The 57,671-nt window shown below is 40.7% G+C and carries 50 protein-coding genes and 1 pseudogene (1 of these 51 running past the window's edge); 21 read left to right on the top strand and 30 right to left on the bottom strand.

Annotated elements, in window-relative coordinates:
* The 7 genes from AB9K32_RS03345 to AB9K32_RS03315 all read left to right on the top strand — a co-directional run.
* Positions 1 to 120: the 3' portion of a helix-turn-helix transcriptional regulator gene (locus AB9K32_RS03345; protein ID WP_014034008.1), read on the top strand. Its footprint begins 84 nt before the window's first position; 120 of the gene's 204 nt are visible here — the last part of the coding sequence; the start codon falls outside the window, past its left edge; its stop codon occupies positions 118 to 120.
* A gap of 21 nt (positions 121 to 141) precedes the next feature.
* Entirely contained in the window at positions 142 to 1,017 is an 876-nt protein-coding gene (locus tag AB9K32_RS03340) for an ABC transporter ATP-binding protein (protein ID WP_369884342.1), read from the top strand.
* Positions 1,014 to 4,175, top strand: a complete 3,162-nt coding sequence (locus AB9K32_RS03335; RefSeq protein ID WP_369884341.1) for a M1 family aminopeptidase — start codon at positions 1,014 to 1,016, stop codon at positions 4,173 to 4,175. Before AB9K32_RS03340 ends, AB9K32_RS03335 begins: the two co-directional genes overlap by 4 nt.
* 79 nt (positions 4,176 to 4,254) lie before the next feature.
* Complete coding sequence (locus tag AB9K32_RS03330; protein WP_224837090.1) at positions 4,255 to 4,866, top strand: pyridoxamine 5'-phosphate oxidase family protein; 612 nt, start codon at positions 4,255 to 4,257, stop codon at positions 4,864 to 4,866.
* Positions 4,863 to 5,852 (top strand): type I glyceraldehyde-3-phosphate dehydrogenase, encoded by a 990-nt coding sequence (gap, locus tag AB9K32_RS03325; RefSeq protein WP_369884340.1) that lies wholly within the window; start codon positions 4,863 to 4,865, stop codon positions 5,850 to 5,852. The genes AB9K32_RS03330 and gap overlap by 4 nt, the downstream gene beginning before the upstream one ends.
* 175 nt (positions 5,853 to 6,027) lie before the next feature.
* Entirely contained in the window at positions 6,028 to 7,104 is a 1,077-nt protein-coding gene (locus AB9K32_RS03320) for an alkene reductase (protein ID WP_369884339.1), read from the top strand.
* A gap of 153 nt (positions 7,105 to 7,257) precedes the next feature.
* Positions 7,258 to 7,809 (top strand): thioredoxin family protein, encoded by a 552-nt coding sequence (locus AB9K32_RS03315; RefSeq protein ID WP_369884338.1) that lies wholly within the window; start codon positions 7,258 to 7,260, stop codon positions 7,807 to 7,809.
* A 275-nt stretch (positions 7,810 to 8,084) separates the two neighbouring features.
* On the opposite strand, the gene AB9K32_RS03310 is transcribed toward AB9K32_RS03315, so the two are convergent.
* The 6 genes from AB9K32_RS03310 to AB9K32_RS03285 all read right to left on the bottom strand — a co-directional run bounded on the left by AB9K32_RS03310 (position 8,085) and on the right by AB9K32_RS03285 (position 12,036).
* Entirely contained in the window at positions 8,085 to 8,573 is a 489-nt protein-coding gene (locus tag AB9K32_RS03310; RefSeq protein ID WP_369884337.1) for a YHS domain-containing (seleno)protein, read from the bottom strand.
* Between the two features lie 124 nt (positions 8,574 to 8,697).
* Positions 8,698 to 9,111 (bottom strand): nuclear transport factor 2 family protein, encoded by a 414-nt coding sequence (locus AB9K32_RS03305; protein WP_224837085.1) that lies wholly within the window; start codon positions 9,109 to 9,111, stop codon positions 8,698 to 8,700.
* Positions 9,112 to 9,244: 133 nt separating this feature from the next.
* Positions 9,245 to 9,802, bottom strand: coding sequence for a sigma-70 family RNA polymerase sigma factor (locus AB9K32_RS03300; RefSeq protein WP_252079474.1), 558 nt, complete (start codon positions 9,800 to 9,802; stop codon positions 9,245 to 9,247).
* Positions 9,803 to 9,816: 14 nt separating this feature from the next.
* Complete coding sequence (locus AB9K32_RS03295) at positions 9,817 to 10,182, bottom strand: GNAT family N-acetyltransferase (RefSeq protein ID WP_369884336.1); 366 nt, start codon at positions 10,180 to 10,182, stop codon at positions 9,817 to 9,819.
* A 142-nt stretch (positions 10,183 to 10,324) separates the two neighbouring features.
* A complete protein-coding gene (locus AB9K32_RS03290; RefSeq protein ID WP_338194474.1) occupies positions 10,325 to 11,062 on the bottom strand; it encodes a cysteine hydrolase in 738 nt (245 codons plus the stop codon).
* 332 nt (positions 11,063 to 11,394) lie between these two features.
* Entirely contained in the window at positions 11,395 to 12,036 is a 642-nt protein-coding gene (locus tag AB9K32_RS03285; protein ID WP_224837081.1) for a peroxiredoxin, read from the bottom strand.
* Positions 12,037 to 12,122: 86 nt separating this feature from the next.
* Between AB9K32_RS03285 and AB9K32_RS03280 the strand changes: the two genes are divergently transcribed.
* Entirely contained in the window at positions 12,123 to 12,881 is a 759-nt protein-coding gene (locus AB9K32_RS03280) for a LytTR family DNA-binding domain-containing protein (RefSeq protein ID WP_224837080.1), read from the top strand.
* Here the strand turns inward: AB9K32_RS03280 and AB9K32_RS03275 are convergent.
* Entirely contained in the window at positions 12,873 to 13,919 is a 1,047-nt protein-coding gene (locus AB9K32_RS03275; RefSeq protein WP_224837079.1) for a response regulator, read from the bottom strand. The genes AB9K32_RS03280 and AB9K32_RS03275 overlap by 9 nt on opposite strands.
* Positions 13,912 to 19,671, bottom strand: coding sequence for an ATP-binding protein (locus AB9K32_RS03270; RefSeq protein WP_369884335.1), 5,760 nt, complete (start codon positions 19,669 to 19,671; stop codon positions 13,912 to 13,914). The genes AB9K32_RS03275 and AB9K32_RS03270 overlap by 8 nt, the downstream gene beginning before the upstream one ends.
* 321 nt (positions 19,672 to 19,992) lie before the next feature.
* Between AB9K32_RS03270 and AB9K32_RS03265 the strand changes: the two genes are divergently transcribed.
* From AB9K32_RS03265 to AB9K32_RS03255, 3 genes are read left to right on the top strand one after another with little or no spacing between them, the layout of a single operon-like run.
* Positions 19,993 to 20,778 (top strand): helix-turn-helix domain-containing protein, encoded by a 786-nt coding sequence (locus tag AB9K32_RS03265; protein ID WP_338194462.1) that lies wholly within the window; start codon positions 19,993 to 19,995, stop codon positions 20,776 to 20,778.
* A gap of 4 nt (positions 20,779 to 20,782) precedes the next feature.
* Positions 20,783 to 20,953: a hypothetical protein gene (locus AB9K32_RS03260; RefSeq protein ID WP_252079470.1), complete on the top strand. Its 171-nt coding sequence runs from the start codon at positions 20,783 to 20,785 to the stop codon at positions 20,951 to 20,953.
* A gap of 58 nt (positions 20,954 to 21,011) precedes the next feature.
* Positions 21,012 to 21,743, top strand: coding sequence for an isochorismatase family protein (locus AB9K32_RS03255; RefSeq protein ID WP_224837075.1), 732 nt, complete (start codon positions 21,012 to 21,014; stop codon positions 21,741 to 21,743).
* A gap of 84 nt (positions 21,744 to 21,827) precedes the next feature.
* On the opposite strand, the gene AB9K32_RS03250 is transcribed toward AB9K32_RS03255, so the two are convergent.
* From AB9K32_RS03250 to AB9K32_RS03235, 4 genes are all read right to left on the bottom strand, one after another.
* A complete protein-coding gene (locus AB9K32_RS03250; RefSeq protein WP_224837074.1) occupies positions 21,828 to 22,781 on the bottom strand; it encodes an L-histidine N(alpha)-methyltransferase in 954 nt (317 codons plus the stop codon).
* Position 22,782: 1 nt separating this feature from the next.
* Positions 22,783 to 23,937, bottom strand: coding sequence for an ergothioneine biosynthesis protein EgtB (gene egtB / locus AB9K32_RS03245; protein ID WP_369884334.1), 1,155 nt, complete (start codon positions 23,935 to 23,937; stop codon positions 22,783 to 22,785).
* Positions 23,938 to 23,997: 60 nt separating this feature from the next.
* Complete coding sequence (locus AB9K32_RS03240; protein ID WP_369884333.1) at positions 23,998 to 25,386, bottom strand: FAD-containing oxidoreductase; 1,389 nt, start codon at positions 25,384 to 25,386, stop codon at positions 23,998 to 24,000.
* 640 nt (positions 25,387 to 26,026) lie between these two features.
* On the bottom strand, positions 26,027 to 27,280 hold the full coding sequence (locus AB9K32_RS03235; protein WP_338194449.1) for a spondin domain-containing protein: 1,254 nt from the start codon (positions 27,278 to 27,280) through the stop codon (positions 26,027 to 26,029).
* Between the two features lie 264 nt (positions 27,281 to 27,544).
* Between AB9K32_RS03235 and AB9K32_RS03230 the strand changes: the two genes are divergently transcribed.
* The 4 genes from AB9K32_RS03230 (at position 27,545) to AB9K32_RS03215 (ending at position 30,273) form a co-directional block, all read left to right on the top strand.
* Positions 27,545 to 28,300, top strand: a complete 756-nt coding sequence (locus AB9K32_RS03230; protein ID WP_338194447.1) for a DUF547 domain-containing protein — start codon at positions 27,545 to 27,547, stop codon at positions 28,298 to 28,300.
* A gap of 11 nt (positions 28,301 to 28,311) precedes the next feature.
* Complete coding sequence (locus tag AB9K32_RS03225; RefSeq protein ID WP_338194444.1) at positions 28,312 to 29,025, top strand: TIGR04283 family arsenosugar biosynthesis glycosyltransferase; 714 nt, start codon at positions 28,312 to 28,314, stop codon at positions 29,023 to 29,025.
* Positions 29,026 to 29,121: 96 nt separating this feature from the next.
* Entirely contained in the window at positions 29,122 to 29,889 is a 768-nt protein-coding gene (locus tag AB9K32_RS03220) for a S9 family peptidase (protein WP_338194442.1), read from the top strand.
* A 9-nt stretch (positions 29,890 to 29,898) separates the two neighbouring features.
* Positions 29,899 to 30,273, top strand: coding sequence for a GTPase (locus AB9K32_RS03215; protein WP_338194438.1), 375 nt, complete (start codon positions 29,899 to 29,901; stop codon positions 30,271 to 30,273).
* Positions 30,274 to 30,368: 95 nt separating this feature from the next.
* On the opposite strand, the gene AB9K32_RS03210 is transcribed toward AB9K32_RS03215, so the two are convergent.
* The 6 genes from AB9K32_RS03210 to AB9K32_RS03185 form a co-directional block, all read right to left on the bottom strand.
* Entirely contained in the window at positions 30,369 to 31,352 is a 984-nt protein-coding gene (locus AB9K32_RS03210) for a phosphotransferase (protein ID WP_369884332.1), read from the bottom strand.
* A gap of 20 nt (positions 31,353 to 31,372) precedes the next feature.
* Entirely contained in the window at positions 31,373 to 32,434 is a 1,062-nt protein-coding gene (locus AB9K32_RS03205) for a nucleoside hydrolase (protein WP_369884331.1), read from the bottom strand.
* Positions 32,435 to 32,454: 20 nt separating this feature from the next.
* Positions 32,455 to 33,897 carry a SusD/RagB family nutrient-binding outer membrane lipoprotein gene (locus tag AB9K32_RS03200; RefSeq protein WP_369884330.1) on the bottom strand — a complete coding sequence of 481 codons (1,443 nt, stop codon included), beginning with the start codon at positions 33,895 to 33,897 and terminating at the stop codon, positions 32,455 to 32,457.
* Between the two features lie 9 nt (positions 33,898 to 33,906).
* Positions 33,907 to 37,158 carry a SusC/RagA family TonB-linked outer membrane protein gene (locus AB9K32_RS03195; protein WP_369884329.1) on the bottom strand — a complete coding sequence of 1,084 codons (3,252 nt, stop codon included), beginning with the start codon at positions 37,156 to 37,158 and terminating at the stop codon, positions 33,907 to 33,909.
* A 65-nt stretch (positions 37,159 to 37,223) separates the two neighbouring features.
* Positions 37,224 to 37,940: a DUF2064 domain-containing protein gene (locus tag AB9K32_RS03190; protein ID WP_369884328.1), complete on the bottom strand. Its 717-nt coding sequence runs from the start codon at positions 37,938 to 37,940 to the stop codon at positions 37,224 to 37,226.
* A gap of 278 nt (positions 37,941 to 38,218) precedes the next feature.
* Positions 38,219 to 39,091 carry an AraC family transcriptional regulator gene (locus tag AB9K32_RS03185; protein ID WP_252079457.1) on the bottom strand — a complete coding sequence of 291 codons (873 nt, stop codon included), beginning with the start codon at positions 39,089 to 39,091 and terminating at the stop codon, positions 38,219 to 38,221.
* Positions 39,092 to 39,183: 92 nt separating this feature from the next.
* Between AB9K32_RS03185 and AB9K32_RS03180 the strand changes: the two genes are divergently transcribed.
* On the top strand, positions 39,184 to 39,534 hold the full coding sequence (locus AB9K32_RS03180) for a DUF983 domain-containing protein (RefSeq protein WP_224837060.1): 351 nt from the start codon (positions 39,184 to 39,186) through the stop codon (positions 39,532 to 39,534).
* A gap of 277 nt (positions 39,535 to 39,811) precedes the next feature.
* Here AB9K32_RS03180 and AB9K32_RS03175 read toward each other — a convergent pair whose 3' ends face one another.
* Positions 39,812 to 40,336: a YceI family protein gene (locus AB9K32_RS03175; RefSeq protein ID WP_369884327.1), complete on the bottom strand. Its 525-nt coding sequence runs from the start codon at positions 40,334 to 40,336 to the stop codon at positions 39,812 to 39,814.
* A gap of 40 nt (positions 40,337 to 40,376) precedes the next feature.
* Positions 40,377 to 41,093 carry a pirin family protein gene (locus AB9K32_RS03170; RefSeq protein ID WP_369884326.1) on the bottom strand — a complete coding sequence of 239 codons (717 nt, stop codon included), beginning with the start codon at positions 41,091 to 41,093 and terminating at the stop codon, positions 40,377 to 40,379.
* A 323-nt stretch (positions 41,094 to 41,416) separates the two neighbouring features.
* On the opposite strand from AB9K32_RS03170, the gene AB9K32_RS03165 reads away from it, so the two are divergent.
* Positions 41,417 to 43,534 (top strand): sigma 54-interacting transcriptional regulator, encoded by a 2,118-nt coding sequence (locus AB9K32_RS03165; protein ID WP_369884325.1) that lies wholly within the window; start codon positions 41,417 to 41,419, stop codon positions 43,532 to 43,534.
* 7 nt (positions 43,535 to 43,541) lie between these two features.
* Here AB9K32_RS03165 and AB9K32_RS03160 read toward each other — a convergent pair whose 3' ends face one another.
* The 9 genes from AB9K32_RS03160 to AB9K32_RS03120 all read right to left on the bottom strand — a co-directional run bounded on the left by AB9K32_RS03160 (position 43,542) and on the right by AB9K32_RS03120 (position 51,440).
* Positions 43,542 to 44,393, bottom strand: a complete 852-nt coding sequence (locus AB9K32_RS03160) for a helix-turn-helix domain-containing protein (protein WP_369884324.1) — start codon at positions 44,391 to 44,393, stop codon at positions 43,542 to 43,544.
* Positions 44,394 to 44,478: 85 nt separating this feature from the next.
* Positions 44,479 to 45,234, bottom strand: coding sequence for an SDR family oxidoreductase (locus tag AB9K32_RS03155; protein ID WP_252079452.1), 756 nt, complete (start codon positions 45,232 to 45,234; stop codon positions 44,479 to 44,481).
* A 151-nt stretch (positions 45,235 to 45,385) separates the two neighbouring features.
* The gene (locus tag AB9K32_RS03150) at positions 45,386 to 46,360 is read right to left on the bottom strand and encodes a TIGR03571 family LLM class oxidoreductase (protein WP_369884323.1); all 975 of its coding nucleotides are present in this window, start codon (positions 46,358 to 46,360) and stop codon (positions 45,386 to 45,388) included.
* 50 nt (positions 46,361 to 46,410) lie between these two features.
* Positions 46,411 to 47,349, bottom strand: coding sequence for an aldo/keto reductase (locus AB9K32_RS03145; protein WP_369884322.1), 939 nt, complete (start codon positions 47,347 to 47,349; stop codon positions 46,411 to 46,413).
* Positions 47,350 to 47,353: 4 nt separating this feature from the next.
* Entirely contained in the window at positions 47,354 to 48,559 is a 1,206-nt protein-coding gene (locus AB9K32_RS03140) for an MFS transporter (protein ID WP_369884321.1), read from the bottom strand.
* A gap of 1 nt (position 48,560) precedes the next feature.
* The gene (locus AB9K32_RS03135) at positions 48,561 to 49,313 is read right to left on the bottom strand and encodes a type 1 glutamine amidotransferase domain-containing protein (protein WP_369884320.1); all 753 of its coding nucleotides are present in this window, start codon (positions 49,311 to 49,313) and stop codon (positions 48,561 to 48,563) included.
* A gap of 120 nt (positions 49,314 to 49,433) precedes the next feature.
* Positions 49,434 to 50,006: a Crp/Fnr family transcriptional regulator gene (locus AB9K32_RS03130; protein WP_252079447.1), complete on the bottom strand. Its 573-nt coding sequence runs from the start codon at positions 50,004 to 50,006 to the stop codon at positions 49,434 to 49,436.
* A 324-nt stretch (positions 50,007 to 50,330) separates the two neighbouring features.
* The gene (locus AB9K32_RS03125; RefSeq protein WP_369884319.1) at positions 50,331 to 50,801 is read right to left on the bottom strand and encodes a carboxymuconolactone decarboxylase family protein; all 471 of its coding nucleotides are present in this window, start codon (positions 50,799 to 50,801) and stop codon (positions 50,331 to 50,333) included.
* A gap of 60 nt (positions 50,802 to 50,861) precedes the next feature.
* On the bottom strand, positions 50,862 to 51,440 hold the full coding sequence (locus AB9K32_RS03120; RefSeq protein WP_369884318.1) for a Crp/Fnr family transcriptional regulator: 579 nt from the start codon (positions 51,438 to 51,440) through the stop codon (positions 50,862 to 50,864).
* A gap of 176 nt (positions 51,441 to 51,616) precedes the next feature.
* Here AB9K32_RS03120 and AB9K32_RS03115 point away from each other — a divergent pair, with 176 nt between their 5' ends.
* From AB9K32_RS03115 to AB9K32_RS03105, 3 genes are all read left to right on the top strand, one after another.
* Positions 51,617 to 52,180 carry a TetR/AcrR family transcriptional regulator gene (locus AB9K32_RS03115; RefSeq protein ID WP_369884317.1) on the top strand — a complete coding sequence of 188 codons (564 nt, stop codon included), beginning with the start codon at positions 51,617 to 51,619 and terminating at the stop codon, positions 52,178 to 52,180.
* Between the two features lie 247 nt (positions 52,181 to 52,427).
* Positions 52,428 to 52,991, top strand: a complete 564-nt coding sequence (locus tag AB9K32_RS03110) for a carboxymuconolactone decarboxylase family protein (RefSeq protein ID WP_369884316.1) — start codon at positions 52,428 to 52,430, stop codon at positions 52,989 to 52,991.
* Between the two features lie 82 nt (positions 52,992 to 53,073).
* Positions 53,074 to 53,382 (top strand): EthD family reductase, encoded by a 309-nt coding sequence (locus AB9K32_RS03105; RefSeq protein ID WP_369884315.1) that lies wholly within the window; start codon positions 53,074 to 53,076, stop codon positions 53,380 to 53,382.
* 433 nt (positions 53,383 to 53,815) lie between these two features.
* Here the strand turns inward: AB9K32_RS03105 and AB9K32_RS03100 are convergent, their stop codons facing one another.
* Positions 53,816 to 56,941, bottom strand: a complete 3,126-nt coding sequence (locus AB9K32_RS03100; protein ID WP_224837045.1) for a glycosyl hydrolase — start codon at positions 56,939 to 56,941, stop codon at positions 53,816 to 53,818.
* Positions 56,942 to 57,395: 454 nt separating this feature from the next.
* Between AB9K32_RS03100 and AB9K32_RS03095 the strand changes: the two are divergent.
* Positions 57,396 to 57,671: pseudogene (locus tag AB9K32_RS03095) on the top strand (1-pyrroline-5-carboxylate dehydrogenase); the annotation flags it as partial.

Genomic DNA, 57,671 nt, shown 5'->3' with positions numbered 1-57,671 from the left:
CCGGCCAATTTATCCATACTTAAAAATGGAAAAGCTAAAGGTGTACGCTTTGAAACCCTAGAGGCCATTTGCAAGGCTTTGGACTGTAAACCAGGAGATATTATTGACTATGTAGCATAGTTCTTCCAACATATTTTAATCATGAATACATTAAAAATCGATAATGTATCCCTTGTGTACAGCAATGGGTACAGGGCACTTACTGCCTTAAATCTAGAAATACAGAACGGAATATTTGGACTTTTGGGGCCCAATGGTGCTGGAAAATCTTCCCTGATGAAAACCATTGTTGGACTGCAAAAACCAACGGAAGGAAACATCAGCTTCAATGGTGCCGACGTCGTTCAAAACCCGCTGGATATCCAAAAGCATTTGGGTTTTTTGCCTCAATATTTTGGTGTGTACCCAAAGGTATCCGCCTATCATTTATTGGAACACTTGGCCAAGCTGAAAGGGGTTAACCATTCGCAACAACGCCATGACCAAATACTATGGTTATTGGATAAAGTTAATTTGATGGATTACAAAGATAAGGAAGTACATACCTTCTCCGGGGGCATGAAACAGCGTTTTGGAGTGGCACAAGCGTTATTGGGAAATCCTAAAATCTTAATTGTGGATGAGCCAACCGCAGGTTTAGACCCTGAAGAACGAAATAGATTCAATTCCCTGCTCAGCGATATTGGCGAAGATATCATCATCATTCTATCTACCCATTTGGTGGAGGATGTTAGAAACCTCTGTTCGCAAATGGCAATAATCAAAAAGGGCGAAATAGTATCCCAAGACGCCCCAAAAAACTATTTGAAACAATTGGAAGGCCAATTGTGGCGTAAACCTACAACTAAGGAAGAGCTGTCGGCAATGGAAACCAACTACCATGTCATAAACAAGCAGTTGGTGGAAAGAACAATGCACATCACTGTTCTTGAAACGGACTGCCCACCTGGTTTTACTCCTATCGAACCTAGTCTTGAACTCGCCTATTTTGCCCACCTAAACAAAGTTGCATCGTGAAAACTGTTCTTCTAAACGACTTGCAAACCCTTGCTAGGCAGAAAACCACCTATATAGCCATTGCCTTTTTCTTGGGTATCGGTATCTTAACCGGTTATAAGTTCAATATCTCGGTGGGAGATGAACTTGCGGTCAACGCATCCTATTCTGTTGGATTCATGATCGGTCTTTTGAGTTTGGCAATCATTTTAATTGCCACCGTTTTGGCTTTTCCTCTTTTGTTCAAAGAACAGGATGCCAACTACGAACTAATAGTTTTCTCAACGCCAATAGCGAAAAACAGATTTGCCTTTGCTCGATTTTTATCGTTTAACCTACTCACATTATTCGGTTTTTTTTGTCTTATATCAGGTTATGTATTAGGCATTCATTTGGCCAAAGATGTGCTATTGAATCCTGGTTTCCAATTTTGGCATTTTGCATATCCCTTTTTAATATTTGGAGTCGTCAACACGTTGGTTATCTGCAGTGTGTTATTTTATGTGGCGCAATCGTACAAGAATAAACTAATGGTGGCCATTGTTGGGGTGCTGCTCTACGTGTTGTACATGATTACACTCTTATTCTCCAATGCACCGTTTATGGCACAGGCCATGCCACAATCCCTGTTTGTTCAACGCATTTCTGCCATAGTGGATATTTTTGGCTTGTCGGGCTATTTTTTTGAAGCCAAGGATTTGAGCCTTGAGCAAAGAAATTACCAGGTTGTACCCTTGTCAAATCTTTTACTCATTAACAGAATGGCTAGTATTGTCTTAGCCTTTGGTATGTTACTTCTGGGGATTCGGTCGTTTTCATTTCTTCCAAAATTCAAGAAAAAAAGTAGAAAAAAGTTGATAATTACGGGTGTAAAACCTTCCATAAATCCATTTGCCACCGCGGTTACGGAATTCAATAAAAAATCTAAGTGGAAAGCGATATTATCGTTTATAAAGGTGGATACCATCTATATCTTTAAAAGCATACCTTTTATAGCCACTGTCCTACTCTTGGTTTTTTATGTTGGCGTGGAAATGTATGATGATATCAATAAAGGAATTCGAATACCTCAAATGTATGCAAGTTCTGGTCTTTTAGTACAAACCATCAACAGTACGTTTTACCCTTTGGGCACATTGTTTACCGTTTATTTTGTAAATGATCTTTTCTGGCGGAGTAACTCAAGTAGGTTTTCCGTTTTAGAGCAAACAACCTTTTATGCGACGCAAAAATTAGTGGGACATATCGGTAGCATTGCGGTATTACTGACCACCCTAACACTTATCATCATTGTAGAGGCACTAGCCTTTCAAGTTTTTTTTAAACATCTAATTTTTGATGCTCGGGCCTACTTTGGAGCTGTTTTATTCAACACACTCCCTTTAGTACTACTTGGCCTTTTCATGATTTTGATCAATCTGTTGAGCAAAAATAAATCAATAGCTCTTGGTGTTTCCATTTTGTGTTTTTTGGTATTGGCAACACCCATCTCCAAAAGTATATTTACTAGTTCATTGCTTCGGTTTTTTTCCGGTTATAGAGGTTCTTATAGTGAATTTATTGGGTTTGGCGACTATGTAAACCCCTACTCATTGCGCTTGGTCTTTGGTTTTTCTATTTTGATGCTACTATTCATGGGGTATTATTTTAAAAGAAATAACAAGGATAGAAAAGTGCTTATGGTCGGGGTGGTTCTATCCTTGATGATTGCGCTTGTCTGCAGTTCTATTTACCTGAGGAACTATCATCCTAAAAAAGAAAAAGAGGAAGTTATCAATGCCCAGCTGATGTATGAAAAACAGTTTAGGAAGTACCAAAACATGGCACAACCCACGATAAAAAAGGTACAGACCAAAGTACATTTATACCCTGATGAGCAATCTTATACCATCGAAGGACAATATACTTTGGTCAATAAACACGACCAGCCTATTGATTCAGTTTTAATAAGTGTCCCTGAGGAAATGAAAATCAGGTCCATGGTTTTTCAATACGGTCAAGAAAATTTTGAGCTCAACGATACAAATTCAGAACTGGTCCTTCCCCACCCCATACAACCCAACGATTCCGTCCAGTTACAATTTAAATTGGACTATCAATGGTTTGCTGTGAACGGTCACGATTCCTTTAATGCCATCATCGAAAATGGTTCGTTCATGAGGATCAGCAGGTATTATCCCCAATTTGGATATGACTCCGATAGGGAAATAAAAGATTCCATTTCGCGTGCCAAGTATGGCCTTTCGCTTGGCACAAGCTTTACAAAATTGGAAGCTCCTAAAAAATACTTGAACGATGCCATAGATTTGAACATACAAATTTCCACCACTGGCGATCAAGTAGCTGTGGGGACCGGAGAGTTAAAAAAGCAATGGCAGCAAGGGGAAAGAAATTACTTTGCGTATGCCGCTCAATCCATCCCGTTTCGTTTTGCAATTTCCTCGGCAGACTATCAAGTTAAGAGTGTAAAGCACCATAATATCGACATTAGGGTTTACCATCATCCAGAGCATAGCGCGAATGTGGAACATTTAATAGAAAATACGAAGCTAACACTAGATTACTGTGAAAAATATTTTGGGCCATATCCTTTTAAAACGGTTAACTATGCAGAAGTATCTTCTTTTACGCAAGGATTTGCGGGTACTGCTTACCCCGGGTCTATATTCCTAACCGAACATATGACCTTCAATGCGAACCTGACCGCAGGAAAACAACAAGATGTTATCAATGAACTCGCCGGACATGAGGTTTCCCACTTTTGGTGGGGCACCCATCAAATACAGCCCGATTTTAGGGAAGGATATTCCATGCTTACCGAAAGCTTGGCCATGTATACGGAAATGATGATCTACAAACAGATGTACGGTCGGGATAAAATGTGGGAGCGATTAGCGATTCACCAACAGATCTACGATGCCGAAAAAGGTTTTAACCAAAGAAAGTCTATACTAAAAGTTGCCCCGGGCGAAACATATTTGGCCTACTCAAAAGGTGCCCTTGTATTTGTGGAGCTGAGTGAACTGATTGGTGAATCGGTATTGAATAAAGCTTTGAAAAACTTTTTGAGCAACAATAGATACCCTAATAATAAGCCTATATCCACGGATTTGTTAAGTGTTATTCTGGAGGTAGCAGACCCAATTTATCACTCCAAAATTAAATCGTTGTTTCAATAAAGATTGCCTTTGTCAGGTTTTCGCCTAAAATCATACTAAGGATATAGGATAATAAAAAGTGTCCTTTAATCCAATTAGTATGAAAAAACAGCAGGGGGAATTCACCTCCGACATTGCATTTACTTCAACCGTAAAAAAACTTCAGGAAAAAAACGGTTCAAGAAAAAGTTATGCTCAAATGGAGACCGGCAGGGGTTGGCTAAAGGAACTGACCCCGCCTATAATCGATTTTGTAAAAAAGCGGGATTCCTTTTATATGGGAACCTCTAACCCTGAGGGACAGCCCTACATCCAACATCGAGGTGGGGCGCCAGGTTTTTTAAAAATATTGGACCCAACAACCATCGCTTTTGCCGATTTTTCAGGAAACCGTCAATACATCAGTGTGGGCAATCTGGCCGATAACCCTAAAGCATTTCTTTTTTTAATGGACTACCCGAACAAAACAAGGGTAAAAATTTGGGGAGAGGCCCATGTGGAAATGGAGGATGCCACCCTAATGGAATCCTTGACCATGGAAGATTACCCGGCCAAGGTAGAACGTGCCATTATATTTAAAATCAAAGCAGTGGATGTTAACTGCCCGCAACACATCGTACAGCGATACACCTCCGATGAAGTGGATAAAATTGTACAGCCACTAAAACAACGAATAAAAGAATTGGAAAATAAATTAAATACATTAAAATGAAAAGAATAGCGATAAACGGAATGGGGCGAATAGGTCGCGCCTCGCTCAAAGTAATTCTCGAATCGAAAGAACTGACCCTAGTGGCCATAAACGATATTTTACCTATTGAAAACTTGGCCTATCTTCTAAAGTATGACAGTACCTACGGGCCCTACAAACACAATGTATCGGTTTCAGGAAATACCTTGGAGGTGGATGACAATAAGATCACCTACTTTAACCAAAAAAATCCTGAAGACCTTCCGTGGAAAGATCTTAACATTGACGTAGTTATCGAAAGTACGGGTATTTTTACCCAAAGTGAAGATGCATCAAAGCATATTACGGCCGGCGCAAAAACAGTTGTGATTTCTGCCCCCACCAAAAGTCAAGATGTACCAACGGTGGTCCATGGGGTAAGCTCAGCTTTGGGAGACACTTCCATTTTTTCTTGTGCCAGTTGTACCACGAACAACATTAGCCCCATTGTTGAAATCCTGAGTCGTAGGGTGGGAATACACAAAGCGATCATGACCACAGTGCATGCCTACACCGCAAGCCAAAGTTTAATGGACAGTGCCTCCCCTAAAAATTATCGTATGGGACGGGCGGCCGCCGATAACTTGGTTCCGACCAGTACTGGTGCTGCCATCGCCACAACCAAAGCTTTACCGGAATTTACGGATAAGTTTGATGGCGTTGCCATACGTGTCCCGGCAAAAGTAGGCTCCATATCGGATATGACCTTTGTTACCAAACGCCCTGTAACACCAGAGGAGATTAATGAAATTTTGGAAAGCGAAGCGTCCACTGAGCGATACCAAGAAGTACTGTCTACAACGAGAGAGCCCTTGGTTTCTTCGGATATTATTGGCAGCCCATACGCCTCAATCGCAGACTTGAACATGACCAGGGTGGTAGATGGTGATTTACTCAAGGTAATGGCTTGGTACGATAACGAATGGGGGTTTACGCATCAAATGGTTCGTCTGATCAAACAACTCTAAGTTAAAATCAATTGGAAATCCCTCAAGTTTTTCAACATAGCGAAAACGGAGGCAATCCAATTATAACTCACTGACTTGTTCTTAATCCTGAAAAATGGCATAGAGTGGGGTATGCCACCGATTCCAAAAATAGAATAGCAACTACGTAAAAATCATATTAATCAAAATACAAAAAATGAAAGTTTTTGAAACATTTGAATTGTCCGGAACAAAATTGAAAAACCGGATCGTAATGGCCCCAATGACGAGGAGCAGGGCCATCGATAACATTCCAAACGATTTAATGAAGGAATACTATTCCAAAAGGGCCGGTGCCGGACTTATATTATCCGAAGCTACCTCCGTATCCCCAAATGGAACTGGATATCCCAGAATACCTGGAGCTTATACCGAAGAACAAATAAACGGTTGGAAAAATATCGCCCGCGGTATACATGAAAACGAAGGAAGAATGTTTGTCCAGCTTTTCCATACCGGACGCGTTTCTGCATCCTTAAACCTTCCTAACGGTGGTGAGACCATTGCCCCATCGGTTGTACCGCTCACCGAAATGGAAATGTACACCGATCAGGAAGGAATGCAGCCACACGATATACCCCGGGAAATGACTTTTGAGGATATCGTACAGGTACAAAACGAATACGTTACTGCCTCTAAGAAACTTATCGAGGCAGGAATTGACGGCATTGAAATCCATAGTGCCAACGGTTACCTTTTGGAACAGTTCCTTGATCCAAAAACCAATCAAAGAAACGATGAATATGGCGGCAACTACAAAAACAGGGGCCGATTTGTTTTGGAAACCGTTCAAAAAGTTGTGCAAGCCATCGGCCCGGACAAAGTTGGAATTCGTTTTTCACCCTATGGTGTCGTAAATGGTATGTCGGGTGAATATGACGATCTCGTAAGTCTGTACACGTACTTGGCTCAAGAATTATCGAAACAGAACATTGCTTACATACATATTGCCGATCAACGTTCAGCCATGGCAGCTCCAGAATTTGCGACCCAAATATGGAAGACCATAGGCGACAATTTTAATGGTACCATGATCGGTGGCGGCGACGTAGATTCTGCAACTAAAGCGGAAAACCTTCTCGAAGATGGTTACGACCTTGTTTATATTGGACGTCCTTTTATTGCCAATCCCAACTTGATAGATAAATTAAAGCACAACGAAGAGTTGACACCTTTAAATCCAGATTTACTGTATTCCCCCGGTCCTGAAGGTTATATTGATTGGGAATTTTAACTGGAAATAGGGGATTTCTGGAATCCCCAAAAGCATCGAGGGATATAAATATCGAACTCCAATAGACCATTAATTATTAATTGATTTAAGGACGACCTGTGGAAACCAAGTTTGGTTTCCACAGGTCGTCTATCACTAAAAACACCAAATATCATGGCATTAGCACAATCCAACATGATGGAATTAGGGACCAAAGCTCCCGATTTCACTCTCTTTGACACCGTATCAAAAAAGCAACTATCACTATCCCAACTAAAGTCAAATACAGCTACAGTAGTTGTTTTTATATGCAACCATTGTCCTTTTGTTCACCATATCAACCATAAATTTGTGGAAGTAGCCAATGAGTATCAGGCCAAGGGTATCCAGTTTATTGCCATTAGTAGCAACGATGTGGAGTACTTTCCTGAAGATGGACCAGAGATGATGACCCATGTTGCGCAGAGCTTGAATTATTCGTTCCCCTATCTGTATGACGAAACCCAAACAGTTGCCAAGGCCTATCAGGCGGAATGCACTCCAGATTTCTTTGTATTTGATGATAACCTGAAACTGGCCTACAGAGGTCGGTTTGATGAATCGAGGCCAAATATGGGAACTGCATCCGGAAGAGATCTAACCAATGCTTTGGATGCTATGTTGAACAACAAAGACATTACCAAGGTACAATATCCAAGCATAGGCTGCAGTATTAAATGGAAGTAGACGGAATCATTAGAAATAGATATGGTCAGAGTTGACGGGTTAATGTTTTAATGTGTTTACCCCGAATAGACGTTGTATTTCCCTATTTTATTTTCACTTTGTCCATACTACTGAATGTCCTCTTAAACCATTACGGGTTCTAAATAAACTATTGGATTTTTTTGGCCTGTAATGAAATCTGAGTAATAATAAAAACCGCCTGCCGACCTATAAATAAGAAGTATGGGTAGTCGGCAAGACGGTCTTCAAAGTAAACCAAACTAAAATGAAGAGATTTATGGAGCGAATGTTGTAAATTTTTTCATGGTCTGCCAATTCTTATTGGCTTGTGCAATGTGCTTGGCTTTACCTTCTTTTTCCCAGACTTGTACAAAATCGCCTTCCAAGTTTACCGTAAACATGTATAGTTTTCCATTAACCACACGGAAACTTTTGGGATTAGGACGGTACTTGCCCCCCAGTGAAACGGCAAAGGCGCACCAACCACCATATTGAGGCTTGTATTTTTTGGGATTGTTCTGGAACTTCTTCAATTGTTTATGATCGGTAAAATAATAGGTAAGTCCATCGTAACTGGCCTTGTAGGCTTTTTTTCCCATCTCTGCTTTCCCTTTATCCATATAGGATACAGCACTATAACCGTCCAGGGCGATCATACTATCGTCCGTACTGTAACTATGAGATTGGGCATGCGTCAAAACCAGTCCAAAAAGCAAAAAGAAACTAATTCCCAGGATGGTTTTCCGAATTTTGATTGAATTCATTGTTTTCATGTGTACTATTTAAGATTAATTGTTACTTCTAACTAGCAGCCTTAATAGAGCTGAATTATTTTTGATTCAGAACTTTAGAGAAGACTATTTTTTCGGTATTTGATACTGCTGATGATTATAAATACCTTTCGTGCTCATCAATTGGCATATCGTTGATACTGGCAAAACGTTTTTGCATTAAACCATGCTCGTTAAACTCCCAGTTCTCGTTGCCGTATGCCCTATACCATTGTCCCGACTTATTGCGGTATTCGTATTCGAACCGTACGGCAATTCTATTATCGGTATGGGCCCAGTATTCTTTTCTTAGCTTATAATCGAGTTCGTTTTCCCATTTGCTCGATAAAAACTGTTGTATTTCCTCCCGTCCGTTTACAAAACTGGAACGATTACGCCATTCACTATCCACGGTATAGGCCAGTGATATTTGTATAGGGTCCTTACTGTTCCACGCATTCTCGGCAAGTTGTATTTTTTGTTTTGCGGATTCCTCGGTAAAAGGTGGCACCGGCGTTTTTATTTCTGTCATTTTATTATGATTTGTGTCTTTTTTGTTTATTGTACCTAATCCTTTGGTACGCTCCCATACAAGCTATCCCGATACGGCAAAGTGCCAATTGAATATGTAACCAAATGTTTTGCATAATCGGACGCGGGTTGTTTTACCAGTTCTCGTTCAAATAGGATTTCATTTTCTTTCGGGCCCGACTGAGCGCCACCCAGGTATTTACCCTTTCAATATCCAATGTGTTGCAGATTGCTTCTGTGCTGTATCCTTTCATTTTTAATCGAAGTACCTCTTTTTCCCTATTGCCCAAAACACTTAGTCCCGAATTAAAAACACTGATCAGTTCATCTGCATTGAGCAACTCGATTATCTCGGCATCATCGGGTTTGTTTGTCTGATTTTCCAATTCGTACCAATTGGGATGATCGGACAATCGCAAGGCATCGTGCATAACCTTTCCTTGGCGGGAGTAGGCTTTTCGATAATAATCCATGATCTTATGATGTAATATGGAAGTTAGCCAAACACGTTCCGTGGATTGTCCCTTAAATCGAGGAGCAGAGCGCAAAGCTGCCAAAAATGTATCTTGTACAACATCCTCTATGGCAGCTTCCGGCAGCTTTCGCCTGGCCATTGCAAAAAGATAGGTTTTATGTTGTACGGACCATAGTTCAGGGTTTAACTGAACCTTTTTTTCTGTTATTGTTCTCATGGCTTCGGTTATTTTTAAAATAGTGTTTTGTGTTCTCGGATTTTCTTTTGATGGAAATCTATACTGCTATTATTGGCCGATAGGAGTTTTTTATACTCTGGGCGTTTTTGTATAAACTTCACAACCTCTGGGTTTGTCGGCACAACAGTATAATCCGCTCTTAAAGAGTATTCCAAAACCCTTTCGATCAAAGCATTTCCGACCTCTGGGCGATTTAGATGTTTACTGATTTCGAGCTTTTTTAAATTAATCTGTTGCTCTCCGATCATATCGTACTCCAAAGAAGCAAGTTGACCACGAATATGAAATTGGAAATAGTTCTTGCCATCGTCACTTTTAAATACCAATGGCAGTCTATTGATATTGGTGTTATTAAACATGACCCATACTTTTTAATCTGTAGTTTTAATTTATCCATCGGTTTATGAAAGGGAGATACGGAGCCGTACCTCCCATCCATTTCAACTAAACAAACACTAACCAGAACTTTTATTAAACTTCTCTGTTTTCTATCTCTTTAAATCAATCTTCGGCAAGGCTCTTTTGTGATTCCAAAATTTCTTCGAGTTGATTGGTCGTGTATATCTCGCTTGCCATCATGGCATAATTGGTTTGTGCCGCTTGGTCCCCGTCCAAGCCAGGGAGTTTGGCAGAGGCTGTGGCATCGCCTACCACAGCAAGTTCAAATCCACATTCCAAAAGTTCTCGCATATGGGATTCCACGCATAGGTTTCCGGACATTCCGGCAAGTATCACTTTATCGATTTTTTGCTTTCTAAGCTGAAGTACCAAGTCGTTGTTCTCCGGACCGAATACTTTATGTGGTCCACAAACGGTAACTTTCTCTTTGTTGTTGATATATGGCTTGTAAATGGGAAGCCAATCTGCCCCGGAACCTTCAAAACCCTCTACATTCAATTGATCTCCCCTATCGAACATATTGATATTGTGCATCAATTTCTCCAATGCACCCTCAAAACGCCATCCATGATCATGTTGGTAATAATAGTGCGGTGACACAAATACATGGATACCGTTTTCCGCACCTAATCTAAACAGGGTTTCAATATTTTCAATGGTGTTATTTTCCATAACACTTTGGCCCACCGCCCCCCACGCAACCCCTTCAGGGCTTAAAAAATCGTTTTGTGGATCAACAATTACGATCGCCGTATGCCGGTCTATTTCAAAACCGGTTACCGGAAGCTGTGCTTCCTTTTTACCTAAAATTGCTCTTTCCGTAGAGTTGATGGATTCCATAATGTTTTTGTTTACAGGTTTATTTCTTGATTTATAACACTGTAAAACTCACAAAATGGGAAGACCCATTTTATTTGAAATTTGCCATTATGTTCTGATTTTGCGGTTTTGTCCTGATTTAAAATTAAAAACCGTTCAAAATTGGTTTTTTGGACACTGCACAGTTATCTGAGCAATGGAAATTACCGACATGGCAACGGTGGAAGATTTTTTTTATGATTGGATACCATTCAACATAAGAGCCATACCAAACCAGTGAAGGATACTCCAACAAATTTTAAAAACAAAACAAAACATGGAAATGGCCTAAAATAATACTACAAGTAATCGCATTATTTCTTCTTGGATGGATCACTGGAAAATTGAAGATACGATGCTCCCTGCACCTTTCTGTCCGGAAATTTAGCTTCCTTTTCCTCTTCGGGCATGGATGGGTCTATAATAACATCATCAGCTGGCTTCCAATTGGCCGGTGTAAGTACCTGGTGTTCCGCATGTAGTTGCAGTGCGTCTATTGCCCTTAATATTTCATCAAAATTTCTACCGATGAACATGGGATAGGTAAGATGAAGCTGTATCCGTTTATCAGGGTCTATTATAAAAACGGACCGCACTGTTTTTTTATCGGAAGCACCTTGTTGGATCATTCCAAATTTATGGGCAATCTCGGCCTTTGCATCTGCAATAATTGGGAATCTCACGGTAACGTTCATGGAATTTTCAATATCCGATTTCCAACCCAAATGGGAATCCAGGTCATCAACACTCAACGCAATAGCTTTCATGTTCCTTTTCACGAATTCCTCTTCCAATTGTGCTACCATGCCCAGTTCGGTGGTACAAATGGGCGTATAATCCTCTGGATGAGAAAAAAACAACCCCCAAGACTCACCCAACCAGTCGTAAAATTGGATTTCTCCCTCTGTGGTGACTGCCTTAAAATCGGGCGCCAAACTACCAATGCCTAAAGTCATTTACAAACGGTTGATTATGAGTACAAATTAGAAATAATTCTTCAAATTACTCTATATTTAGAGCTATAATTATAACCAAACCGCTCATGACCCTTCAAATCCGTTCCATTATTGTGGATGATGAACAACGTCACCATGATATTCTTGGAAAGATGTTGACTACATTTTGCCCTAATATTGAGCTGGTTGGCGATGCTTTTTCTGTGGAAGAAGCTGTGGGCCTGATCAACACGGAACAGCCTGCCTTGGTGTTTTTGGATATTGAAATGCCCGAGGGCAATGGATTTACCTTGTTCGACCATTTTCCGGAACCTAATTTTGAAGTGATTTTTACAACAGCACATGATCTTTATGCCATAAATGCCATTAAGTATGCTGCACTGGATTATCTTTTAAAGCCCATAAACATTCAAGAACTGAAAAACGCTGTATCTCGGGCAGGTAAAATTTTGGCCAAGCAGGCACCCTCTAGGGAAGAAGAATATCAGGTACTTAGGGAAAATACCAAATTGCAGGACCATAATTATACCAAAATAGCCCTACGCTCGTCGGAAGGCATTGATTTTGTGGAAGCCAATCGATTACTGCGAGTAGAAGCCAACCATGTGTATTCCAACTTTTACCTGGATAACGGAAAAATGATCATGGTTTCCAAACCTTTGGGAGAATTTGAACCTTTATTGGAGTCCTTTAATTTTTTCAGGGTACATAAATCCCATATGGTCAACCTTAACCATGTAGAAAAATATGTTAAGGGCAAAGGAGGGTATCTTGTTTTAAAAGATGGATCCCATGTGGATGTATCGGTGAGGAAAAAGGAAGCCCTTCTAAAAAAATTAGTGTAAATCGTTTGGAAAGCAGAGCTCTACTTTTGTACCAGAAGGCTTACCTTTCTTTTCCAGGTCCACGACCTCGACACTGAACAAATCCTGTCCAAATTCCATGTTCAAGAGTTCTAGGCGCGCCTCAATATTGGACATGGCGATAGATCTATGCCGGCTCTCCGAGATAGCCGAAGCCAATGCCCTTCCAATACCATTGTCCTCTATTGTACAATGTATGGTATTCCCTTTTTCCCTAACCTTTAAAAGCAACCTTCCCGGTCCAGTGGATTTACGAAGACCATGAATAATCGCATTCTCCAGATAGGGCTGCAGGAGCATAGGTGGAATCATAATATTTTCCGGAGCCTCAACATCTATATCAATCCTATATTCGAATATATTGTTGAAGCGGGTTCTTTCCAGTTTTAAGTAGGTATCCAAAAATTGTAGCTCCTTGGATAGAGTTATATGGGCAAGCATGGAATTCTCCAGGTTTTGTCGCATTAATCCAGCAAACTCCGATAGATAATCCAATACCCTTTCGGTTTCGTTTGCCAGTACAAATTCTTGGATGGACGACAGGGAATTGAAAATAAAATGTGGGTTCATTTGGGAGGACAACATCTTCATCCGGGCTCGCAAGGCTTCCTGTTTTTGTTGATGGATCGCATTTTGATGGAATCGAGATGCCGAAATAACGGACTGAACCCTAGCTTTTAGAATTTCGTGATGAATCGGTTTTTTGATATAATCGCTTGCTCCAAGATCAAAACATTTTGCCAAAGTTTCATCTTCTTCCTCAGCACTAATAATGATTACCGGAATTGATTTATAAACAGAATCCGATTTGACCTGTTGCAAGAGTTCCAGACCGCTAACACCTGGAAGGTTGATATCCAACAGTACCAAATCAAATTTTTGGCTTGCCAATCGTTGGAACAAAAACTGTCCTTTTGGGATAAAAGAGATGTTATAGCCTACTTCGGCCAAGACATGGTTTACCAGTTCCAATACCTGTCGGTTGTCATCCACAACCAAAATAGAAGTATCCTTATACATTTAATGTATTCGTTAAAAAATTCTGTAACGCTACTTCATCACCTGTATAAATGGCATCCTCCAATTTATTCAATATTCCGGCAGGCAGTATTTCACTTAAGGATTCTGCGACTGCAGCCAATTTTTCCGTTTCAAAAATGGGCAGTTTTCGCAAGGTTTCCAGCGCTTGCTCTTTTTGATGTTGTTGTTGATCATTCAGAACCGTTTTGCCAGTTGATTTTGTACAGGACACTTCTGGAAGGAAACTTTTTAGAAGTCCCACGAGCTTGGGTACATTTACGGGTTTGGTAAGGTAAGCGGTAAAACCTGCATCTACGGCAGCATCTTGGTGTTCTTTGAATGCATCTGCGGACAAGCCTATTATGGGTATATCCAGGTTAAAGCCTCGAATCAACTTTAAGGTCTCAAAACCATCAATTTCCGGCATGTGAATATCCATAAAAATAATATCGGGGTCATATTGCTTTGCCATGGCGACACCTTCCCTACCGTTTGAAGCCAGTAAAATTTCCGATCCCAACTCGGCAAATAGGGCCCTGATCATTTCTTGGTTCATTAATTGATCTTCCACTACCAAAATTTTACTTTTGGAAGGTATCCTATAGTTGGCCATAATGGTCTCGGGATTATCGAATGGCATTGGCGTGGCCTTTAAATAGGGTATCTTGATCGTAAAGATGGTTCCTTCCCCTTCCGTACTCTCCACACTAAGCTCTCCTTTTAAAATATCCACTAGGCTTTTGGTAATTGCCAACCCAAGCCCTGTTCCGCCGTATTTTCTGTCCTTGCCCGCATCGGATTGTGTAAAGGGTTCAAAAATTCGTTCGAGGTCTTTCTGTGGAATCCCTATACCTTCGTCAGCTACTCGGAATATCAAAAAGTCGTTATCTACACGCAAATCCAGGTGCACGTTCTTGGATGCCGGGGTAAATTTTACCGCATTGCCCAAAATATTCATAAGGATCTGTTTTATTTTACCACGATCGGAACGCACATATCTTGGTGTTCCCGGAGACAGACCATAGATTACCTTTACATCCTTGGACTTTGCCATACTATTCTGAATCCTATATACCGAAAAGAACAGCTGCCTAAGATCCATATCTTCTTGCAAAAGGGCGGTTTTGCCTGCTTCTATCTTGGATAAATCCAATATGTCCTGGATTATCTCGGAAAGTGATTCTGCACTTTGATGAATATTGTTCAAATACCTACGAAACGAATTGGTTAGATCAAGTGACTTGCTTTGATTGGTAAGTATCTGAGAGAATCCAACAATTGCATTTAGAGGTGTACGGATCTCATGGCTCATATTGGCCAAAAATTGTGATTTGGCACGGTTGGCATTGTCGGCATCGTTCTTGGCAAAAATCAAGTCCCTTTCCGCCTCTTTTCTCATTTCTATTTCGTGGCGTAAATGCTGGGTCCTATTTTTAATTTTCTCTTCCAGTGCCTGGTTAAGTTTGGCCAGTTCCTTTTGGGAGGTCGCCAACTCATTGTTTAAGGTAACGGCTTGTTCATAAAGGGTGGAATTTGTAATGGAAATTGCTGCTTGTGCCGCAACTATTCGTAATACTTCCAGTCCTCCTTCTGTAAACATTCCTGTAATATGGCTATTGGCAATGTACAGTACTCCTACCAGATCTCTTTGTTTTATTAAGGGAAGTAACAGCAGCGACCCCTTAAAATCTACTGTCAGATCTTCTGAATTGGCACAATATTCGGTTAAATCATCAATGCACAGCTCCTTTTTAGTCGTTGCTACATGTTCTATTAGGCTAATGGGCAATGTTCTGCAATCTTCGAGAGGACTCTCCGAAAATTGTGCTTCTGTTGGAACAGTAAGATCTATAAAGGCCGTAACATGTAAAGAGGTCCCGTTTCTTAAAACCAGTGCTCCTTTGTCCGCTCCGGCATTTTCCATCACAATCTGCAATAAACTCTCCACAAGACGGTCCCTATTCACTTCTGCCGATATGGTTTGCGTGGCCTTGATCAAACTTTGAAAATCGAAATTTTTAATGTGCTGGGAATGGGTGTTTGCCTTCTCTTCAAAATTCCCGTCGAACTCATTACCCTGCAAAGGAATGCCCCATCCTGCTTTGGCTTTTTCGGATTCATTTTTTAAGGCTTGCTTTATAAAAACAAATCCTTTTTTTGGTAGGGTACTTGAAATTATATCGCAAAACATGGCCCTAATATGGAATTGTCCATTTTTCTGTGTCCAAAGCAGTATATGTTCTATCTGCTCGGACATATTGGTATAATCTCCCGATTTACAAGCTAGTAACAATTCTACCATTTGGTACTCTGCCCAAAAATTGTGCGATGCGGCCTTCGCCCAACCACTTAGTTGTTTCTGCCTTCCCTTAACTCCTCCCAAAACTTTTGATGTTGGGTTGCTATTGACCATTAATTCACATACGGACCGTAAAACCTGATATTTAAAAAATTGTGGTTCGGAAATCAGATGTTCCAATTCTTTTTGATGGTCCTTAAAGTGGGCTAAGGCTTTTTGATAATCTCCCTTAATACAATCTACCCAACCTAAAAATATGTGAAAACTTGCAATGGCGGTCCTGCAATTACTATCTTCCAATAACTGCAGGACCTTTGTTGCTGTGTTTAAGGTGCCGGTATCGTTCCCGATCAATCTTTGCAAAATAAATTTGATGCCTTGTATTTGGGCCAAATGGACTGTATTGCCATGTATGCTGAAGGAATCTATCGTATCGTTACAGACCCTGAGCAATTCCAACAGATTAGTGCCCGAGAGCAATTGGTTTCTAATTTGGGCATATTGCAGGCTACTTGCCCCATAAAAGTCCCCTCGATCCACATTATAAGCGATGGCTTCATCCAGTTGTGTTTCCAGAGTCTGGTAATCGGCCATAAGCGGACCCATCGCCATATGATAAACGGACATGGTTTTGGAGAAATATTTACCCGGCTTTTCCGATTGCAACCTTTTTAAACCAAGAGAGCTAAGTTTCTCGCCCAGTTCAAATTCATGATATCGGTGGCACAAAAGCGATCCTAAATGTACCAGTATGAAAGGAGACGAATCGCTGAAACCTTTTTTAAACATAAGTTCGCCCATGGCAAATAAAAGATGGGTATATAGAGTATGATCTATCCGCTTGGCGGAAGTACACATATTCACCATAATTTCCAAAGCATACCGGTCTTTCTTTGTATATACTGCACTACCCAATAAATCGTTATTAAAATCCGTAGGCAGCACCTCAATAAATTTGAGGTATGCACTCTTGGTTTCACTAGGTTTAGAGAAAAGGTTCATTTTGGACCCCAATACCTTCAACGCCCTAATTCCTTCCTGGGTATTCGACTTATATAAAGAGTAAGCTTCAAAAAATGTAAGGTTCAGCAAATGAACTTCGCACTTTTTATAATCATCAGGGGCATTATTAATTGCCTTATCAGCATATACCCTGCCCTCTTCCACCTGTTTTAAAAGGTAGGACGCCTTTGCCATTTCGAACAACACTTCGTAGGCATACCTATCTGTCCTAAATTTAGTCTGAAGATCTAGTGCAAAACTCAAATTTTGTTTTGCCGTTAATGCCGAGTTTGAGTTATTTGCCAATTGTGCCGCTTCCAAAATATATCCAAGAGCAACGGGAACGATATTATCCTGTATATGAGCTCCTGAACTTATTAAATGCTCTACAAATTGATTTAGTGATATGGCATCGACAATTCCTTTGTTCTCCATATGAAATAGCGCAATACCATAGTGCAGCTCTTCAAAAGAAACATCGAACCCAGGAATGGCAAGGTGCAATGCAGCCTGTTGAATCTTGTTGTGATTAAATACAAACTGATTTGGTGTAGCGTCCAACTTTGAAATTTGGCCAGCTTCGGTCAACAGTTCCAAAAGCAGAACAACGATTTCTTGGGGAAAACCACTCATAGAAATCAATAATGGAATATTAAAGTTTCCATTGTCAAAAGCGGCAATTTTAAGTATAACTTGGGCCTGATACGATTGCAGGGACAATTGTTTTTCGTAGATGGCCAAGAGGTTTTCAGCTAAATCTTGCTGTTTTACACTACTCAGATTGTACTGCCATCGTTGGGCCACGGTATCGTAGGTCAAAGCTTTATTTTCGTGGAGCGAATACAGGAAGTGTTTTATATAATAAGGGTTTCCGTTGGTTTTTTTGTGAACCAGTACTGCAAGGTCATGGATTTTGCTTTGCTCTTCGGAAAGCGCATCGGCCACTACTTGCTCAGTGGCCTTTTGGCTCAATGGACTTAAACGTATTACAGGCACGTTCTTTTTGCCCGCCACCAAAGAGCGTTGAAATTTGAGCAAAGGATGATCCTCTGTTAGTCCCTCCGGATTGTAGGATAGCACAAACAACACCCTGTGGAGCGGTGCCCACGCCATATATTCTATAAGTTTAAGGGAGGATAGATCGCTCCATTGTACATCATCTATAAAAATCACCCGTTTTAAACCGATTCCATCCAATGTTCGGCAATACCGTGCAAATAGATTTACAAAACGATCTCCTGTTTCCAATGGATTCAAGGATTCTGGTTCCGGTAGTTTCCCGGTAAGTTCCTTTAAATCGGGGATAACCTCAAATAATGCAGATAGATCGGAACCTAGTCCATTTATAAAAATGTCCCGGATCTCGGAATGGCTCTTTCCTGATTTAAGCAGTATTCGCTGTGCTATGTTTTTAAACGCTTTTTGGAATGCACTATATGGGGTGGATTGGGATTTATCAAAACTGCCTACGGTAAAGAGTGTATCCGAATCGGTAATTTCAGCTTCGAAAGCCTTGGCCAAAGATGTTTTACCTATACCGGCCGCTCCTTCCACAAACGCTACGGAAGCAGGTCCATTTCGCACATCCCGATAAACCTTCATTAATTGCTGGAGGGCAGCTTCTTGTTCCAGAATGGTATCAGAAATGCGAATTACCCCAGGATTAAAATTGATGCTCAATTCTGGGGAAACATCAAATTCTCCTTTGCCGAATTGATGTTTTAAGTTTTCCAGATCCCTCAATACCCCTTGTGCCGACTGGTACCTATTTTCCGGCTTCTTTTCCAACAAAGCATTGATGATCTGATGGATACCCGTATGTTTCCAAAGGGTGTTTATAGAGGCATCATATGGTTCCGTTAAATGTTTGTGCAATACTTCTTGCTTGTCTACAGCTTTAAAAAAATGTTCTCCGGTTAGCCAATAATGCATCAGCGCTCCAAATCCATACAGATCAGCTTTAAAATCTGGTCTTTGCTTACTACGAGTACTAAATTCGGGGGCCATAAAAAAGAAATCATCATCCTGATAAGCGGCCAAGTCACTTTTGGCGTACTCTTTTTGAAACAAACTGAGACCCGTAATGAGCAATTTTCCATCCGAATCCACCATAAATCTACTGTTCTGTAAAACGCCAAAACAGTATTCCGATTTATGTACTTCCGAAATGGCGGAAGCCAATACAATTGTTCGATTTAGAAAAGACTCAAAATCCTTGTCTGTTTTAGGGGCTATTGGAAATTTTTTTTCAGGAACCGGTATTTGATAGATCACCCTATTGCCAGGCAATATTTGTATTTTATTTATTGCAAATTGCTCGAACAAAGTGGTCTTGGATAATTGTTGCAAAAGGACGGTTGCAAGTTGGGAGGTCCCTTTTTCCTCAATTTTCCAGATATCTGGATGCAAACTCCACTCAATATCTACATCTTTTATTCTTATCCGATTCATTGGGTACGTATTGGACTACAATTTACTCATTTATACGTGATTATAGGATACGTTAAGAAGGTAAACCGTAACGTTTAGAAGATCGCACTTTTTAAAAGGAGTCCAAAACAACGGAAAGAATACTGAAAAATGATAAAATCCAACACATTGGTAAGAAAACTGTCCGCATTAAGAAACTCCAACTAGTTACCTCACCTATGCATCAGTAATTTTGAAATGTGTTCAAGGGGCGATCCTGCAGGGCCCTTAAAACAAGAAGCATATAAGATAATTGATAGGCAACCCTGTCCGTTGCAGCTAACCCATATAAAAAGAAAAGCCATGAGATATATCAACCACATCAAAAACTCCCATATCAATAGAAAGGAAATAAAACAGACGATCGGAAACTCGACCGTTGTCCTTTTTCTTATCCAGGACACTAAAAACCAAAAAGATAGCACTGATGGGGCAGATACTTTTGAATTTATCTATTCACTCAACACAGCTCCCGATTTTAACCCTACCGCACCTTTGGTGATCGGTATGTACAATGGAACATTCGGTTTAATGAACCTTGACATGGATACCGATAAATTTGTTCCTGTACCAATATTGGAAACCCCGCTTAGCAACCAGCTTGCACTTTACCTGATCCAGGAACTATTGATGAGTCCCATGGACAGACAATCCCATTTGGAGAATATGATAGTTACCCTGGGCGATTACTTGGTAAAAAGAGAGAACATAGAATCGCAGTTGAACTGTAAACTAAAAATGGGGTTGACTCCTTTTCAAATACATAAGATACATCGATATGTAAAAAAACATATAGATCGTCCTGTTCTAACCTCTGAATTGGCCAAATTGGTTGAGCTGAGCATGCATTATTTTACTCGTGTATTTAAAAGAACCACAGGTGAAACACCACATCAGTTTATAACTCGAATAAAGCTGGAAGAAGCTAAAAAGCTTCTCATTTCCACAGATGAAAGTGTTATTCAGGTCGGTCTCGGGGTGGGTTGTGAAAACCCTAGCCATTTTTCCAAACTATTTAAATCCAACTTTGGTATACCACCCTTAAAATATCGAAAAACATTTCAGAACAACTTAGCCATGCTGAATTAAACCAGTGATTCATCAACCCTTATTCTTTGTAGAAATGTTATTGGCCAAATTCCTTAGAAGACTGTCTGTTTCAAGGTATAAATACAGTGCGCAGAATGCGGAAAACCAGGAAACACTGAACAAGGTTCAAGAAGAACTGGAATTTAACAATGATGAAACCGGTCTATTTATTTAGAAAAGACCAAATCATAAAAACAATCAAATTATTGTAAAATCAATTAATCTTTAAAATTATGAAATCAATTTTATTCAATCCTATTGCTTTGTACATTTTCCTTCTTGCTTGTGTCCCCTGCGCCCATGCTCAAATTCCAGACCCCGGATTTACAGTGGACAACACCACGGCCATTGTTATAACCGACCCTCAAAATGATTTTTTGAGCCCCGATGGCGTAACTTGGGGAGTCATTGGAGAGAGTGTGATTAAAAACAATACCGTTGAAAATTTGGAAACGCTGTTCCAATTGGCTGAAGCACATGGAATTCAAGTATTTATTTCTCCACATTATTATTACGAGCACGATCACAAATGGAAATTTGAAGGGGCATTGGAAAAACTAATGCACGACATAGGAATGTTTGACCGAGGCGACCAGCTCAACAAAGAAGGGTTCGAAGGATCCGGTGCTGATTGGCTTCCCCGATACAAAAAATACATCAACAAGGATTTTGTAACGGTCGTAGGTCCCCATAAAGTGTACGGGCCCGAGCAGAACGATCTTAGCTTGCAGTTGAGAAAGCAGAAAATCGATAAGGTTGTTTTGGCAGGAATGTCCGGAAACCTATGTGTAGAATCGCATCTAAGGGAACTGCTGGAAGACGGCTTCGAAGTTGCCGTAGTGGTAGATGCAACAGCTTCTGCCGTTGCTCCCGGATATGATGGAAACGTAGCCGCAGAAATTAATTATCGTTTTGTGGCCAGCCATGTGTACACCACGGAAGAATTTAAGCAGTCGCTAAAATAAAAGCATCAGAAAACAAGAACAGTCACTAAAAATTGGCAGGGCAATATTGCCCTGCCATTTGTGTTTTGTCACAGTTGAAGCAAATCAATCCATTCCATATTTTTGGGGTCGAAACAAAACAAAAGTGTATCCTTTATCCGTATCGAAATACGTTTGTTCAATATTCATTTCGGACTCTTCGGCTACCTCTTCAATATCGCTCAAAAAGAACTTTTTGGAAATTTCGGTATGAATCGCTTCAAAGAGGTCAAAAGAAACTGTGAATCCTTGTGAAAACTCAACAATTTGTTTTTTTAAGCTTACTATTTGACTGGATGCCACGCCCGTAAGTGGGTCATAATATGGAAAATGATCAAATTGCCCAAGGTTGAAGTTTGCACCCAACTCCCTGTTCATCCTTTCCAGTAAGTTAAGGTTGAATTGTTTGGTTATGCCTTTACTATCATCGTAAGCGGCCATAATTTTTCGAGGATGTTTTACCAGGTCGAATGCCACCAAAAAATAATCGGTATCCTTTAGTTTGGATTTAACGAAGGTAAAAAGCTCAGAAATATCACTGCCGGTGTAGTTGCCAATATTGGCCCCTAAAAACATGACAAGTCTTCCATCTTGCGTAGCTGGCATGGTTTTGTAGGTCTCAAAATAATCACCGGCCACACCTTTGTATTTTATTGGCTCTGTTTCACTTTTTATTTCTTTTTCGTTTATGGCCAGGACATTGTCGGAAATATCCATGGCCACATACTCGAGCGAGTTAAAATGCGGCTTAAAATGTTTGAGCAAGTGCTTGGTCTTGGTGCCATCTCCCGCTCCCAGCTCCACAATTTGCAAACGGGAGTGGACCAATGCAATATCGCGGGCCATTTGGACACTTTGGTTTTCAATGATCTGCATTTCGCTACGAGGAAGGTAATACTCCTCCAAATTCATTATTTTTTGATACAGGGCATCTCCCTTTGCATCATAAAAATACCGTGAAGAAAGTGCTTTGGGCGACTTGCGCAGACCTTCTTTTACATGGTCGAAAAAATCGGACATTCTAATTTTGGTTTTTTACAAGTCGGATCCCAGAAAAGGCCCATCTGCTGGATGCAGGGAAAAAATTACGGTATGTATTTCTTAGGTGGTCATGTGTTGTGGCAACGGATGCTCCCCGTAATATCATTTGGTTCAGCATAAACTTTCCATTGTATTCGCCTATTGCACCCTTGGCCTGGGTAAAGCCCGGATATGGCAAATGTGCCGAATTGGTCCATTCCCAAAGTTGGCCCCATTCAATCTGTTGTGAAGCAACCTCCCACTCAAATTCGGTTGGTAAGCGCATCCCTTTCCAATTGGCATATGCATATGCCTCGTACATGGATATGTGGGAGACGGGCAATTTTAAATTTATTTTGTCCAGTCCGTTGAATTGATATTCGTACCAATCACCGTTTTTATGATGCCAGTGCAGAGGGCTATCGATACCATTATTTTGGATGTAATGCCAACCTTCATCGTGCCAGAGATTGAAGTTTTTGTAACCTCCATCTTCCATAAATTCCAAAAACTCCCCCTTGGTCACCAACTTGTTGCTCATCTGAAAATCTTGGATAAAAACTTTATGGGACGGCCGTTCGTTATCAAAACAAAACGTGTTGCCCTGATGCCCGATTTCATATAATCCTTCCGAAAAGGAAAGCCATTTCTGTTCATGGGACTCTTCTTTAAGACCAAAATAATCTCCTATCGATGGAAATGTGGGCTGAGTGCCTAAAATATACTTGATATCGTATGCCAATAATTCTTGATGCTGCTGTTCGTGATTGATTCCAATTTCGACCAATTGTATCACCTCAATATCGGGCTTGCCATCCAACAGTTCCTGAATAGCACTTGTTACATATTTTCTATACTCATAGATGACCGAAACACTCGGACGGGTCATAAAGCCCCGATCGTGCCTAAGGGTCCTTTCGCCCAAATTATTATAGTAACTATTAAACAAAAAGGCAAAGTCAGGGTGAAATACCTTATAGCTTTGGTCAAAATTTACCAATACAAACTGTTCAAAAAACCATGTGGTATGGGCCAAATGCCATTTTGGAGGTGATACATCCACTATGGGCTGCACTACATAATCTTCTGTTTGTAAGGGACTGCATATGGTTTCAGTTTTTTCTCGAGTCTTTAAAAACTGTTCGGTAAGGTTCATTCTGTGCTATATTTTTCTGATTGATTAAAACTGGACGGTTTTCCTATTTGTTGATTTGCTTTACAATTTAGTCAAAGATTCCAGCATTGTTGGTATCAATTCTGAAACAGTTGGGTGAGGTTGTACAGAATCCCGTATTACCTCATAACTCTTATCGGCATACATAATGTTGATAATTCCGCTGATTATTTCATCACCGCCCACTCCCAATATAGTGGCGCCCAATATTTTTTTTGTGTTGGCGTCCACCACCAAACTCATATAGCCTTCGGTTTCACCTTTTTCCTTGGCGCGTGCTATCTTACTGAACGGTCGATGCCCAATCAGGACATCCAATCCTTTTTCTTCTGCTTCTTTCTTTGTTATCCCGACTCTACCCAAGGGTGGGTCCACAAAAAGGCCATAGGTTAAAATTCTATCGGATACTTTACGGTTTTTACCCTCGAACTTGTTTTCAGCGATAATTTCGTAATCATTGTATGCGGTGTGCGTAAAAGCGCCTTTTCCATTGCAGTCGCCCAAAGCAAATATCCCTTGGATGTTGGTTTCCAAATGATCGTTGACCTCTATGAATCCTTTTTCGTTGGTTTTTACACCGGTTTTATCGAGTTGTAAGTTTGCGGTATTGGGCCTTCTGCCAACGGCCAGTAAGAGATGGCTGCCTTTAATTTCGATAGCTCCTTCTTTAGAACAATTAATTTTGGCAACAATTCCACCGTTCTCATCTTTTTGGGCGGCAATACATTCTGCCCCTAATCTAAAGTCCACGCCTTCTTTCTCCATAATACGCTGGATTGTTTGACTGGTCTCCGGGTCTTCCCTCCCAATTATGGCGCTGCCCCGTTCAATTATTGTGACTTTAGCACCCAATCGGGCAAACATTTGACCAAATTCCAGACCTATATAACTACCTCCAATTACCACTAAATGTTCTGGGATTTCCTCGAGCTCCAAAATACTTTGATTGGTAAGGTAAGGAACATCCCCATAGCCTTCTGGTATAAATGCACTCCCACCAACATTAATGTAAATCTCTTCGGCCGTTAAAAGTTCGTTGTTTACGGCAACCACTTTATGGTCCTCGAAATAAGCTTCGCCTTTAAAAAAACTAATATTTTTATTGTTCTTCACTCCTTGGGCAATACCATCTACCGATTTTTTTATCAGAGCGTCCTTTCGCGCTTTAATTTTGCCCAGATTGGCTTTTGCTCCAGTGGGGATTTCAATACCGAGTTCGTCGCCATGTTTCGCCTCCCACATGCGCCGAGCACTGGCCACATAAGTTTTGGTGGGCGTACATCCAACATTTAAACAGGTCCCGCCGAAATGCTCCCGTTCTATAAAAGCAACTTTTTGCCCTTGGGAAGCTAGCTTGAAAACCAACGGGGTTCCCGCCTGTCCGGATCCGATAACGATAGCGTCAAAATTCTTGATTTCTTTAGTGTGCATATTTCGTTTTTAAGTTGTGTTGTTTTCTGACCATTTGGCAATGGATCATTCTTCTATGATTTTAAGTCGTTCTTTTCCCCGATAGTTAACCTTTATCTTTTTTTAATGGCTACCTTTCTCCTATTCAATAAAGAATCTTTCTGATTTTCAGCCATTACAAAAACAACATTGACCCTATCAATTCTTCCTTGGGTATGCTACGATTTATCCAAAACTCACGAATTAAAATCTTTGCTTCGAACAAGCCCCTACTACACACTTACTAATCTTTGCGATTGTAAAACAAGATCGAAATAACAATAAAGCCCAACCCGGTTAGTCCTGGAGCTGGTATAGCTGCTTTGTATGAGATAAAAATCATGGCCAGGGATATGAGCAACAATAAAACGAGCAATATATTTTTCATGGTGTATATAGATATTGATGTATTGATTGATTTGACAAGTAAGGGGAAACAATTGACCTTTCCCTATTTGAAAAAGGCAAGTACATTAGAACGGGCCTTCGCTTTCAAAATACAAGATACTGGTTTAAAATTGGAACAAGGTTTGGTATATCTTTCTTTCGGTTGTGTATTAAAAAAAAGGCCATTTCTTTTTACAAAATGGCCCTTCGTAACAACAATCACTATTATGAACTTTTAGTTAGCTGTAATTGTAACCCTGATCATCTGGTCGATTGTGGGGACATGGGCACCGACCGTTTGTTCTATTGCAATGGTTCCATTTTCTTCTTCACCTGTATTCGCAGCAACTTGACGCGTAGGTTGATTGTTTCCAGCACCGGCATATTCATCTACCTCTGTACCGGCATCAACTAGTTCCAATCTATCGGTAATATCTCCGCTAGTGGGAATTCCGTTATTAAACAAGTTAATTTCATTGGCGCCGATCAACCAATCATTGGATTGTACCAACATGGTTGCAAATGATAAAACATCCCCCTCACTTGCTGTAAACTCAAAAGAATAGGATTCTCCCGGAAAAATTGGTCCAGGCCCAGATTTTCCGACAGGTGTATTAAAAATATTGTCAAAACCTGATGGATTCCCATCTTCAGCCATTGCCTCCAAAGCTTCCGAAGCACTACCTCCAATACTATAAACAGCTCCATTTACGCTATAGGCACCTGGTGCAAAAGGTGATACAAATCCACTTTCCGAAGTAAACTGAGTATCCAAAATCGAATTATCACCGTCTTCCGCTATACGCTCCAATCCTTCAGATGATTCAATCCCAGCTGTAAACAATGGGGTTTGTTCTGGGCCACTAACTACCCAAACTCCCGGTGCCAATGGAGTTGCAAAACTTGCAACGTTAGAAACATTTTCTATGGTCATTGTGAACTCTGTTCCCCCATCATGAGTTAAGGTTACCTTTATTACCTCAGCCACTTCCGGATATACAAAACCATCATTCACTTCGGAAATGAGCTTAACTGTACCGTTTTCATCGTCTCCAGTATTTGGCCCTGCTTGCCTTGGAGCCTGATTCACCCCGACTCCTGGCTCCTCATTGACCTCAGTACCAGCGTCCCATAGACTTATATAGGAGGTAACATCTCCAGTCAATGCCTCGCCATTTTCGTTATAAAGGGGAACTCCTGCTTCATCAAAGCCATAAAATAGGTCATTGGATTGAACAAACATGGTAGCAAAATTTAAATAATGCCCTTTACCTGCATTAAAGGTGTAGGATTCTGTATTCCCTGGGGCTATAAATCCAATAGTTCCGTTCACAAAATATTGCTTGGTTTCAAATGTGTTTTCAATCGTGACCACAAAATTTCCTGAAGGTATCTCTGGGGAAGCATTACCATTATCATCATTACTGCAACTTGAAAGGCCTATTAATGCGGTCAAGACCAAACTTCTTAAAATAAAACTCGTTTTCATTTATTCTTTAATTTTTATATTATTTGGTCATCGGACCATTATTTTGATATGAAAACTTGTCGCCCATTGTTTTTGTGCCTTACGATAAACTTTTGTTAAAACCCAAAACAGGAAAATACCAACAGTGGGCTTAAGTGACGCTATAAACTGTTTTTATCACTTGTTAAGCATACAACCATGATTTTTTATAGTTTAATTCATTGCAAAGTGTTAGGACGGTCCTTTTAATCCGACTATGCTCACCCAATAAAATGTATTCCACTGATGAAGTATTTGCTGTTATTCACCATTCTGATCCAAACCATCACCTTGGTTGCGACCCCAACAAAAGACCATGGTAAGCTTATGCCATACGAGACCAACGGGTTCCAAAACCCCACCTACCCGGACCATACGCTTTGGCAATTCTTATTGCAACAGTATGTGGACGATACAGGACAAGTTGACTATAGCGGGCTCTTAAAGGAAAAGCACGTTTTGGAATCCTATGTAAACATCCTGAAAGAGAAACAACCCTCCGGAAATTGGAGCAGAAATGCAAAACTGTCCTATTACATTAACCTGTACAATTCCTATACGGTTTTATTGATCTTGGATAATTATCCAACTAGCAGTATCAAAAAAATCAACCAACCGTGGGACCAAAAATTAATCCCACTAGGGGGTAATGTGATCTCTTTGGGAGACCTTGAGCACGAGATCCTTCGAAAAATGGATGAACCAAGGATTCATTTTGCGATAAATTGTGCGTCGGCTTCGTGCCCAAAACTATTGAACGAGGTCTACCTGCCGGAAACCCTGGACGAACAGTTGGAACGCGTCACTTACGAATTCATTGAATCTGATAGAAATCGAATTGAAAAAGACCATTTAGAACTCTCCAAAATATTTAAGTGGTACAAGAACGATTTCTTGGACGGTGACATACGAGCTTACATAAATACCTACACCAATGTAAATATTGCCGAGGATGCCAAAGTAAGCTATTTGGAATACGACTGGAACCTGAACGGTAGGTAACAAAACTTGTTATGATCAGTATTATTATTCCGGTTCTCAACGAATCCAAGGGAATCCGCAAATTGATCGACCATCTTAATGCCAATGCGTTTGGCTATGTAGGGGAAATTATTGTGGTCGATGGTGGAAGCAGTGATGAAATTGGAGTGCAACTGACCGGATACTCGAATATCCGATATGTACAATCCAAAAAAGGGAGGGCCAGGCAGATGAATGCCGGTGCAAATATTGCCAAGAGAGACATTCTCTACTTTTTACATGCTGATAGTTTCCCCCCAAAATATTATGACCGGGCAATTTATGAGGTACTCCTTGTAAACAAAAACATCAGGGCCGGTTGTTTTAGGCTTCAATTTGATAGTGATCACTGGTGGCTAAAACTCATGGGGTGGGCAACTGCGGTCAATCATATATCTTGTAGAGGAGGTGATCAGTCCCTTTTTATGGACCATGACCTATTTTATACCCTGAACGGCTTTAATGAGGATTATGAAGTTTATGAGGATATTGAGCTCATAAAAAGAATCTACAAAAATACCCGGTTCAAAGTGGTCAACGAACCCATTGTTACTTCAGCGAGACACTACAACAACATAGGGGTTTGGAAGCTTCAATGGCTACATTTGCGGATTTATGCAAAAAGATGGTTCGGTGCAGATGCCAAAGAGTTAAACTTTTTTTACAACAAGAGCCTTAAATATCTTAAAAGCGGAAGCCGTGAATAAGACCGCAGCCCAACTAGTATACTTCTTTAAAGTGGTTTAATTACCTGTTCCGACCCATTATGGAAGGAATTTCGAATTCATCCGACCATTACATACATGAAACTGGAAAAGATATCATTTAAAAATAGGCAAGGTCATACATTATCGGCAAAATTGGAGTTACCGTTAACTTCGCCCAAATTGGGTTATGCCTTGTTTGCCCATTGCTTTACCTGCAACAAAAACCTTACTGCCGTCAGGAATATCAGTAAGGCTTTGACCAAAAGTGGTATTGCTGTTGTTCGATTCGATTTTACCGGTCTGGGTGATAGCGAAGGTGAATTTGAAAACACCAATTTCTCTTCGAACGTAGAGGATCTTGAGGATATGGCCGCCCATATACGTGAACATTACGAGTACCCTTCCATGCTTATTGGGCATTCTTTAGGAGGTGCTGCCGCTATTTTTGCGGCCGCCCGTTTACCTCAACTAAAAGCGGTGATCACCATTGGAGCTCCTTCGCAGCCGGAACATGTATCCCATTTGTTAAGGGATAACATAGATCAAATTCTTATGGATGGTGAAGCGTTGGTATCTATTGGAGGTCGAGATTTTAAGGTTAAAAAGCAATTTTTGGAGGACATTAAAAATAAAAATATGGTCCCGATCCTCCAAAGTATAAAAAAGCCTTTATTGGTAATGCACTCACCGCAGGACATGACCGTGTCCATCGAAAATGCCGCTAAAATCTATCAATCCGCAAAGCATCCCAAAAGTTTTGTCTCTTTGGACGGTGCAGACCATTTACTCTCCAACAAGGAAGATTCTCTTTATGCTGGCAAAATTATCGCAGCGTGGTCCCATAGGTATCTATCCCAAAATTAATCGAGCATCATGAAAAACTTTGATCAGGAAATCATTTTTATTTACAATGCCAAATCGGATGTTTTTAGTGTGGTAAGTGATTTTGCCCACAAGATATTTTCTCCATCCACCTATCCATGTTCGTTGTGCCAACTAACCCATGGTCATGTGGGAGTCAATAAAAAGTGGGCCTCATTTTTGGAAACAATTCCATATAATAAGAGGTTTTTACATAGGGACGAAGCTCTAGAGGTCAATATTGACCTCCTGAACAAACAGTTGCCCATTATTCTGGTAAAAAAGAACACTGGAGAACTATATACACTTTTAAATGCATCGGAATTGGGACAGTTAACTTCGGTAGATGATCTTATCGAAAGGATAAAACATCTTCTAAACAAGTAGTCGAAGTACTCCAAAAATGTTTTGGTACATTAAGAGATACTCTTCTTTCAATGTACAATGCTAAATCATTGGTGGTGGTTAGGCTTCTCAATATATCAAACCAAAAGATCCTTAGCCTCTTGTAAAAGTTCAATGCGCTCCGTGAGACCTATCGACAAAGGCAGTTGCGCCAATCCCAATATACGCCTAAGTATCTCTGTAGCCATAAATTGAAAACAGAGCTCCTTTTGCAGTGGCGCCCTGTCCATGTAACTTTCAAGAGCTTTGTTAAAAATTATTTGTGGCTGTGCGGCCAATTTTAAGTGTGCCAAGGTTACCCCGATCTCAAACTCGGGTTCACCAAAAAAACAGAATTCCGGATCAATGATCCTAACACCTGCATCTGTTTTTAACCAGCTACCGGGAAAATAATCCCCGTGCAGCAATACACTGCCATCCTTTAAATAGCGCTCTCCCAATTGCTCCACCTTCTTTAATAAGGGCACATCCTCTTTATAGCTGTTGCCAATTTCATTTAACCCGGGAAGTATATCATCCAAATTCAACCCATTGTTTTTAAGAAATGGGTAAATAAAAATGTGTTCATGGTTAAGTTTGCGCATTTTACGATTGGGAAGTGATCTGCCAGTTTTGCCCAAATGGACACTGGTATGAAGTTCGGCCACAAATCCAATTATTTCTTGCAATTCAACCTCATCCAAACTACTTGCTTCCTCGTACAGAAATGAATAATCCACACCCTCGCCCAAATCCTGTAATTTCAGAACATAATTGTTCACATCGACCCCAAGGAGTGCCGGCATCTGCCGTTTAAGTAAATTATGGTCGGCCACTAAGTTGTAGAACTCTGACTCCCTCATTGCTCTATCCACAGGTGCCGAAACCTGTGGATACTTTTCTACATAATCGCGGCTTTGTTTTAGGATAAAGCTGCCTTGATCCGTCCTTACTCTAAGTGTAAAGTTCATATTCCCTTCTCCGGGGACTTCCACGGCAGTAATATGTTCATTTATCCCCAACCATTTTTGTCGATGGAGGTACTCTTCCAGCTCTTTTATATTCTTGGTGATCTTAATCATTTAAAATGCTGCTTTTACACTTAATTTTCGTAGGTTTTCAGGAGGCTTTCCATCAATTTTTGATGGTATCCGGGAACAACATCGTAGCAGTAAAGAATCGGATATCCCTCTTCTTTATCACATAAAAGATATTGTTTAAAGTACTGGTTGCCCTTTTGTTCCCTCATATCATTTTTATGGATTTCCAATCGTGCCACAAGGGGTTCCATAACCAAATCTTCCGGCGCAATAAGATAATGGCTGGCCAGCACATCGAACGGATTAAAACCTACATCGCCAGCATCTACCCACTGTTGCAACCATGGTCTTGATTTTTCGGAGAGCCAATTATTTCCGGGGGTTCCGTTTTTCAAATCATCTAAATCCTTGGCCGTTAACCAAACTTTATTTGAAATTTCAAATGGGCATAGAACCACTTTTACCCCACTCTGAAAAAGGATACGGAAAGCATCATTATCTAGGTCGAAATTAAGATCGGGAGCGTGGCGAACCGGACTTCCAATTTCAAAATAAGAAGTAGGGGTCCTACGTCCAGCGACCAGGACAACTTCTTGAATCCTTGGTGCCAGTTCTGGGTACTTTAGCAACAACAAGCCCACATTAGTTGCTGGCCCAATGGCCAATATGGTCAATGGCTCCCTACGCAAGGCTTCTGCCAGGGATTCTACCGCGTTGTTCGTTCTTATATCCTGCAAATCCAATTTTTCGCCCGCACCCTTGTACACGGGAATGGGATATGGTGAAAATTCACTTACCATTTCCTTGCTAAGTCTAAATGCATCATCGATCTTGGTATTGCCAAACACAGCACTGATACCCACGACATGAATATGGTCTGCTTTGAATAATTGTAGTACGGCATAACCATCGTCCACATCGCTATACCCATCTCTATGATACCTTTTCATTCCCACTGCTAGATCGGTATCGACCCAAACCCTTTTTTTAGTGAAGGACTCCCCACCCCATGTATCAGGCTCGGTGATATTGGCCTTGCCCCGGGTAACATTGGCCGCTACTGACAAGGTTGCACTAATTGTGATTATAAATATTAGTATTGGTAATTTATTAACTCTCTTCATTTTTGATTGTTTTGTTCAGTTTACATTTCCCACCAACTCTTTATATTGATGTTATCCCCTCCCAACCTAGATACGGCCTGTTCATAGTTCTCCCTGTTGGCTGCTTGTTCCGATTCGGGATACAGATAACGTGATGGGTATCTATCGCTGTTAAAGTTGTCTATTCCAGGGCTGAGCTCCGGTATTCCGGTACGACGGATATTGAACCATGCCTCGTGCCCTACCATAAATAGACTCAACCACTTTTGGGTAAGGATTTTTTCCAGATTCTCGTCCATACTCCCATTGAGCGCAATAACCTCCCTAGTGAAATAATCTCCCGGGATTTCTGCATTGTAATATTCAAAATGTGCCCTAATACCGTTTTCGTAGAAGGTTTGGGCATTTCCGGTGATAAATCCCCTTTCCGTAGCTTCGGCCAGGGCAAACTGCACTTCTGAATACAACATGAGCTGTGCATCCACTCCATCGGGAACCACCCGAAACCTATCGGACATATTGGACACATCGTTCAGTACAATTCCCATTTCGCTAATTGTCTGGGTACTTAATCCGTTGGGCATCCCCTTGAACTCCGGTGTACCGTTGAGAAGACTCTCTTGAGTAGGGTTAAAGAATACACCTATCCTGGGATCGTCCCATTCTTTTAATATCCGTTCCACCGTTTCACTCATTTTTAGACCTTGATAAATACCTGTTGATGCACTGAACAAGGGAAACTGATTTGGAGCGGAGCTCAGATAGGGCAGTATTGCATTATCGGCATTCGATTCCATAAGTTTATTGCCATTGGCCAATTGTTGCAGTCTGTCAAAATCCGAGGTTCTCATGCTTACTCGGAGATAGTACCGCACTTGGAGTGAATTAGCGAACCGCACCCATTTGTTCAGATCATTATTGAACATGATATCCCCACGGATACTTTCGGTGGTATTTTCAAGTTTGACTGCAGCTTTTTCCAGTCGGGCAAGAATTCCGTTCTCCGGGTCTATATAAATACGCTCTTGTGTATCATATTCAGGTGTAAAGTTTGCCTCCGAAAAACGTATGGCATCGGTGTACGGGACATCTCCCCAAATATCGGTGAGTTGTGAAAATAGGTAACTGCGAAGAATTTCGCACACCCCATCATAGGCATCATTATACCCTGGCAAGGTTTTCATTGATTCCAAATCGGCCAAAAGGCCATAGATCAAATTCCAATATCCGCTATTGCTGCCCAGTTCATATCTATCTATGCGTTCAAACTCAATATCTGCATTAAACTGTGCCAAATAGTTATTGAGCCTTAGACCTTGATTGTAGGTATGCTCATTGCTGAAATCGGCAATTACATTGGTCAGCAAAAACTCCGGGCTTACCTCTTGCGGCTCGTTCGGGTTCTCGTTTATGGATTCAAAATCCGTTGTACAACTGATATTGGACAAGCAGATACAGATTAAAATCAGAGATATATTTTTCATAGTTTCTTCTTAAAAATTGGTCTTTAGGCTTACACCAAAACTTCTAGTGGATGGATAAGAAAAATCCTCAACGCCGTACACAATATTGCGTTCTTGGAGCGCATTGAGCTCTGGGTCGAAATGCGGATTTTCGGTAAACAATAATAAATTGCTGCCAATAAGGCCAAGCTTTAAGTTTTCCACTCCCAAGGATTTTGTCATTTTCCGGGGAAAGGTATAGTAGATACTGAGCTGCCTTAATTTAACATAAGAGGCATCGTACAGGGCACTGGCCTCATTCCCTCTATCGTAAAATGCATTGTTGAACCTACTTGCCGCTACTGCTGTAGTATTGGGGACATATTGGGGGCTGTCCACCGTCCCAATATTGACCACACCATTACCCACTACGCCATTACCATCTACAAACTGTGTGCTTTCCGATCCCCCTTCACGGCCCAACAGGGTTTCCTGCAATACTCCGGAGGTACTTCCCAATGCCTTGGTTCGGGACACGATGGTGCCTCCTTGCCGCCAATCGAACAAAATGGTAAAGTCAAAATTTTTATAAGAAAAGTTGTTATTGAAGCCCAAGGTAAAATCTGGATTATAATTGCCCAGTTTGCGCAAATTGGCATCCTGAACGGGCAATCCATTGCTATCGTAAAGATCTTGCCCATCTATCTGTACAAACCCCGTACCGTACATATCGCCTACGCGTCCACCTTCTCTGGCTATGTAGAATACGGTATTGGAACCTCCGCTACCGCTAAAAACACTTGCTGTAGCCGTTACAAATTGATCTACCCCATCTGGCAGTTCCGTAACCACACTCCTAAAAGTGCTAAAGTTGACCGATGTGTTCCAGGTAAAACTGTTTGTTTTTACCGGAGAAGCGCTCAGCATCAACTCGAGCCCGCGCGTGCGTATCTCCCCACCGTTCTCATTAAAACTATTAAAACCTGTCGCATTGGAAATGGGCCTTGAGATGATCTGATCCTTACTGATATTTTGATAGGCAGAACCCTCCAATTGTATTCTTCCATTTAAGAACCATGTTTCGAGGCCTAGTTCATAGGCATCCAAACGTTCCGGTTTTAAATTGGTGTTTTTTAGCACGGTTCTGTTCGTTACCCTAAAATTGGGGCCATAATTCCCATTTAGCCGAAAGGTCTGCGTATTTTGAAATGGATCGGTATCGTTACCTACCGATGCCGCACTAAACCTAAGTTTTAGATACGTAATGTCTTTGGGCAGCTCAAATGCATTGGAGGCAATAAAGCTCAATCCGGCGGAATAGTAACCAAAGGAATTATTACCTGTGGGCAGGGTACTGCTCCAATCGTTTCTAAAAGTGAAATCGGCATATAACTGGTTCCGATAGGCAAAATTGGCCGTACCATAAATACTGTTAATTCTTTTGTCTAGCTTTTCGCTATTTCCCAATAAAGGGGCCCTGGAATTGGCCAAGGTATATATTTCCGGAATTGCCAATTGTGATGCTTCGGCGAAGGAATAGTTGATTTTTTGATCTAGGCGATTGGCTCCTGCAGTTAGAACATAATTCCAATTTTCGTTAAAACTATTGGTATAGGTAAACAAAAAATCGGTGTTCAATTCTGTAAAACGGACATTGTCCTTTCGAAAAGATCCAAATGGGTTGGCATTGGTACTTACCGCACGACGGAACTCCCTGTCATCATTATAGGTATCCAAACCACCCCGTACCTTTAACGATAGGTGCTCTGAAAAATCGTAGGTTGCGGACACATTGCCCAGAACCCGATTCTTAGTGAAACTATTGGTATTCTCGAAGAGGGTAAGATAGGGGTTGGTCAGCCATAAATAATTAATATCAAAATGTTGCCTACCCGTCTGTCCCGCTTGCCAATAATCCCTAAGAGAATCAATATTGGTCTGTCTACCTGTCCAATTAAACCCATAAAGTACATTCTCATATCCGTACCCTAAATTGGGTCTATTGCCACTTCGTGTATTAATGTAGTTTACAAAAGTGCTCAGTTTAAGCCTATCGCTCAAAAATTGATCAACACTCAATGCAATACCGTCTCTTTTTAGATCCGTATTCGGCAAAATGCCTTCATTTCGCAAATTACTGTAGGATACGCGCGTACTTCCCTTATCGGTGGTGTTGCTAATGGCAATATTATTTTGATAGGTTATTCCGGTTTCAAAAAAGTTGCGGACATTATCCGGTCTGGCCACCCATGGTGTTGGGGTAATGGGTGTAAAGGAACCGTCTGGCAATGTTCGAGAAATCACGTCGCCTGCGCGAACGGGATTCCCGTTGATGTCCACCGAAGGGCTATCGAACTGTGGTATCAGTAGCCCTGCATCCAATCTTGGGCCATAACTGCTGATTCCGCCGTCACCAACTCCGGCACCCGTACCATTTTGAAAAGCATAGGCCCCATTAAATCCCAATCCATATACATTTTGGTAATCCGGTAAGGTCAACAAAGTTTCTATGGTGAAATTACTATTGATGCTTACTCCAAAGCCTTTGGCCCTATTGCCCCGTTTTGTAGTAATCAGGACTACCCCATTTGCAGCCCTTGCCCCATAAAGCGCAGCCGATCCAGCTCCTTTTAAAACAGAAATGGATTCTATGTCGTCCGGACTAAATTCGGAACTTCCGTTACCAAAATCGACCTCTTGCAAGGCACCATTATTTACAAGGTCGCTTGTGATTTGTTCGTTGCTTATCGGTACACCATCCACCACGAAAAGGGGCTGATTGCTTCCACTCAACGAGTTTTCCCCTCGTATTATGATCCTAGAGGATGAGCCCACACCACTGGAACCATTGGTAATCTGTACCCCAGCTACCTGCCCTGCCAAACTATTGACCAGATTGGTCTGCGGAACCGTAACCAACTTATCCGAACTTACTGTGGATACGGCAGATACCAAGGCACGTTTATCCTTCTCGATTCCCAACGCGGTCACTACGACTTCGTCCAGTTGTTCTTGGGAGGGTTCCATAATGAGCGTAAGTGGCAGGGTCCCGTCCTCCACTAGAACTGTCAATGGCCTGTATCCTATGGAAGAAATTTGTAGCGTAAATTTTTTGGATGAGGTTGTCAACTCAAAGTAACCATCTTCGTCGGTAGATGTATAGTTTTGAGTCCCTTCTTCATAAACCGCGGCATAGGGAATGGGCAATTGATTGTCGTCCAGCACTCTGGAGCTGTACGTGCTTTCCTGTGCAAACAAGGCAAACACATAGCATTGCAATACTGCAATCAGTATTGGTCTCATATGTTTATGGTTAAATTAATTGATGATGTTATGCAGTAGCTCTACCTACTGTCCGTTATATTCTGCTAAAAAGAATTGAAAACGGGCGGTGCCCTTAACCCTACATTTGAAAGATGTAGTGCCAATGGAACTGCTTCAAGAGTTCGTTTCCATTTGCGATTGAGCGATGCTATCAGTAATTTGAATAACTTGCTCAGTAAAGAGGTAGGATTAGATTTTGCATAGTCCTCCAAATCTTTCCGGGAATCAATATCGGAAAGCTCCCTTAAAATTTCAACATCTATTTTATGAGTGTCGATATGATCCTTTAGACTGTCCAACAAAAAGGAAGTTTGCCAACGGAAGTTCAGAAATGTTCCGTGGTGAAATATTTCCTTGCTCAGACCAATCAAATAAACACCTCCATCTTTAGATGGACCCAGTACCATTTTGTTTGATTCCAACTTATGCACGGCATCTTGTAAAAGTTGGGTGGTCAAATCCGGACTATCGTTCCCAATGGAGATTACATTATCGTAACCGGCATCAAACAGTTTTTGAAAAGCATTTGTAAAACGGCTTGAAAAATTATCGCCTATTTGTTCGTGCTCATCTACCCAATAAAAATCGACACCACATTGCGCAGCCAAATTTCTCGTGTTGGCGATCAATAAATTGAATAAGGCTTCCTGTTCTTCCGGCCTATGACCATCACCAATGGGCTTCCTCACTACTTCCTTCTTAGCGGATAAGGAAAATACAAGCAGCGCTGTATTGTTCGGGTCCATTTTCTTGTTGATCATTTCTTGGAGTTATATGCCGTCCATTCAGTATTGTTCGTGGAACATGGTATAGGTCGACAACAATTTGCAATACTTACCAAAAATCTTAAAAAAGACCTAAATACAGTATTCCATTAGTGCCTCAAAATCCATAAATCACCTCTGCATCAGCACCTTATATTAGTTACATCAAACCAAAAAAATAGGTGTTAAATACAATTTACGCTAGGGTTTTGTCCTTTGTAGCCCGTTTAAGCAAGGGGGGCGACCATCAAAAGATTGCGGTTAATTCAAATAAATTATTTGTAGGACTCCTGGAAAGCCTTAGGCGTAATTCCTGTTCTGGCTTTAAAATATTTTGAAAAATAGGCATAATCGGAAAATTCCAGCGCATAGGCTACATCTGCCAAATTATGTTTGGAGTGTACAATTAACCGTTTGGCTTCCAGTACTACCCTTTCGGAAATAAGTTCGGTAGTTGTTTTGTTCACGGTTTGCTTTACCACTCTATTGAGGTGCTTTGTGGTAATGTTCAATTGCTCAGCATAAAATTTAGGTAGCTTTTCCTCTTTAAAATTTTTATCGATCAAAATTTCCAAACGATCCAATAATGCCGTGCTTTGTGTATAGTTAATATGATCCAAATCTATTTGGGAGGCATATATCCGAGAAAGTTGGATGTAGATATCATTTATCAAGCCTAGGATTTTAATCTCACGCATCATTCTATTATCACGATATTCGGCAATTGCCTCCTGAAATTTCATTTGCAACACCGGTATTTCACTTGTTGGAACTTTAAGCATTGGGGGATTCTGTTGCGAACCGTAAAATGGAAAAATGGAAAGGGAGTGTCCTAGGAACCTTAGATTATAAAAGGCCTGTGAATGAAAAAAAATGATTCCCTCCGGTTTGGTATCGAATTTCCAATAATGGGTTTGCCCCGGTTTTAAAAAGAATACCCTTCCGGGACCAATCCGGTAGGTCTTAAAATCGACCTCATGGGTACCGGTACCCTCCAAAAAAAGAACGCACAAGTAAAAATCATGGCTATGTGGTTTATCGATAAGGCATCGGTTAAACTCCAAATGACGAGAAAAGGAATTAACATACACCTCGTTCATCCGTTTTGATTCTCGGAAATTTTGAATATTTAAAACCGGTATTTTCATAACTATGTCCGAATAGTACAAATATATGGGAATATGCCACACACAGGAATGTATCCTAAAGTCGCAATTTTGTTGAATCAATTAAAGTTGCGATGAAAAAAGTAGAAAATATATTCCAATGCAAATGTCCCAAATGTAATACTGGAGATATTTTTCAGCATCCTAAATCAAGATTTCCTTTTAGGATTCCAAAAATGCACGAAAGATGCCCTCATTGCAATTATAAATTTGAAAGGGAAACAGGATTCTTCTTTGGGGCCATGTTCGTAAGTTATGCCCTTGCAGCTGCCGAGATGATTGCTTGTCTGGTTATTTTCTGGTATTTGGCCGGTTTTTCCCCTCTCAGCGTATTCTTTATTATCGCTATTATGGCCGCAGTTTTAAGCTCGCTCAACTTTAAACTTTCCAGGTCTATTTGGATTTACTTGTTTTATCGGGACTAGATCATCTCAGAACAAAGTAGACCTTGCTGCGGTTCGTCTTTTGGCTTCTGTTACGACCAAACAATAATGAAAAGTCAATTTCTTTTAAGAAGAAGTAATCCAATTTTGCGATTGGGCAGCCACAGGTTCTTGGGTTAAAAATAAATGCCTGGCCTTTGTAGTTTGTTTAAAAAGCTGGGGGACCCCTAGTAAATGTAATACAGGTACATTATAGTGTTCCAAAATTAAAAATTGGACCAAAAGGGACTTCACCCGATTGGCCCAATGACTCAACAATCTATGCTTTAACAAACTGCACGTTCAATTGTAGTTTTACGGTATCACTTACCACTATTTTACCAGCTTCGGTAACGGCGCTCCACGTTAGATCAAAGTCTTTTCTATTTATGGCCCCCGAAATATCGAAGCCTGCTTTGGTTTGCCCGTACGGATCTACTGCCACTCCATTAAAATCCACATCCAAACTTACTTCTTTAGTGATGTTTTTTATGGTCAAGTCTCCAACTAAAGTGTTGCCATCAAATGATTTTGATTCAAACTTTAACTCAGGATAGGCTTCAGCATTGAAAAAATCATCTGATTTTAAGTGTGCATCTCTATCGGAATTTTTAGTGTTGATGGAATCCGTCTGTGCTGTAAAAGAAAAGCTTGCGCCTTTAAAATCCTCATTTTCCGTTTCCACCGAGGCACTATAGTCTTCAAAATAGCCTGTTACGGTAGAAATCATCATATGCTTTACCTTAAAAGCAATTTCAGAGTGTGCGTTATCAATGTTCCAATTTGTTTTTACTGCTGTTTCCATAAACTGATTTTTATTATTTAAAATGAATTATATTTTCTATTTACAGTGACATAGGAACTTCCATCAACAACAATTCGGTGTTGGAATCTGCCGTGATGTTGAGTTCATTTACATCCCAAACCCCAAATCCATCCCTGGGATTTAAAGCTTGATTGTTTACGGTAGCATCGCCTTTGAGTACAAAAACGTACACGCCGTTTTTATCTGGGTTTTTTAAATTGTAGGTCAGAGATTTTCCTTGGTCCAAATCGGTCATGTTAAACCAGGCATCTTGATGGATCCAAACACCGGCATCATCAGGGTTTGGTGACAATACTTGTTGGAATTGATTTTTCCTATCGGCAGTGTTCAGCGTAATCTGATCATACCTTGGAGCAACATTTTCCTTATTGGGAAATACCCAGATTTGCAAAAACTTCACCTGTTGGTCTTTGTTTTTATTGTACTCTGAATGTGTGATACCCGTACCGGCACTCAACACCTGAATGTCGCCCGACTTGATCACCGCGACATTGTCCATACTATCCTTGTGTTCCAAATCACCTTCCAAGGGGATGGAAATAATTTCCATGTTTTGATGTGGATGTGTGCCAAAGCCCATTCCTGCTGCAACGGTATCATCATTCAATACGCGAAGTACCCCAAAGTTCATACGCTCCGGATTGTGGTAATTGGCAAAACTAAAAGTGTGTTTGGAGTGCAACCATCCGTGGTTGGCATCTCCCCTACTGTCCGCCTTGTGTACTACTGTGTTCATAGTTTTGTATTCTTTATTTGGTAAATGGTTAAAACCGATGTTCTCTCTTGTCCAGTTTGGTGGTTCCTTCTCTTCTCTTGTGTTGCTTAACGCTCGTAACCCCAAGAAAGAAAGACCTGTACCTGCAATTGACTTTAAAAGAAAACTTTTGCGATTCATTGTTTTTGTTTGACAAGGTATAAGCCAACAGCGTGCCACAATTTTAAATATCTGAATAACAATATTTTACAAAACAATTCCTCTATTCTCATTATACTTACTTTTGAGAATATTCTTATATATGAGAAATATATTGTACTTTTTTAGTGCTTAAAATGGAGCTTATGGCTAAGAATCAAGAGAGTTTAGAGATAAAAGAGTGGTTGGTAGAAACCTTGCCCTATGAAGTGATGTGGATGGACGAAAACGGTAAAATAGTATATGCAAATACTAAGTTTTGTAACCGGTTAGGGTACAACAAGTCAGTAATAACAGGGCTTTCCATTTTTGACATTAACCCCACATCTTCACCGGAAAGTTGGAAAAAACACTGGGAATTGGTCCAAAAAAAAGGAATTCATCGATTTAAGGAAACCCATAAAAACAAAAGCGGCAAATATTACGAAGTAGAGGTTTTTGCTCAATTTTTCTCAAATAACAGAAAAAAATTAATTTGTGCCATTGTCAACGATATTTCGGAATCAAGTTTCTATCAAAAGTTAATGGACAACACCCAGACCATTGCCCATGTCGGTGGTTGGGAGCTCAACCTTCAAGATGGTTCCATTGTAGCCACATCCGAAGCTTTACAAATGTTCGAGGCACAGAATGTAGATGACCTTACGCCTCCAAAAATCATTCATCAATTTAAAGACCCCGAGCATATTAAATCCCTGTTGAGCAATACCATACGAAAAGGCGAAGCATACGATGAAGTGTTGGAAACTGCACATAATCCTCCTCGATTTATGAGGTGCGTGGCCAAACCCGTCTTAAAAGGTGATAAAATTTATAAGCTCATTGGGGTTTACCAAGATGTCACAGAACAGCAACTCAAGGAAAACAACCTACAGCTCTATAAAGAAGTTATTGGTAATGCCGAAGATATTGTTTATGTGGTCAAAAAGAACGGGGACCTATTTCATCACAACAAGGCCGCAAAAGCACAATTGGGATTTAACGAGGGCCAATTAAACAATGCTTCCATTTTTGATCTAGACCCTGGGATTACCAAAGAATGGTGGGAAAATCATTTTAATGATGTGGTAGAAAAGGGGTCCATCCGGTTTGAATGGCTTGCCGTACGAAAAAATGGCACCAAATTTCCCGTGGACATCACAGCCAATCATTTACGCTACAACGATGAAGACTATAATTGCGCCATAATCCGGGATATTTCCGAGCGGAAGGTAAGAGACTTGGAACTGTTCCAGGCGCTGGAAGAAATCAAATCCCTGAAAGATCGATTAGCAAATGAAAATGAATATTTACAAGAAGAGATTAACAGTAAAATCAATTTCAATAACATTATCTGTACCAGTGAGGCTTATGAGAAAGTCTTGCAATTGGTAGACCAAGTTGCTCCTACCGATACTACCGTTTTAATCACCGGTGAATCTGGAACAGGTAAAGAATTACTCGCCAGTGCTATCCATAATAACAGTATGCGTAAAGACAGGCCACTGATTAAAATTAATTGTGCCACCCTACCTAAAGAGCTGATTGAAAGTGAATTGTTTGGGCATAAAAAAGGGGCGTTTACAGGTGCTGTTGCCGATAAGGTCGGTAAATTCTCGTTAGCCGATGGTGGCACCATTTTTTTAGATGAAATAGGTGAAATGCCGATTGATCTACAACCAAAACTGCTACGTGTATTACAGGAAGGTGAGTTTGATGAATTAGGTGGCAATAAAACTATAAAAGTAAATGTTCGTGTAGTAGCAGCCACCAATAGGCATTTGGAAGACATGATAAAAGAAGGAACGTTTCGCGAAGATTTATATTACCGTCTAAATGTATTTCCTATTCATAATATTCCTTTGCGCGCCAGAAAAGAGGACATCCCTATGTTGGCACAATACTTTTTAGAAAAATATTCGGCAAAAGCAGGCAAAGCATTTAAACGCTTATCGAAAAAAACGGTTGAAGCCTTAATGGCTTATAACTTTCCGGGCAACATTCGTGAGTTGGAAAATTTAATTGAACGTGCTGTTATTATTGAAAATGGTACTACGTTGAATCCTGGACAATGGATACCGAAAACTGATAATTTTATTCCAACAGAAGATTTTAAACCGTTTGAAACCATGCAACGCGATTACATTATAAATGTTCTTAATCATACCAATTGGCGTGTGAGTGGAAACAAAGGTGCGGCAAACATTTTAAACATGAATGCCAAAACCTTGTTTGCCAAAATGAAGCGTTTGGGTATAGAGAAAGAGGTGCGGTTAAAGCGTTAAACACATTCTATCCCCTATACTGAGATGGTGTTACCCCGGTATGCTTTTTAAACAATCGCGAAAAGTAAGTGGGATAATCGAATCCTAGGTTGTATCCAATCTCCGCAATGGATTTGTCATAGCTCTGTAATTGATGTTTCGCTTCGATTATGATTTTTTCCTGTATAAGCTCGGATGCCGTTTTGCCGGTATGGTGCTTGATCAAATCACCAAAATAGTTTACGGAAAGGTTCAATTTTTCAGCAAAATAATTTACGGATGGTAATTGGGTATTTCCGTCCGAATAATATTTGTTCAGCTCCTTTTTAAAGGTCATCACCACTTTATTGTACAAGGGTTGTCGGGTTTCAAACTGTCTTTTATAGCATTTACCAATGTAGGTGAAAATGAGGTTACTATAGGCAATGAGCAAATCCAGCTCGTAGGTGTCCTTTTTGTATTCCGTTAGAATTTGTTCATAAAGGGTTTCCAACTGTTGCTGCTCATCTTCGGTTAGGAACAAGGCCTCCCCTATCTCATACTGAAAAAAGCTAAAATCAATATTGTATTCCTGCAACAGCACAGGGGAAATGAGCATATGGTAGCCCTTCCAAGGTTCAGTGGCATCCCATTCAAAAACTTGGTTCGGTTTTACAAAATATAAGAAGGCGGCATCCCGATCGAACTCCGTACTTCCAAAGCAGTGCAGACCGGTCACATTGCGTTTAAAGGCCATCATATACCAATCTGTGGTGATGGGTTCACTTTTTAAACGTAGATTTTCGAACTCGTCATACTTTACCACATCGATCAACTCCTTTTTTGGAGCGGTGTACCCAACATAATGATTGAATTCCTTTAAACTTTTAAAATGCGTCATCTCTTAAAAACTAAAATAGACTGTAGTACCAAAGATAGCACTACAGTCCAGTATTTCTAAATTACCTTACGAATAAGACTTGAGACTAAAAGTCTTGTACAGTTGGTCGCAACACAATTTCGTTCACGTCTACATCTGCTGGTTGTTCAATGGCAAAAGCAATGGTTCTGGCCACAGAATCGGCAGGAATAGAAATGGTCTCGTACATATTGTCTACCATTTCAGAACTCTCTTTATGGGTACTTCCGTGTTTCAACTCGGAATCAACAGCACCTGGCTCAATGGAAGTGGTTCTGATATTACCTCCTACTTCTGCACGCAGTCCTTCTGAAATGGCTCGAACGGCAAATTTGGTTCCACTATATACCGTACCCCCCGGTGCAAATACTTTTATTCCTGCTACGGAAGATAGGTTGATAAAGTGCCCGGATTCTTGCTTTTGGAAAATTGGCAGAGCAGCTGCTACCCCGTACAATACACCTTTAACGTTGATGTCTATCATACGGTCCCACTCATCTACCTTCACTTCGCTCATGGGTGCTATAGCCATTAAACCAGCGTTGTTGACCATTACGTCAATTTTACCAAATTCGCTTACTGCTTTGTCCACCAAAGCTTGCACGTCTTCTTTTTTGGTCACATCTGTTGCAATGTATGCCGCCTTACCTTCGTTTTTGGAATTGATTTCTTCCGAAATGTTCTGTAAACGATCTTCTCTTCTAGCACCCAATACAACGTGTGCCCCTTTGGCAGCTAAATAACGTGCGGTAGCTTCACCCAGTCCACTACTGGCACCTGTAATTACTACTACTTTTCCTTTAATGTTATTTTCTAAACTCATAAGAATGTTTTTGAATTATTATTTTAATGATGATACAAAGGTATGGGTAGGTGTTTGTGACAGACTTACACAAAAAAGGGAAATAATGAAACAAATCACGGATTAAGAATTATTTAGCATTTTTTTCGACAACCCTTTACTCCTTGAACCCTTACACCAAAACACCGTTAAACGACGGCAACACTATTTCCGCTATTTTATCCAATGCTTCTTTAACCGGAGTGTCTGATTTTCGCAAGTGCAACGCCATGTGGTTTACCCCTGCTTCTTCGTAGCGTTTCAGTAATTCCGTAAGCTTGTTTACCCCTATGGCACCTCCAAACCGATGTGGTCTAAAGTCGGCATTGTCATCTGTAAGTAGGTTTAAATGAAAGGCAGAAATATAGGGTTTGCAGGCTTGGTCGTTATCGTACAAGGCCTCGCACCACTTCTTTTGCTGCAAATAGGTTTCTTCTGGCGTTCTGGGATAATTGAACCAACCGTTCGCTTCTTTAGCAATCCAATCTATGGACTGTCCCGAGTGGCCGGCAACCACCAAAGGAATTGGGTTCTGGGGTTTGGGATAGACATCCACACCCGAGTTTAAAAAGGGATAAAACTCGGTTAAATTGCTTTCCAATTTCCAAGCCTCTTGCATAATTTTTAAATGCTTCCGAAACAATTTGGGGCGTTCCTCATAGGCTATTTTATACATAGGAAATTCCACGGGCCTGTCCCCTAGCCCTAAACCCAACAGCAATCTACCCTTGCTTAAATTTTCAATAGTTGCGGCGGCTTTTGCCAAATGTATGGGTTGATGTAAAGGTGAAACGATAGCGGCCGTTCCCAACAATATATTCTGGGTAGCCGCGGATAAATAGCCCAAATAACCAATAGTATCGAACAACTGGGCCCCATCCCCAAAATTAGGGTCGTAAACCGGTACTTCCCGTACCCAAACCGATGCAAAACCGGCAGCATCCGCCTGTTGTACCAACTCCAAATGATTTGTCATATCCGGAATACCGAAAGGCCTTCCCGATTCCCTTCGTTTTTTATCCCCTGCCATGGACCAATCATTATCGAGCGGGAATTCTATTCCCAAGGTCATTTTACCGGGTCGGTATAGTTTGTCAAAATTTTTCATAGCAATTCTTTTTTAAGCCAAGGGCCGCAGAACGACCCTTGACTTTTTAATTAAGCGTTCCAGATTTCCTCCGCAGTATACGGGCCGCCTTCAACTTCCCAGAATTTTGCATCCACAAAACGATGGTCTTTGTTAAGGGCAGCGATCTTCTCCATATCCGAAGCGCTCAATTCAAATTTTAACGTATCCAAATTTTCTTGTAATCGGGATACATTGGTGGACTTTGGTATTACCGAAATACCGCGTTGTATGCCCCATTTTAAGGCTACTTGCGCCACCGTCTTACCATGGGTCTGGGCAATTTCCAGAAGCACCCCATTTTTAAAAAGGTTTAGGGCATCATCTTCTACCCCTCCCGAACCAATAGGTGCGTATGCCGTTAGGTGAATACCAACCTGTTTACAGAAATCCACCAAGGCATCTTGCTGTAAAAACGGGTGTATCTCGATTTGGTTTACTTCTGGCTTATGTTTTGCCGTTTCCAAAAGAGCGTTCAAATATTGGGTATTGAAATTACTGACACCGATATGCTTGACAAGCCCTTTTTCCAAAGCTGCTTCCATACCGGCCCAGGTGTCGGTCAATGGCACTTTTTCCAAAGGAATGAATTGATCTGCCTTCTCCGGCATTTCAACTCCTTTTTTAAAGGCTACCGGCCAGTGGATCAAATAGAGGTCCAAATAATCCAACTGTAGGTCTTTCAGGGTTTTTATCAAGGCTGGTTCTACATTGTCCTTTCCGTGAGAATCACTCCAAAGCTTGGAGGTAATCCACAGTTCCTCCCTGGTTACCACGCCAGAATCAATGGCTTCGGCAATTGCCTCGCCAACTTCTTTTTCGTTTCCGTAGGCTGCCGCACAGTCTATGTGTCTGTACCCCATTTTTAAGGCTTCCAAAACAGCGGTATAAACCTCTTTGGGTTCAGAACGAAAGGTTCCAAGCCCTAAAATGGGCATTTGATCGTTATGTTTAAATGATAATGTATGCATCTGTTTATAATTTTTCTTTTTTATATAAAGCCAGTGTAAGTATAAAGCCTACCACCACAAGTATACTCCCTACCCATGGCGTTGCTGCTACGCCCAATGTGGATTCTACTATTAATCCGCCAACATAGGCACCAATAGCTATCCCCACGTTAAAAGCCGCAATGTTCAATGCCGAGGCTACATCTTCTGTGCCCGGCAGGTATTTTTCTGCCATTTTAACCACATACAATTGCAGTGCGGGTACGTTGGAGAAGGCCAATATTCCCATAAAAAACAAAGTTACTATGGACCAAATAGGACTGCTTACCGTAAAGTATAGTACCACTAATACCACGGCTTGCAAGGCAAACATGACCATTAAGGCTTTTCCCGGGGTTTTGTTGGAAACCTTTCCCCCAATAATATTGCCCAAGGCAATGGCTATACCGTAGACCAATAGTAGAACACTGGTCATACTAGCGGAAAATCCGGTAACTTCTTCCAACAAAGGCGCCAAGTAGGTAAAGGTTACAAACGTACCGCCATAACCAAGGGCCGTAATGGCCAACACCAACAGAATAGAAGGGTTTTTGAGCACTTTTAGCTGATCTACCAAACGTAAGGGTCTTGATTTTTTAATATTTGAAGGAACCAAAAGGTAACTGGCCATGGCCCCGATAACCCCTAAAATAGCAACACCTATGAAAGTAGCGCGCCACCCAAAATTTTGTCCTATGTACGTACCCAACGGTACGCCGGTAACAATAGCTACCGTAAGCCCGGCGAACATTATAGAAATGGCAGAGGCCCTTTTATCCTCTGGTACCAGACTGGCCGCTATAGTAGAGCCAATGGAGAAAAAGACCCCATGTGCAAACCCGGTTAAAATGCGTGCCAGTATTAACAAGGTAAAACTAGGCGCAATGGTGGCCAATCCGTTACCGATAATAAATAACAGCATAATACCGATCAATAACCGTTTGCGTGCTATTTTACTGGTCAAAGCCGTTAAGACAGGTGCCCCAATGGCAACTCCCAAGGCGTACAAGCTCACTAACAATCCCGCTGAGGAAATAGAGGTGTTTAAATCGTTGGCTACCGTGGGCAACAAGCCCACGATAACAAACTCTGTAGTTCCAATACCAAAGGCACTAATGGTCAGTGCCCATAAGGCCGCTGGTAGACTTTTCTTTTCGGTCTTTGCGTTTAAAACTGCTGAATCTGTAGCCATCTTAGTACGTTGCTTTCACCAGTTCCACAATCTTTTGGGCCGCTAATTTGGCAGAAGCAGGATTCTGACCGGTGACCAAACGCTGGTCCACGCTTACTTTTTCTTGCCACATATCGGCTTTATCTATGGTTGCTCCACGTGCTTCCAATTTTGTTTCCAAAAGGAAAGGAACCACATTTTCTAAGCCTACATTTGCTTCTTCTTCATTGGTAAAAACGCTTAGTGTTTTACCGTTTACCAAATAGGCTCCGTTGGACAATTGAATGTTCACCAATGCGGAAGGTCCGTGACATACGGCCGCCACTATTCCATCATTCTCATAAATACTGGCTGCTATTTTGGCCAACTTCTTATGGTTAGGAAAATCCCACATGGTACCGTGACCACCGGCATAGTAGATTACATCATAACCCTTTGCCTTGATTTTTGAAGGCTTTAGGGTGTTTTTTAGCTTTTGTTGAAAGGTGGTGTCATTCCAGTATTTTTTATTCACTGGATCTTCCAAATCAAAACCATCTACCGGAGGGTTCCCTCCTTCTGGGCTTACCAAGGTAATGTCGAAATTGTTCTCCTCAAAAACTTCGTAGGCGTGGGTTACCTCACTTAGGTAATAGCCCGTTACCTTGCCCGTATCTCCCAATTCTTGATGACTTGACAGTACCATCAAGACTTTTATAGGCTCATTTTGATGTTGTGCCGTTCCCAATAGGGCAAATAGTAGCATTGCCACTGTTGTGTTAATTCTTGTTTTCATTTTCTTTATCTTAAATTTTATGGGACAAAGGTGTATGAAAACGAAAGGCTGTGCGAGGACCTATATCACCATTTTAAAGTGAGGTAACACAACCCATAAAAGTGATATACATCACAAAATCTAATTTTTAAAACGGCTCAAAGTTTCCCTGGAAACACCTAGGTAGGCGGCAATCAATTTTTTAGGTACCCGTTGTAATAATTTGGGGAGTTTGTTTAATAGCTCATCGTACCGTTCTTCTGCGGATAAGGTTAAAAGGGACAGAATGCGTTGTTGCAGGTTAATGAACCCATTGTTGGATTTAATCCGATAAAAATTGGCTATGGCCGGTATTTGCTGGCATATGGATTCCCTACTTTCTAAGGACAGGCAAAAGAATTCGGAATCTTCTATACAATCTACAAAGATGGTGGCCGGTAATTGGTGTTGAAAAGCGAAATAGTCGCTAACCCAGTATTGCTCCATACCAAACTGTAAAATGTGTTCGTTTCCCTTTTGGTCTATAGCATACGATTTTACCAAACCATTGATAATCCAAAACTCACATTCTACTGGCTGACCTGTCTGGATTAGAAATTGGTGCTTTTTTAATTTCCGATACTCAAAATGAGGCGCTATTTGCTCCCATTCCGCATCCGTTAGGTCAACAATTTCCTCAAAATGTTGTCTTAAGAGGCCATAATTTTCTTGCACGCCAAATTTGTTTTAAGAAGTGCAAAGGTAAAATAGTAAATGTTAAATTGCTATCAACTTAAATTAACAAACAGAATCTCTTTTACTGAATTATTCCAACTAAAATCAGTAAAATTGCTTTTCTCAAAAAATATGATAGGACAAGCTCATGGACCATATTATTAATTTAATAGCCCGGACCATTTGGTTATGACCGACCTCTAATTTTAGGGAGGAGGTCAATCGACCGTTGTCTTTAAAAAATCGATTGACCTTCTACATGAGCAGCCATGGTTCCTTTTTAAGGAATAGACGCCTTTTCCTCCTTCCTTCCATTCTTAAACCCTACTTCTTATTGGCTTTATCGGTGTTCAATTGGTAATTACCTGGTGTAAATCCAAACGTTTTCATTAATCGTGTCCAAGTGTTTATTTGAGCTACTGCCAATGTGAGCAAACTAATTTCCGGTTTATCAAAGTGCGTCAACAAAGCCTGAAACAGTTTGTCCGAAATTGAACTGCCCTTCACGTTGGTTACCTCCTCCGTAAATTCGAGTACCACCCGTTCCCTTTCTAAAAAATAAGGGGTCTCCTGCCATACGCACAAGGAGGAGAGCCTCAATTCGGACTCACCGGAATTTTTAAGTTCTTTGTAGTGCATATCTACACAATAAGCACAACCGTTCAACTGCGCTACTCTTAGGCGCATTAATTCCAAAAGTTTATAATCAATTGTGGATTTATTGATTATAGCTTCGACTGCCATTAAACTTTCGAACATCCCGGAAGGGATATCCTGATAACTAATTCGTTCCATAAGTATATTATATATGGAGCAAAAATAACCCTGAAGAAAGCTCCACTTCCTTAAGATTTCTTAAGAACGTAACTTTTGATTTTTTCTGATCGCACTTAAATATTCAGGGGTTATATCCAGGTAAGATGCTATCATATAGAGTGGTACGCGTTGAAAGATTTGGGGTATATTATCCAATAATGATTGATACCGGGTCTCACGTTTTGTTCTCATATAGAGTTCGTCTCGTTTTTGAATAGCAATGAGCATATTGAGATAAATCTTCCTAAACGCACTGTTAAGCTTTGGTACTTTATGGTACAGTTCTTCCAAATCTTTAAATGAAATGCGTAGTACCACAGTCTGCTCCAAACATTGAATCGCTTGTCTGGACGGTTTTTGCTCAACAAAGCTTTCCATGGAGGTTACCCACCAATTTTCAATGCCAAAACCCTGGACCTTTTCTTGGCCAGAATCATCTATGGCATATTTTCGAACTAACCCTTTTAGGATAAAAAAGTTATATTCACAAACCTGTTCCTGTTCCAATAAATGCTGCTTGTCCTTGTAGTTTTCAACATCACAGTTTGCATATATAACTTGAATTTCCTCTTCATCAAAATTTTCGTATTTACACAGATAATCTTTAAGTTGATTCAAATACATCCTATTGATATGATGTTAAAAAAGGTTCAATTCTTGGCTTGCAGTAAATCTGGTTTAAAATTAACCTATAAAAATTAAAAAGTCATCGGGGATGCAACCTCCAAAAGTTTCGTTAAACTATTTTTTATTTCTAACCGTTTATTTAGTTTTGTGGTGTAGTTAAATATCAAATGCCAAGAACAAAACAATATAACGAGCAAGAAGTAATCGATAAGGCCATGAATTTATTCTGGCGGAACGGCTACGAAACAACATCTATGCAAATGCTTGAAAAGGAAATGGGCATAAACAAATTTTCCATCTATTCCAGTTTTGGCAGCAAAAATGGAGTGTTCCTAGAAAGTTTGAAACGGTATAAAACTAAATTGAACACTTTATTGGTTAAGTTGGAGAAATCTGATTCAGGAATTTTGGGCATTAAACAATATTTCTATGATTTTGTTCAATTTAGTAAAGAAACAGAGTTTGGAAAGGGTTGTTTGATAACAAATACGGCCAATGAAATAGGTGAAAATGCGGACATCCAAATCAAGGATTCACTGTCAAGTTTTATGGAGCGCGTTAGGCAAGTATTCATCTCGGTCCTGAAACAGGACAACTCCAAATCCCAAGAATCACTCAACAGCGAAGCGGATTATTTGCTTATTGCCATGTTTGGACTATCCTCGGCCACCAGAGTGTTCAACACCGAGCAATTGGAACATTACATAGAGAATATATTCAAAGATCACTGACATTTTTTTTGCAATATATCTAACCTTTCGTTTAGTTTAAATAAACTACCTATTCGGACATTAAAACAAAGCTTCAACCATAAAAATTGACATTAGCTTTTTAATTACAAAAGGTTATCCAGAAATAAAAAAAATGTGGTCTCCATTTGGAACCGAAAGGCCCTATAAAGTAACAATGGATCTAATAATAACTAAATGCGCAAAGGAGCGCGAAAATTAAATAAGTAAAACAATAAAAATTCGAATTATGACAACTTTAAAAGTCCACAACATTGAAACAGCTCCAGAAAACAGCAAACCCCTATTGGAAAATTCCAAGAAAGCCTATGGAATGATCCCAGGCTTGCATGGCGTATTGGCAGGAGCCCCGAAAATACTGGAAGCCTACCAAACCCTGCATGAGCTTTTTACCCAAACTTCGTTCAACGAGGAAGAATTAACGGTGGTATGGCAGACCATCAATGTAGAACATGCTTGCCATTACTGCGTACCGGCCCATACCGGAATCGCCAAAATGATGAAGGTCGATGATAACATCACCGAGGCTTTACGCAATGAGACTCCGCTAAAGGATGAAAAACTAGAAGCTTTGAGAACCATGACTCTGACCATTGTAAGAAATCGTGGTCATGTAACACCCGAAGATCTACAAACATTTTATGCCGCGGGATATGGGGAGCAACATGTTTTGGAAATCATATTGGGACTATCGCAAAAAGTAATTAGCAATTATACCAATCATATTGCCAATACTCCTGTAGACGCTGCTTTTGAAAAGTTTGCCTGGTCCAAAGAAAAAGTGGTTTCGTAACCCTATAGTACCCTATTTTTATGTATTGCGATAAACTTTCCGGCACATCGGAAGGTTTATCGCATATTAAAACAATTCGATTATGATAAAGTTGACCGTAATGTACCCCAACAGTCCAAATACAGTATTTGATAAGGACTATTATATAAACCAACATAGCAACTTATTAAAAGATCTATTGGGCGAAGCGATAATATCATCCGATATAAACCTTGGGTTATCCGGTGCAAGCCCGGAACAAACTGCTCCGTATGTGGTAATTGCCAATCTTGTCTTTACCTCCCAAGAAGCATTTCAAAATTCCTTTGTGCCAATGGCCGAAAAAATCTTGGCTGACCTTCCTAATTTCACCAATACCCAGCCAGTAGTTCAAATAAGTGAAGTGGTATGAATTCAAGATGACCATACGTGGCCACCCTAAATGGCAATGATTTTTAGAAAAAAACGAATTATCCTAGCAAGTTTTGAAGTGGATAGGTAAGAAACCATAGAACATTTGAGCGCTCCGATCATTGGCTTGGCAAATGGAAGTTTAGGGGTGCTCGGTAACCCTTTGTAGCTGGGCTAGATTTTTATCCGAGATTCCACCGAAAGATGTGGCCAAAGCTACCTTTAACAAATGGACCATACCAATCTGTTTAGGAGGCGGAAGTGGAGCAGATGATGTAACTTGGAGCTTTCCGGTTGATACATATGAGTTAATCCCATTGAGCTACATATTCTCGTTAAAACAAACAGGGAAAAACGGTAAATAAAACCCTTCATAAATGAAGGGCCTTATTAACTTAGATTTAGACATGTCTGCACGGACCAACCTCTTGACCCTATTGGGGCATATATAACATAGGCAACTCGGTCCGCTCTAATAATCCGTTAAATTCCGAAATATCCTTTGTCCGTATCTCTTCCAATTCAGATTTTAAAACGTTCCATTGATCTAAATAATCTTTGGATACATTCCGCACCCCTTGACTCACGGGAAGATTTCCTTTACCAATCCTATTTAAAAAATCCTTGAATTTAATCAACAAACGAGCCTCGAACATATAATTGCTCTGATAGGTCCTCATCTCCTTCTGTAAAATTTTTGCAATCCAGTTATCCAATTTTTTATCCAGTTCCCGTCCTTTGGTTTTCACATCGGTCAAATCAGATTCTTGTAATAGAAATCTTAATTGTTGTTTTACTTTTCTTAATGACCGTACACCTGAACTCATTTCACCAGCGGCCCTATATATTGACTTGGAAATACCATCTCGTTCGATATAAGCGGCCTCGACATTTTCGACACTGGATTTTATACGGGGATCTATAGTAATTTTAAACTCTTCTACCTGTTCCTGCTCCCCAACCTTAAAACGGACTTTATACGTGCCCGGAGGTGCATCATAAGCACTTAAATCACGGTTGGTGGTATATAGTTCTTTCAAACAATCAAAACGACCAATTTTCATGTTCCAAGTAAATCGATGCGCTCCTGGAGTTTTCTTTAACTGTGGCTTTACCAATGTATCACACCCAATTCGTTTTTCATTGGTATATTCTGAATGGATTATATGACCCGTACTATCTAAAATTTCCAATCCCATATGGGTGCTCTCGTCCACAGCCTTATTGTTAACATAGTTTATCTGAACCCCTTTTGGAGGGTTTTGACCATATCCGCCATCTATACTGTAGGCTACGGAAAGCTCCGCATGGGTGTCCCTAGGCTTGTATAAAAAATGGTCTGCCATAGCAGTTTTCTCATTGACCTGATGTAAGGGAGTAAGGTCGTCCAATATCCATATAGCCCGTCCTTGGGTGGTGACCACAAGATCTTTACGTTTTACCCGTAAGTCAGTAATTGGCACTTCGGGTAGGTTGTTCTGCAATGACAACCATTGTTCGCCGTCATTAAAAGAAACAAACATACCGGTCTCAGTTCCCGCATAAAGCAATCCTTTTCTATCTGGATCCTCCCGTACACTTCTAGCAAAAGTATCACCAGGCAGACCATCTGTAATCTTTTTCCAAGAAACTCCATAGTCACTGGTCTTATATATCATCGGGGTAAAGTTATTCAACTTATACCCTGCCACAGCTATATATGCAGTTGACGCATCATGGGGAGAAGGTTCAATTACGTTGATGATGGCTTCTGGAAGATCTTTCGGGGTCACATTGCTCCAGGTCACTCCCCCATCTTGCGTTACGTGTACCAAACCGCAATCGGAACCAACCCATACCACTCCTTCCTGCAAGGGGGATTCTTCAATATTAAAGAGGTTGTTGTAACTTTCTGCTGTAATTTGCTCATTGGTAATGGGACCACCTCCCTTACCCTGATGTTCTTTATTATTCCTAGTCAGATCTTCGCTAATGGTTTTCCAGGTCACCCCCCGATCGGTTGACTTCATCACATACTGTGAACCATAATAAATCACGTTGGGGTTATGCGGGGAAACAATCACGGGGCCGTTCCAGTTTGCCCTTAATTTCAGGTTTTTAGGTTGTTCGCCACTAATGCGTTCGGGATAGGGGCGGACCATTCGGGTATTGTCTATATCCCTGTCCCATTCCACAAAATTACTGGCAAAATATGTTGAATAAACAAATCTTGGATTGTTGGGATCAAGTGCCACTGTAGAAGACTCACCTGCGCGCATAATATCCCAGTGCATTTCTCCAATACCGTTATCCATTACCCTGCTGTCTATAGCAATTGTGCTATTATCCTGTTGCCCGGAATAAACCCTGTACGGATGACCATTGTCTGTTAAGGCGCGATAAAACTGTCCAGTAGGTTGGTTGTATATACTTGACCAAGATGTACCTCCATTATAGGTCACAGCAGCTCCTCCATCATTGGCATTTATCATAATATCACTATTATTGGGGTTAATCCACATATCGTGGTGGTCTACATGAGTGCCACGCATTCCGGTAAAGGTTTTGCCTCCATCAATCGACTTCATGGCCTGACTGTTCATAACCCAAACCTCGTCCTCGTCATTAGGGTCCGCTATTATATGCATGTAATACCATGGACGAGCAAATGTTGTCGCGTCATTGCTGGTTTGCCGAAAAGATTCTCCCGCATCATCAGAACGATATACCCCTCCTTCCCGCTCTTTGGCCTCGATGGCCATATAGACAATATTGGGATTGGCAGGCGATATATCAATACCCATTTTGCCTTTAAGTGCTGGTAGTCCTTTTGATATTGTTTTCCATGTCTTTCCGCCGTCAGTTGTTTTAAACACCTTACTTTCTGGGCCTCCACTGCTGAGTGCCCATGGTTTCCGTTGAAACTGCCAAGAAGTGACCATCATAAAATTAGGATCGTTCTCACTCACGGTCATATCCACTATTCCGGAATCCTCGCTCACGTTTAATATCTTTTCCCAGCTCTTTCCCCCGTCTTTGGATAGATAAAGCCCTCTATGCTCATCTTTCCCCCAAGGGTTTCCCTGAGCGGCCACATAAACGATATCAGGATTTTTTGGATGTACATAAACCCCTCCGATATGGCGTGTTTTGCTCAAACCAATATGCTTCCAGGTCTTACCTGCATCTAAGGATTTGTACATACCGTCTCCATGTGAAGTTTTTACCCCTCTAATAGGAGATTCACCAGTTCCCACGTATATAATATTATGATCAGAAGGAGCAACGGTTATATCTCCGATTCCAGTAGTATTGAAGTAGCCATCGGATATATTGTTCCAATTATCGCCGCCATCCGTTGTTTTCCAAACTCCACCACCTGTAGCACCCATATAATATGTAAAAATATCGTTGGGCAAGCCTTCAACAGTAGTAACACGCCCACCCCGAAAAGGGCCAATATTTCTATATGCCATAGATTCATATAGCTGTGGAGTTATACCGGTTTTTGTTTGTTTTCGTTGTCCGTGTGATGAAAATATCAGCGTAACGGATAAGAGTATGAGCAATTGGTTTTTCATTGATTTTAAGTTGATTTAGTTCGATATTCGGTCTATAAAGTCTCACCAATGCAGAATTGCAAAAGGTGCAAAAGCCAGCACTACTGAAGTGTGCAAAGCACGTAGTAATCCGCTTCAACACATATTGTGTTGACCATTTGAAAACTATGCTTTACATAAATAACGCTAGAGTACGGTAAACTTAAGTGGTGTTTCTTAGAGGGTACATACTAGTTTGATTTCGATTGTTAAATGGAACGTATGCTCGTTTGAGGCCAATCAAAAAGAGCTGTTACATCCTTTAATTTATTACGTTACACAAAGTACAAAATTTATGGACGTAATTTCTCCTTTTCCATAATATTTTTTTAATCGACTCGATGAATTCAAACCCGTACAACTCCAAAATAGCAAACCCTTTTTAGTAACTTTGACTCAACTGTAAATAAATATATAACCCTAATTAAATCAAAACATGGGAAAAGGATTTTTTCAAGTTCCGACCGCTGTGAACGAGCCGGTCAAAACGTACGTACAAGATTCTCCAGAACGAGAAGAAGTACTCGAACAATATAAGGCGTACTACAATGGCAAGGTGGAAGTACCACTTTACATTGGGAACGAAGAGATAAAAACAGGCAACACAAGACCCATGTCCCCGCCGCACGACCACAGGCACATTGTGGGACACTATCATTTGGCGGAAAAAGAACATGTGGAAAAGGCCATCGCCAATTGCCTTGAATCCAGA

Origin of the sequence: Allomuricauda sp. XS_ASV26 (assembly GCF_041224615.1) — a bacterium.
Classification (GTDB): domain Bacteria; phylum Bacteroidota; class Bacteroidia; order Flavobacteriales; family Flavobacteriaceae; genus Flagellimonas; species Flagellimonas alginolytica.
Note: the sequence above shows the minus strand (reverse complement) of the source record. Positions and strands in the feature narration are given on the sequence as shown.

What these genes read in the sequence shown, in the direction of transcription:
- AB9K32_RS03310 (WP_369884337.1), bottom strand. Translation starts at nt 8,573, where the DNA reads ATGAATTCAATCAAAATTCGGAAAACCATCCTGGGAATTAGTTTCTTT.
- AB9K32_RS03190 (WP_369884328.1), bottom strand. Translation starts at nt 37,940, where the DNA reads ATGATCAACAAGAAAATGGACCCGAACAATACAGCGCTGCTTGTATTT.
- AB9K32_RS03165 (WP_369884325.1), top strand. Translation starts at nt 41,417, where the DNA reads ATGGCTAAGAATCAAGAGAGTTTAGAGATAAAAGAGTGGTTGGTAGAA.
- AB9K32_RS03180 (WP_224837060.1), top strand. Translation starts at nt 39,184, where the DNA reads ATGAAAAAAGTAGAAAATATATTCCAATGCAAATGTCCCAAATGTAAT.
- AB9K32_RS03185 (WP_252079457.1), bottom strand. Translation starts at nt 39,091, where the DNA reads ATGAAAATACCGGTTTTAAATATTCAAAATTTCCGAGAATCAAAACGG.
- gap (WP_369884340.1), top strand. Translation starts at nt 4,863, where the DNA reads ATGAAAAGAATAGCGATAAACGGAATGGGGCGAATAGGTCGCGCCTCG.
- AB9K32_RS03115 (WP_369884317.1), top strand. Translation starts at nt 51,617, where the DNA reads ATGCCAAGAACAAAACAATATAACGAGCAAGAAGTAATCGATAAGGCC.
- AB9K32_RS03305 (WP_224837085.1), bottom strand. Translation starts at nt 9,111, where the DNA reads ATGACAGAAATAAAAACGCCGGTGCCACCTTTTACCGAGGAATCCGCA.
- AB9K32_RS03155 (WP_252079452.1), bottom strand. Translation starts at nt 45,234, where the DNA reads ATGAGTTTAGAAAATAACATTAAAGGAAAAGTAGTAGTAATTACAGGT.
- AB9K32_RS03275 (WP_224837079.1), bottom strand. Translation starts at nt 13,919, where the DNA reads ATGTATAAGGATACTTCTATTTTGGTTGTGGATGACAACCGACAGGTA.
- AB9K32_RS03135 (WP_369884320.1), bottom strand. Translation starts at nt 49,313, where the DNA reads ATGAAAACAAGAATTAACACAACAGTGGCAATGCTACTATTTGCCCTA.
- AB9K32_RS03125 (WP_369884319.1), bottom strand. Translation starts at nt 50,801, where the DNA reads ATGGAACGAATTAGTTATCAGGATATCCCTTCCGGGATGTTCGAAAGT.
- AB9K32_RS03175 (WP_369884327.1), bottom strand. Translation starts at nt 40,336, where the DNA reads ATGGAAACAGCAGTAAAAACAAATTGGAACATTGATAACGCACACTCT.
- AB9K32_RS03220 (WP_338194442.1), top strand. Translation starts at nt 29,122, where the DNA reads ATGAAACTGGAAAAGATATCATTTAAAAATAGGCAAGGTCATACATTA.
- AB9K32_RS03315 (WP_369884338.1), top strand. Translation starts at nt 7,258, where the DNA reads ATGGCATTAGCACAATCCAACATGATGGAATTAGGGACCAAAGCTCCC.
- AB9K32_RS03215 (WP_338194438.1), top strand. Translation starts at nt 29,899, where the DNA reads ATGAAAAACTTTGATCAGGAAATCATTTTTATTTACAATGCCAAATCG.
- AB9K32_RS03140 (WP_369884321.1), bottom strand. Translation starts at nt 48,559, where the DNA reads ATGGCTACAGATTCAGCAGTTTTAAACGCAAAGACCGAAAAGAAAAGT.
- AB9K32_RS03200 (WP_369884330.1), bottom strand. Translation starts at nt 33,897, where the DNA reads ATGAAAAATATATCTCTGATTTTAATCTGTATCTGCTTGTCCAATATC.
- egtB (WP_369884334.1), bottom strand. Translation starts at nt 23,937, where the DNA reads ATGAACCTTACCGAACAGTTTTTAAAGACTCGAGAAAAAACTGAAACC.
- AB9K32_RS03150 (WP_369884323.1), bottom strand. Translation starts at nt 46,360, where the DNA reads ATGAAAAATTTTGACAAACTATACCGACCCGGTAAAATGACCTTGGGA.
- AB9K32_RS03210 (WP_369884332.1), bottom strand. Translation starts at nt 31,352, where the DNA reads ATGATTAAGATCACCAAGAATATAAAAGAGCTGGAAGAGTACCTCCAT.
- AB9K32_RS03265 (WP_338194462.1), top strand. Translation starts at nt 19,993, where the DNA reads ATGAGATATATCAACCACATCAAAAACTCCCATATCAATAGAAAGGAA.
- AB9K32_RS03205 (WP_369884331.1), bottom strand. Translation starts at nt 32,434, where the DNA reads ATGAAGAGAGTTAATAAATTACCAATACTAATATTTATAATCACAATT.
- AB9K32_RS03240 (WP_369884333.1), bottom strand. Translation starts at nt 25,386, where the DNA reads ATGCACACTAAAGAAATCAAGAATTTTGACGCTATCGTTATCGGATCC.
- AB9K32_RS03145 (WP_369884322.1), bottom strand. Translation starts at nt 47,349, where the DNA reads ATGCATACATTATCATTTAAACATAACGATCAAATGCCCATTTTAGGG.
- AB9K32_RS03195 (WP_369884329.1), bottom strand. Translation starts at nt 37,158, where the DNA reads ATGAGACCAATACTGATTGCAGTATTGCAATGCTATGTGTTTGCCTTG.
- AB9K32_RS03170 (WP_369884326.1), bottom strand. Translation starts at nt 41,093, where the DNA reads ATGAACACAGTAGTACACAAGGCGGACAGTAGGGGAGATGCCAACCAC.
- AB9K32_RS03300 (WP_252079474.1), bottom strand. Translation starts at nt 9,802, where the DNA reads ATGAGAACAATAACAGAAAAAAAGGTTCAGTTAAACCCTGAACTATGG.
- AB9K32_RS03105 (WP_369884315.1), top strand. Translation starts at nt 53,074, where the DNA reads ATGATAAAGTTGACCGTAATGTACCCCAACAGTCCAAATACAGTATTT.
- AB9K32_RS03280 (WP_224837080.1), top strand. Translation starts at nt 12,123, where the DNA reads ATGACCCTTCAAATCCGTTCCATTATTGTGGATGATGAACAACGTCAC.
- AB9K32_RS03285 (WP_224837081.1), bottom strand. Translation starts at nt 12,036, where the DNA reads ATGACTTTAGGCATTGGTAGTTTGGCGCCCGATTTTAAGGCAGTCACC.
- AB9K32_RS03250 (WP_224837074.1), bottom strand. Translation starts at nt 22,781, where the DNA reads ATGTCCGATTTTTTCGACCATGTAAAAGAAGGTCTGCGCAAGTCGCCC.
- AB9K32_RS03270 (WP_369884335.1), bottom strand. Translation starts at nt 19,671, where the DNA reads ATGAATCGGATAAGAATAAAAGATGTAGATATTGAGTGGAGTTTGCAT.
- AB9K32_RS03295 (WP_369884336.1), bottom strand. Translation starts at nt 10,182, where the DNA reads ATGTTTAATAACACCAATATCAATAGACTGCCATTGGTATTTAAAAGT.
- AB9K32_RS03230 (WP_338194447.1), top strand. Translation starts at nt 27,545, where the DNA reads ATGAAGTATTTGCTGTTATTCACCATTCTGATCCAAACCATCACCTTG.
- AB9K32_RS03340 (WP_369884342.1), top strand. Translation starts at nt 142, where the DNA reads ATGAATACATTAAAAATCGATAATGTATCCCTTGTGTACAGCAATGGG.
- AB9K32_RS03330 (WP_224837090.1), top strand. Translation starts at nt 4,255, where the DNA reads ATGAAAAAACAGCAGGGGGAATTCACCTCCGACATTGCATTTACTTCA.
- AB9K32_RS03320 (WP_369884339.1), top strand. Translation starts at nt 6,028, where the DNA reads ATGAAAGTTTTTGAAACATTTGAATTGTCCGGAACAAAATTGAAAAAC.
- AB9K32_RS03225 (WP_338194444.1), top strand. Translation starts at nt 28,312, where the DNA reads ATGATCAGTATTATTATTCCGGTTCTCAACGAATCCAAGGGAATCCGC.
- AB9K32_RS03290 (WP_338194474.1), bottom strand. Translation starts at nt 11,062, where the DNA reads ATGGAATCCATCAACTCTACGGAAAGAGCAATTTTAGGTAAAAAGGAA.
- AB9K32_RS03235 (WP_338194449.1), bottom strand. Translation starts at nt 27,280, where the DNA reads ATGAAAACGAGTTTTATTTTAAGAAGTTTGGTCTTGACCGCATTAATA.
- AB9K32_RS03110 (WP_369884316.1), top strand. Translation starts at nt 52,428, where the DNA reads ATGACAACTTTAAAAGTCCACAACATTGAAACAGCTCCAGAAAACAGC.
- AB9K32_RS03255 (WP_224837075.1), top strand. Translation starts at nt 21,012, where the DNA reads ATGAAATCAATTTTATTCAATCCTATTGCTTTGTACATTTTCCTTCTT.
- AB9K32_RS03100 (WP_224837045.1), bottom strand. Translation starts at nt 56,941, where the DNA reads ATGAAAAACCAATTGCTCATACTCTTATCCGTTACGCTGATATTTTCA.
- AB9K32_RS03160 (WP_369884324.1), bottom strand. Translation starts at nt 44,393, where the DNA reads ATGACGCATTTTAAAAGTTTAAAGGAATTCAATCATTATGTTGGGTAC.